Source organism: Microbacterium sp. S1037 (assembly GCF_048381605.1).
Taxonomy (GTDB): Bacteria; Actinomycetota; Actinomycetes; order Actinomycetales; family Microbacteriaceae; genus Microbacterium; species Microbacterium testaceum_B.
On sequence record NZ_JBLWIG010000001.1, the window covers coordinates 1,791,292 to 1,848,962 of the forward strand.

Annotated in this window: 45 protein-coding genes (2 of these 45 only partly in view); 21 read left to right on the forward strand and 24 right to left on the reverse strand. The window is 71.2% G+C overall.

All coding sequences use genetic code 11. The features are described from left to right. A protein-coding gene (gene rfbB / locus ACMW4R_RS08045) for a dTDP-glucose 4,6-dehydratase (RefSeq protein ID WP_058595487.1) crosses the window boundary here: on the reverse strand, positions 1 to 768 show its 5' portion. 231 nt of this gene lie to the left of the window's left edge; 768 of the gene's 999 nt are visible here — the first part of the coding sequence; its start codon is at positions 766 to 768; the stop codon falls past the left edge of the window. Between the two features lie 81 nt (positions 769 to 849). Between rfbB and rfbA the strand changes: the two genes are divergently transcribed. Genes rfbA through ACMW4R_RS08070 form a run of 5 tightly spaced genes read left to right on the forward strand, consistent with a single transcriptional unit; the run spans position 850 to position 7,769 of the window. After that, positions 850 to 1,725 (forward strand): glucose-1-phosphate thymidylyltransferase RfbA, encoded by an 876-nt coding sequence (gene rfbA / locus ACMW4R_RS08050; RefSeq protein WP_058595486.1) that lies wholly within the window; start codon positions 850 to 852, stop codon positions 1,723 to 1,725. After that, positions 1,709 to 3,661 carry a rhamnan synthesis F family protein gene (locus tag ACMW4R_RS08055; protein WP_418299618.1) on the forward strand — a complete coding sequence of 651 codons (1,953 nt, stop codon included), beginning with the start codon at positions 1,709 to 1,711 and terminating at the stop codon, positions 3,659 to 3,661. The genes rfbA and ACMW4R_RS08055 overlap by 17 nt, the downstream gene beginning before the upstream one ends. After that, complete coding sequence (locus ACMW4R_RS08060; RefSeq protein WP_058595484.1) at positions 3,658 to 5,592, forward strand: rhamnan synthesis F family protein; 1,935 nt, start codon at positions 3,658 to 3,660, stop codon at positions 5,590 to 5,592. The genes ACMW4R_RS08055 and ACMW4R_RS08060 overlap by 4 nt, the downstream gene beginning before the upstream one ends. Before the next feature lie 42 nt (positions 5,593 to 5,634). Then, positions 5,635 to 6,555 carry an ABC transporter permease gene (locus tag ACMW4R_RS08065; RefSeq protein ID WP_058595483.1) on the forward strand — a complete coding sequence of 307 codons (921 nt, stop codon included), beginning with the start codon at positions 5,635 to 5,637 and terminating at the stop codon, positions 6,553 to 6,555. Positions 6,556 to 6,560: 5 nt separating this feature from the next. Further along, positions 6,561 to 7,769, forward strand: coding sequence for an ABC transporter ATP-binding protein (locus ACMW4R_RS08070; protein ID WP_058613026.1), 1,209 nt, complete (start codon positions 6,561 to 6,563; stop codon positions 7,767 to 7,769). 79 nt (positions 7,770 to 7,848) lie between these two features. Here ACMW4R_RS08070 and ACMW4R_RS08075 read toward each other — a convergent pair whose 3' ends face one another. The 9 genes from ACMW4R_RS08075 to ACMW4R_RS08115 are packed head-to-tail and all read right to left on the reverse strand — an operon-like array spanning position 7,849 to position 19,560. Beyond that, on the reverse strand, positions 7,849 to 10,083 hold the full coding sequence (locus ACMW4R_RS08075) for a glycosyltransferase family protein (protein WP_418299619.1): 2,235 nt from the start codon (positions 10,081 to 10,083) through the stop codon (positions 7,849 to 7,851). After that, positions 10,083 to 11,024, reverse strand: a complete 942-nt coding sequence (locus ACMW4R_RS08080; protein WP_058595481.1) for a UDP-glucuronic acid decarboxylase family protein — start codon at positions 11,022 to 11,024, stop codon at positions 10,083 to 10,085. The genes ACMW4R_RS08075 and ACMW4R_RS08080 overlap by 1 nt, the downstream gene beginning before the upstream one ends. A 31-nt stretch (positions 11,025 to 11,055) precedes the next feature. Further along, positions 11,056 to 11,937, reverse strand: coding sequence for a glycosyltransferase family 2 protein (locus ACMW4R_RS08085; RefSeq protein WP_418299620.1), 882 nt, complete (start codon positions 11,935 to 11,937; stop codon positions 11,056 to 11,058). Positions 11,938 to 11,948: 11 nt separating this feature from the next. Continuing rightward, complete coding sequence (locus ACMW4R_RS08090; RefSeq protein ID WP_418299621.1) at positions 11,949 to 12,830, reverse strand: glycosyltransferase; 882 nt, start codon at positions 12,828 to 12,830, stop codon at positions 11,949 to 11,951. Continuing rightward, on the reverse strand, positions 12,827 to 14,095 hold the full coding sequence (locus ACMW4R_RS08095) for a lipopolysaccharide biosynthesis protein (protein ID WP_418299622.1): 1,269 nt from the start codon (positions 14,093 to 14,095) through the stop codon (positions 12,827 to 12,829). The genes ACMW4R_RS08090 and ACMW4R_RS08095 overlap by 4 nt, the downstream gene beginning before the upstream one ends. Continuing rightward, the gene (locus tag ACMW4R_RS08100; RefSeq protein WP_418299623.1) at positions 14,092 to 15,216 is read right to left on the reverse strand and encodes a glycosyltransferase family 4 protein; all 1,125 of its coding nucleotides are present in this window, start codon (positions 15,214 to 15,216) and stop codon (positions 14,092 to 14,094) included. Before ACMW4R_RS08100 ends, ACMW4R_RS08095 begins: the two co-directional genes overlap by 4 nt. After that, positions 15,216 to 16,445, reverse strand: a complete 1,230-nt coding sequence (locus ACMW4R_RS08105; protein ID WP_241493650.1) for a glycosyltransferase family 2 protein — start codon at positions 16,443 to 16,445, stop codon at positions 15,216 to 15,218. The genes ACMW4R_RS08100 and ACMW4R_RS08105 overlap by 1 nt, the downstream gene beginning before the upstream one ends. Beyond that, positions 16,442 to 17,638 carry a glycosyltransferase family 4 protein gene (locus tag ACMW4R_RS08110; protein ID WP_153003268.1) on the reverse strand — a complete coding sequence of 399 codons (1,197 nt, stop codon included), beginning with the start codon at positions 17,636 to 17,638 and terminating at the stop codon, positions 16,442 to 16,444. The genes ACMW4R_RS08105 and ACMW4R_RS08110 overlap by 4 nt, the downstream gene beginning before the upstream one ends. A gap of 2 nt (positions 17,639 to 17,640) precedes the next feature. Then, positions 17,641 to 19,560 carry a DUF6541 family protein gene (locus ACMW4R_RS08115; protein ID WP_418299624.1) on the reverse strand — a complete coding sequence of 640 codons (1,920 nt, stop codon included), beginning with the start codon at positions 19,558 to 19,560 and terminating at the stop codon, positions 17,641 to 17,643. Between the two features lie 146 nt (positions 19,561 to 19,706). Between ACMW4R_RS08115 and glf the strand changes: the two genes are divergently transcribed. From glf to ACMW4R_RS08135, 4 genes are read left to right on the forward strand one after another with little or no spacing between them, the layout of a single operon-like run. After that, a complete protein-coding gene (glf, locus tag ACMW4R_RS08120) occupies positions 19,707 to 20,843 on the forward strand; it encodes a UDP-galactopyranose mutase (protein ID WP_058595474.1) in 1,137 nt (378 codons plus the stop codon). A 13-nt stretch (positions 20,844 to 20,856) separates the two neighbouring features. Beyond that, positions 20,857 to 22,890 (forward strand): acyltransferase family protein, encoded by a 2,034-nt coding sequence (locus ACMW4R_RS08125; RefSeq protein ID WP_418299625.1) that lies wholly within the window; start codon positions 20,857 to 20,859, stop codon positions 22,888 to 22,890. Between the two features lie 22 nt (positions 22,891 to 22,912). Then, positions 22,913 to 23,704, forward strand: coding sequence for an ABC transporter permease (locus ACMW4R_RS08130; RefSeq protein WP_058627425.1), 792 nt, complete (start codon positions 22,913 to 22,915; stop codon positions 23,702 to 23,704). Beyond that, positions 23,704 to 24,444, forward strand: a complete 741-nt coding sequence (locus ACMW4R_RS08135; protein WP_193752623.1) for an ABC transporter ATP-binding protein — start codon at positions 23,704 to 23,706, stop codon at positions 24,442 to 24,444. Before ACMW4R_RS08130 ends, ACMW4R_RS08135 begins: the two co-directional genes overlap by 1 nt. A 34-nt stretch (positions 24,445 to 24,478) precedes the next feature. Here ACMW4R_RS08135 and ACMW4R_RS08140 read toward each other — a convergent pair whose 3' ends face one another. The 4 genes from ACMW4R_RS08140 to ACMW4R_RS08155 are packed head-to-tail and all read right to left on the reverse strand — an operon-like array spanning position 24,479 to position 30,123. After that, on the reverse strand, positions 24,479 to 25,444 hold the full coding sequence (locus ACMW4R_RS08140; protein WP_058629027.1) for a glycosyltransferase family 2 protein: 966 nt from the start codon (positions 25,442 to 25,444) through the stop codon (positions 24,479 to 24,481). Between the two features lie 2 nt (positions 25,445 to 25,446). After that, complete coding sequence (locus ACMW4R_RS08145) at positions 25,447 to 27,360, reverse strand: glycosyltransferase (protein ID WP_418299626.1); 1,914 nt, start codon at positions 27,358 to 27,360, stop codon at positions 25,447 to 25,449. 49 nt (positions 27,361 to 27,409) lie between these two features. Next, positions 27,410 to 28,726, reverse strand: a complete 1,317-nt coding sequence (locus ACMW4R_RS08150) for an O-antigen ligase family protein (protein ID WP_418299627.1) — start codon at positions 28,724 to 28,726, stop codon at positions 27,410 to 27,412. After that, the gene (locus ACMW4R_RS08155) at positions 28,723 to 30,123 is read right to left on the reverse strand and encodes an O-antigen ligase family protein (protein WP_418299628.1); all 1,401 of its coding nucleotides are present in this window, start codon (positions 30,121 to 30,123) and stop codon (positions 28,723 to 28,725) included. The genes ACMW4R_RS08150 and ACMW4R_RS08155 overlap by 4 nt, the downstream gene beginning before the upstream one ends. Positions 30,124 to 30,185: 62 nt before the next feature. On the opposite strand from ACMW4R_RS08155, the gene manA reads away from it, so the two are divergent. The 4 genes from manA (at position 30,186) to ACMW4R_RS08175 (ending at position 36,138) form a co-directional block, all read left to right on the forward strand. Next, positions 30,186 to 31,340, forward strand: coding sequence for a mannose-6-phosphate isomerase, class I (gene manA, locus ACMW4R_RS08160; RefSeq protein ID WP_418299629.1), 1,155 nt, complete (start codon positions 30,186 to 30,188; stop codon positions 31,338 to 31,340). 144 nt (positions 31,341 to 31,484) lie between these two features. Next, the gene (locus ACMW4R_RS08165; protein ID WP_013583637.1) at positions 31,485 to 31,805 is read left to right on the forward strand and encodes a WhiB family transcriptional regulator; all 321 of its coding nucleotides are present in this window, start codon (positions 31,485 to 31,487) and stop codon (positions 31,803 to 31,805) included. 95 nt (positions 31,806 to 31,900) lie between these two features. Further along, positions 31,901 to 34,744, forward strand: coding sequence for a glycosyltransferase (locus ACMW4R_RS08170; protein ID WP_058595469.1), 2,844 nt, complete (start codon positions 31,901 to 31,903; stop codon positions 34,742 to 34,744). Further along, a complete protein-coding gene (locus ACMW4R_RS08175) occupies positions 34,741 to 36,138 on the forward strand; it encodes a DUF5719 family protein (protein ID WP_418299630.1) in 1,398 nt (465 codons plus the stop codon). Before ACMW4R_RS08170 ends, ACMW4R_RS08175 begins: the two co-directional genes overlap by 4 nt. A gap of 734 nt (positions 36,139 to 36,872) precedes the next feature. On the opposite strand, the gene ACMW4R_RS08180 is transcribed toward ACMW4R_RS08175, so the two are convergent. Further along, positions 36,873 to 37,307 carry a hypothetical protein gene (locus ACMW4R_RS08180; RefSeq protein ID WP_193751336.1) on the reverse strand — a complete coding sequence of 145 codons (435 nt, stop codon included), beginning with the start codon at positions 37,305 to 37,307 and terminating at the stop codon, positions 36,873 to 36,875. A 106-nt stretch (positions 37,308 to 37,413) separates the two neighbouring features. On the opposite strand from ACMW4R_RS08180, the gene ACMW4R_RS08185 reads away from it, so the two are divergent. Then, the gene (locus ACMW4R_RS08185; protein WP_013583633.1) at positions 37,414 to 37,620 is read left to right on the forward strand and encodes a DUF3499 family protein; all 207 of its coding nucleotides are present in this window, start codon (positions 37,414 to 37,416) and stop codon (positions 37,618 to 37,620) included. 6 nt (positions 37,621 to 37,626) lie between these two features. Here the strand turns inward: ACMW4R_RS08185 and ACMW4R_RS08190 are convergent, their stop codons facing one another. After that, positions 37,627 to 38,481 (reverse strand): RDD family protein, encoded by an 855-nt coding sequence (locus ACMW4R_RS08190; RefSeq protein ID WP_418299631.1) that lies wholly within the window; start codon positions 38,479 to 38,481, stop codon positions 37,627 to 37,629. Positions 38,482 to 38,497: 16 nt separating this feature from the next. Between ACMW4R_RS08190 and ACMW4R_RS08195 the strand changes: the two genes are divergently transcribed. From ACMW4R_RS08195 to katG, 3 genes are all read left to right on the forward strand, one after another. Beyond that, positions 38,498 to 39,493, forward strand: a complete 996-nt coding sequence (locus tag ACMW4R_RS08195; protein WP_418299632.1) for a stage II sporulation protein M — start codon at positions 38,498 to 38,500, stop codon at positions 39,491 to 39,493. 63 nt (positions 39,494 to 39,556) lie between these two features. Further along, positions 39,557 to 40,018 (forward strand): Fur family transcriptional regulator, encoded by a 462-nt coding sequence (locus ACMW4R_RS08200; protein ID WP_058626234.1) that lies wholly within the window; start codon positions 39,557 to 39,559, stop codon positions 40,016 to 40,018. Further along, entirely contained in the window at positions 40,015 to 42,267 is a 2,253-nt protein-coding gene (gene katG / locus ACMW4R_RS08205) for a catalase/peroxidase HPI (protein WP_418299633.1), read from the forward strand. Before ACMW4R_RS08200 ends, katG begins: the two co-directional genes overlap by 4 nt. Positions 42,268 to 42,661: 394 nt before the next feature. On the opposite strand, the gene ACMW4R_RS08210 is transcribed toward katG, so the two are convergent. The 8 genes from ACMW4R_RS08210 to ACMW4R_RS08245 form a co-directional block, all read right to left on the reverse strand. Further along, a complete protein-coding gene (locus ACMW4R_RS08210; RefSeq protein ID WP_418299634.1) occupies positions 42,662 to 43,621 on the reverse strand; it encodes an NAD-dependent epimerase/dehydratase family protein in 960 nt (319 codons plus the stop codon). Then, positions 43,618 to 46,251: an alpha/beta fold hydrolase gene (locus ACMW4R_RS08215; protein WP_418299635.1), complete on the reverse strand. Its 2,634-nt coding sequence runs from the start codon at positions 46,249 to 46,251 to the stop codon at positions 43,618 to 43,620. The genes ACMW4R_RS08210 and ACMW4R_RS08215 overlap by 4 nt, the downstream gene beginning before the upstream one ends. Continuing rightward, positions 46,248 to 47,270 (reverse strand): 3-oxoacyl-ACP synthase III, encoded by a 1,023-nt coding sequence (locus ACMW4R_RS08220; protein ID WP_058597673.1) that lies wholly within the window; start codon positions 47,268 to 47,270, stop codon positions 46,248 to 46,250. Before ACMW4R_RS08220 ends, ACMW4R_RS08215 begins: the two co-directional genes overlap by 4 nt. 148 nt (positions 47,271 to 47,418) lie before the next feature. Continuing rightward, positions 47,419 to 48,720 carry a DUF58 domain-containing protein gene (locus ACMW4R_RS08225; RefSeq protein ID WP_418299636.1) on the reverse strand — a complete coding sequence of 434 codons (1,302 nt, stop codon included), beginning with the start codon at positions 48,718 to 48,720 and terminating at the stop codon, positions 47,419 to 47,421. Continuing rightward, on the reverse strand, positions 48,720 to 49,649 hold the full coding sequence (locus tag ACMW4R_RS08230; RefSeq protein ID WP_418299895.1) for an AAA family ATPase: 930 nt from the start codon (positions 49,647 to 49,649) through the stop codon (positions 48,720 to 48,722). The genes ACMW4R_RS08225 and ACMW4R_RS08230 overlap by 1 nt, the downstream gene beginning before the upstream one ends. A gap of 110 nt (positions 49,650 to 49,759) precedes the next feature. Further along, complete coding sequence (locus ACMW4R_RS08235; protein WP_058597671.1) at positions 49,760 to 50,938, reverse strand: DUF4350 domain-containing protein; 1,179 nt, start codon at positions 50,936 to 50,938, stop codon at positions 49,760 to 49,762. After that, positions 50,935 to 51,606 (reverse strand): DUF4129 domain-containing protein, encoded by a 672-nt coding sequence (locus tag ACMW4R_RS08240; protein WP_418299637.1) that lies wholly within the window; start codon positions 51,604 to 51,606, stop codon positions 50,935 to 50,937. Before ACMW4R_RS08240 ends, ACMW4R_RS08235 begins: the two co-directional genes overlap by 4 nt. Further along, positions 51,603 to 53,084 carry a glycerophosphoryl diester phosphodiesterase membrane domain-containing protein gene (locus ACMW4R_RS08245; RefSeq protein WP_418299638.1) on the reverse strand — a complete coding sequence of 494 codons (1,482 nt, stop codon included), beginning with the start codon at positions 53,082 to 53,084 and terminating at the stop codon, positions 51,603 to 51,605. Before ACMW4R_RS08245 ends, ACMW4R_RS08240 begins: the two co-directional genes overlap by 4 nt. 201 nt (positions 53,085 to 53,285) lie before the next feature. Between ACMW4R_RS08245 and mtrA the strand changes: the two genes are divergently transcribed. From mtrA to ACMW4R_RS08265, 4 genes are all read left to right on the forward strand, one after another. Then, the gene (gene mtrA, locus ACMW4R_RS08250) at positions 53,286 to 53,966 is read left to right on the forward strand and encodes an MtrAB system response regulator MtrA (RefSeq protein WP_058598168.1); all 681 of its coding nucleotides are present in this window, start codon (positions 53,286 to 53,288) and stop codon (positions 53,964 to 53,966) included. Positions 53,967 to 53,973: 7 nt separating this feature from the next. After that, a complete protein-coding gene (mtrB, locus tag ACMW4R_RS08255; RefSeq protein WP_058598169.1) occupies positions 53,974 to 55,659 on the forward strand; it encodes an MtrAB system histidine kinase MtrB in 1,686 nt (561 codons plus the stop codon). Next, entirely contained in the window at positions 55,656 to 57,314 is a 1,659-nt protein-coding gene (locus ACMW4R_RS08260; RefSeq protein ID WP_058598170.1) for an LpqB family beta-propeller domain-containing protein, read from the forward strand. The genes mtrB and ACMW4R_RS08260 overlap by 4 nt, the downstream gene beginning before the upstream one ends. A gap of 97 nt (positions 57,315 to 57,411) precedes the next feature. Then, positions 57,412 to 57,671: the 5' portion of a ComF family protein gene (locus ACMW4R_RS08265; protein WP_418299639.1), read on the forward strand. 424 nt of this gene lie beyond the right edge of the window; only the first 260 of its 684 coding nucleotides appear in the window; it begins with the start codon at positions 57,412 to 57,414; the stop codon falls past the right edge of the window.

A 57,671-nucleotide genomic window follows, 5' to 3' on the forward strand; every position in this document is an offset into this window, starting at 1 on the left:
CTGCAGAATCAGTTCGACGACGCTCTTGTTGTCTTTCTCGCCGTCCGCGCCGATGAGGTAGGTCTCGCCGATCTCGCCCTTGTCGAGGATCGTGAGCACGGCCGAGGAGTGGTCGTCGGCGTGGATCCAGTCACGCACGTTCTCCCCGGTGCCGTACAGCTTCGGGCGAATTCCGCGGATGACGTTGGTGATCTGACGGGGGATGAACTTCTCGACGTGCTGGTAGGGGCCGTAGTTGTTCGAGCAGTTGCTGATCGTGGCGCGAACGCCGAAGGAGCGCACCCATGCGCGCACGAGAAGATCGGAACCGGCTTTCGTCGACGAGTACGGGGATGACGGGTTGTAGGGCGTCGACTCGGTGAAGCGCGCCGGGTCGTCGAGCTCGAGATCGCCGTACACCTCGTCGGTCGAGATGTGGTGGAAGCGCACGTCGTGACGGCGCGCGGCTTCGAGCAGCGTGTACGTGCCGATGATGTTGGTGTCGAGGAAGGGGCGCGGGTCGTGCAGCGAGTTGTCGTTGTGCGACTCCGCGGCGTAGTGCACCACGGCGTCGGCCTCAGCCACCAGCGGGTCGACGACGGCCGCGTCCGCGATGTCGCCGACGACGAGACGCACGCGGTCCTCGGGGAGGCCCTCGAGCGACGCGCGGTTGCCGGCGTAGGTGAGCTTGTCGAGCACCGTCACCGTGTGGTCGGTGTGCGCGATGACGTGGTGCACGAAGTTGGAACCGATGAAACCGGCGCCACCGGTCACGAGAAGACGACTCATGGCCTCAAGATTACCGGTGCACCCGTCGCGCCGTCGGGCGCTGGATTGGCACCCGCTTGCGGATGAGGGAAACTGGTCTTCATGCGCGGAATCATTTTGGCGGGCGGCACGGGCTCCCGACTGCACCCCATCACTCAGGGAATCTCGAAGCAACTCGTGCCCGTCTACGACAAGCCGATGATCTACTACCCGCTGTCGACGCTGATCCTCGCCGGCATCCGCGACATCCTCATCATCACGACACCACAGGATTCGGAGCAGTTCCAGCGTCTCCTCGGCGACGGGTCGCGCTTCGGGATCTCGCTGACGTACAAGGTGCAGCCGTCTCCCGACGGTCTCGCGCAGGCCTTCCTCCTCGGTGAGGAGCACATCGGCTCCGACTCCGTCGCGCTCGTCCTGGGCGACAACATCTTCTACGGGCAGGGCATGGGCACGCGCCTGCGCCAATACACCGAGCTGGACGGCGGTGTCGTCTTCGGGTACCGGGTCGCGGACCCGACGGCATACGGTGTCGTCGAGTTCGACGCGGACGGTCGAGTGGTCTCTCTCGAAGAGAAGCCCGAGCACCCGAAGAGCAGCTACGCCGTTCCCGGACTGTACTTCTACGACAACGACGTGATCGAGATCGCGCGCGCCCTCAAGCCGTCCCCCCGCGGCGAACTCGAGATCACCGACGTCAACTCCACCTACCTCGAGCAGGGACGCCTGCGCGTCGAGCTGCTCCCGCGCGGCACCGCCTGGCTCGACACCGGGACGTTCGACTCGCTGAGCGAGGCGACCGAGTTCATCCGCACGGTCGAGAAGCGTCAGGGGCTCTCGATCGGCTGCCCCGAGGAAGTGGCGTGGCGTATGGGCTTCCTGTCCGACGACGAACTGCGAGAGCGCGCTGAACCGTTGGTCAAGAGCGGCTACGGCCGCTACCTGCTGACCGCACTCGACAATGCCGCGGACCGCTGACGCCGTGGCGCCGGTCGCCGCCGCCGCGGGCGTGAGCCCGGAGGCGACCGACCGTGCCGTGGTCTACGCCGTTCGCGCGAAGGGTCGCATCGAAGAGACCACCGTCCTGGCCCTGCGATCGCTCCGTGCTCTCGCCGCGACGATCGTCCTGACGCACCCTGGAACCCTGTCTCCCGAGCATCGGACACTCCTGGCGGGACTCGTCGACGATGTCCTCGAGACAGAGGCCGAACAGTTCAGCTCGACGTCCTACGCCGCAGCTGTCGAGCGCGTTCGTCGTCGCCGCGCCCAGACGACCGAGGTCGTGCTGACCGGCGACTCGTGGTTCGGCCCGGTTGCCGACCTGGACCCGCTTTTCCAGCGCATGGCGGACACCGGAGCCGACGTCTGGGACGTCGTTCCCCCGGCACCCCCTCGGGAGTCCTTCCCCGAGGAGGGATTCCCCGGCGTGGCGGACCGGCCCTGGTTCTTCACGGTCGTGCGACGCGAGTTCTTCACCGGGAGCGCCTGGACCCGCTGGTGGGCCGAACAGAGCCAGCCGGGTGAGAGGGAACGGTCCTTCGCGAGCTACGTCGCCGCCGCGGGGGCTCGTCATGAGCGGGCCTTCGACACCGAACGGCTACACGCGAACGACCCCGCGCTGTTCGTCCCCGAAGACCTCCTCGACATCGGAGTTCCGTTCGTCGATCGCGCGGTGTTCACCAGTTACCCGCCCTTCCTGGATCGCTTCGCCATCCTCGCGAGCGAGATCGCCGACATGATGGGCGAGCGCGGGTACCCCCTCGGGGTCCTGCGGTCGAGTCTCGCCTCCTGCATGCCGCCCAAGGCGCTGAACACCAACCTCGGCCTGCTCTCCGTCCTCTCGGATCACGCGGTCGATGCCGAGAGCGGATCGTCACTGTCGATCGCGGCCGTGGTGCACGTCAGCGACATCGACGAGGTCGACGAGGTCCTGCGTCGCCTGCAGTTCCTTCCCCCCGGCGCGTCCGTGTTCGTCACGACGACCGAGGGCGTCACAGCGGCGCGCCTGGAGCGCCTCCTCGAGGCGTGGGCGACGACGAACGCGCACACCTACGAGCTGCGCGTGACACCGCAGAGCCCGGGGCGCGACATGGCCGACTTCTTCGTCGGCTGTCGCGACATCCTCCAGTCCGACGAGTACGACCTCGTCGTCAAATTGCACATGCGCCGCGCGCCGTGGAAGACGATGAACCGTCTGCGCTACTTCCGCCGCTACCAGTTCGACAATCTCCTCAGCAGCCCCGGGTACGTCCGCAACCTCCTCGCTCTCTTCGAGAAAGAGGAGAAGCTGGGGGTCGTGTTCCCGCCGATGATCCACATCGGCTACGCGACCATGGGGCGAGGGTGGGCAATGCTGCAGCCGCACGCGAAGCGCCTCGCGAAACGGCTCGGCATCCGCGTTCCCCTCGACGTCATCTCGCCGCTCGCGCCCTACGGGGGGATGTGGGTGGGCCGGCCGGCCGCGTTCCGCGCCATGATGACGCGACGGTGGACCTTCGCCGACTACGACTGGCGGTTCCAGCGTCGGTTCGGTCATCTCGCGCACCTCCAAGAGCGTCTCGTGAGCGCCGCGGCAGGGCAGGCGGGCTTCTACTGCCGGACGGTCTTGAACCACGCACACGCCGAGATCAGCTACACCGCCCTCGAGTACAAGGTCGACCAGCTCTTCTCCACGACGCGCGGGTGGCCGGTCGAGCAGATCCGGTTCCTCCACCGCGCCGGTTACACCGGCTACGGCGGGACGGTCGCCCTGGCGCGCATGTTCCTCCGCGTGAACCATCCCGGTGTCGTCGACACCTTCCGCCCGTTCTACCGGCTCGCGTGGCGAGGGTTCCGGGTGGTGTCGGCGGTGCGCCGGTTCACCTCGCGGCTGCGCACGGAACGGGGAGAGAAAGACCAGGAGGCGTCGTCGTGAAGACCGCAGAGCTCATCGGCGACTGGACGCGCCCCGCCGACACGTTCCCGGAGGACGGCAAACGTCTGCTCATCTACGTGGTGTTCGACCGTCGGGGCGAGGTGGGCGACTTCGTCCTCTACGCACTCGAGCACCTGCGCGCCTTCTGCGACGAGATCGTCGTGGTCTCGAACGGTCCGCTCACCGCCAAGGGACGAGAGCGTCTCGAGACGGTCGGCGACCTGGTGCTGGAGCGTCCCAACGAGGGCTACGACATCTGGGGCTACAAGCACGGGCTGGATGCCGTGGGGGAGCGGGTCGCGTCGTTCGACGAGCTTCTGCTCGTGAACGACACCTGGTTCGGGCCGATCCGCCCGTTCGGACCGATCTTCGATCGGATGAACGCCCACCCGCTGCACTTCTGGGGCATGACGGACCACCTGCGCGTGGAACCGCACCCGTTCACCCCGGAGGACCAGGACTACCTGCCCTATCACCTCCAGTCGTACTGGGTTGCCGTCCGTCGGCGCATGTTCACCTCACCCGAGTGGCAGGCGTACTGGCGAGATCTGCCCGCGATGAAGACCTACTCGGACGCGGTCACCAAGCACGAGGGCATCTTCACGCAGCACTTCACTCAGCAGGGGTTCTCGGGCGAGGTGGCGTTTCCGACGCTCACCGACAAGATCGAGAACCACGCGGTCCTCTACGCCGAGCAGCTCATCGATGCGGGGTGTCCGACGCTCAAGCGGCGGCCGTTCTTCCAGTGGCCGGTGTTCCTCGATCGTGTCGCCGTCATCGGCAAGTGGACCCTCGAGGCGGCCGAGCGCAACGGGTACCCGGTCGAGCTGATCTTCGACGATCTCGCCCGAAACGTCGAGCCGCGCGTCCTGAACGCCGACGCGGCGCTGTTGCGCGTCCTGTCGCCGACGGATGATGCGTATGATCCCGCCAAACCGCTGCGCACGGCCGTGATCGCGCACATCTTCTACGTCGAGATGACCGACGAGATTCTCGATCGCGCCGGGTACCTGCCGGGAGACGTCGATCTCATCGTCACGACGCCCGAGCGAGAACGAGCCGACGAGATCGAGCGCATCGTCGCCGCCCGGAAGTTCCCGGGACGAGTGGACGTCCGTGTCGTCGCCTCGAACAACGGGCGTGACCAGGCGGCGTTCCTCATCGGATGCCGCGACGTGCTGCTCTCCGACGACTACGACCTCGTGGTCAAGATCCACTCCAAGAAGACGCCGCAGGACGGCGCCAACGTGGGACGGCACTTCCGTCGTCATCAGTTCGAGAACCTCCTCGCCGGGCCGCACGAAGCCGCCAACGTCGTCGCCCTCTTCCAGCAGCAGCCGGGACTCGGGCTCGCGTTCCCTCCCACGGTTCATCTCGGTCACCCCACGATGGGGCACAGCTGGTGGGCGAACCGACCCGGGGTCGCAGAACTGTGCGCCGAGCTCGGCATCCGCGTCCCCTTGGACGAGGTCTCGCCGCTCGCACCGTTCGGATCGATGTTCTTCGCCCGTCCGCAAGCGCTCCGGCTCCTCGTCGAGCGGGAGTGGACCTACGACGAGTTCGGCGGAGCCGAGGCCTACGTCGACGGGGGACTCGCCCACATCCTCGAGCGGATGCCCGTCTACGCGGCGGGCGAGCTGGGGTTCCACTCGATGACGATCGCCACGCCCGCGTACCTCGCCAAGAGCCACACGGCCTTCGATTACAACCTCGATCAGATGTCGGCGACGATGCCCGAAGACACCCAGCACCAGGTGCAGTTCCTTCGACGCGCCGGCTACATCGGGTGGGGACGGTTCCGCGACTTCGTCGACATGTGGGTGCGGCTCCACCGTCCGGACGCGGCGGATCGCGTCGACAGTCTGTTCGCGCGGACCGAAGGAGTGCGCGGCGGGTTGTGGCGCGCGCGGCAGCGTCTGCGACGTCGCTGAGTTCAGACGTCGTGCAGAATCTCACCACTAGAATCGGTCCCCATGCCCAGTTCTTCACCCGCCGCGGCTAACGCGCGCTTCGCACGCCTCGCGGAGATGCCGATGCGCTCCGTCGGCGTCACCCCCGGCCTGGGGTTCGCGTCGCTGTGGACCACGCTGCGCGACATCTTCGCGCGGCGCGAGATGCTGGATCTTCTCGTCAAGCGCGACGTCAAGGCGCGCTACAAGGACTCGGCACTCGGATTCGTCTGGGCGCTCATCCGCCCCCTCATCCTGCTGGGCATCTACTTCGTCGTGCTCGGACAGTTCCTCGGTGCGGCGCGCGGCATCCCCGACTTCGCCATCTTCATCTTCACCGGTCTGACCGCGATGAGCCTGTTCCAGGAGATCGCGGTGGGTGGCACCGGGTCCATCATCGCCAACGGCGGCGTGGTGAAGAAGGTCTACATGCCGCGGGAGATCTTCCCCCTGGCGGCCACGGGGTCGGCCCTGTTCAACTTCCTCATCCAGCTCGGCGTGCTGCTGGTCGCGACCGTGATCGCGGGCAAGCCTCCACTGCACTGGGAGATCGTGTACGTCGTGCCGTCGCTGATGCTGATCCTCGTCTACGGTGTGGCGTTCGCCCTGTTCTTCTCGGCGGTCAACGTCTACCTGCGTGACGTGCAGTATCTCGTCGAGGTCGTGACGATGCTGCTGATGTGGCTCTCGCCCGTGCTGTACGCCTGGCATCTGGCGAGCCAGATCATCACCAGCCCCACGCTGCTCGAGATCTACACCAATAACCCCCTGACCCTCGCCGTCCTCGGGTTCCAGCGTGCCTTCTGGCTGGGCGGCGACGGCCTGGAGCAGCCGGCGCACCTCGTGCTGCGCATGGCGATCGCCCTGGCGGTAGGACTCGTGCTGCTCGTGCTCAGTCACCGCGTCTTCGTGCGCCTGCAGGGCAACTTCGCCCAGGAACTGTGATCGATATGTCGTTTGACGTGGCCCCCGCACCGGCGCGCCCCGAGGTCGTCGTCCTCAACGACGTGTCCAAGCGCTTCGTGGTGCGCAAGGACACCTCCATCAAGGAGCGGATCGTCACGCTCGGCCGCGCGGGGCGTCGACACCGGCAGAACTTCTGGGCATTGAGCGACGTGAGCCTCGACATCCGGGCCGGGAACACGATCGGCCTGATCGGTCACAACGGTTCCGGCAAGAGCACGCTGCTCAAGGTCATCGGCGGGATCATCCAGCCCACGTCGGGTGACGTCAAGCAACGGGGACGCGTCGCCGCGCTCATCGAGCTCGGCGCCGGCTTCCATCCCGACCTGACCGGGCGCGAGAACGTGTACCTGAACGCCTCGGTCCTCGGCCTCAGCCGCGAGGAGACGAAGTCGAGCTTCGACGACATCCTCGACTTCTCGGGCGTCGGCGACTTCATCGACACGCAGGTGAAGTTCTACTCGTCCGGGATGTTCGTGCGCCTCGCCTTCGCGATCGCGGTGCACACGGATCCCGACATCCTGCTGGTCGACGAGGTCCTCGCCGTCGGCGACGAGCAGTTCCAGCGGAAGTGCCTCGACAAGATCAAGGAGTTCCAGCGCGAGGGGCGCACGATCATCATCGTCTCGCACGCCCTCGATCAGATCGAGGAGCTGTGCGACCGGGTGATCCTCATGGACAAGGGACGCGTGGCATTCGACGGCCTCGCCGAGGCGGCGGTCGAGCGCTTCCGTGAACTCCTCGAAGAGGGCTCCGGTAAGGTCGCGGACCGGCCGGAACAGGTCACGCGAGCCGCCGAGATCGTCTCGGTCGACGTCCGGTCGGCCGATGGACGCAAGACGAACGACTTCGAGTCCGGAGAGTCCTTCCGCGTCGGGGTCACGGTCACCGGTCTGCGCGCGCTCGACGAGTGGGCCCTCGGCTTCAGCATCGACACGGCCTCCGGGCTCCTCGCTCTCGCGTCGAACACGAGCATGCTGGGCGCATCGCTCCCGCCGCTCCGTGCGGGGGAGACGGTGACCGTCGAGGTCGACGTCGACGGCGCCCGTTTCAACCCGGGGAGCTACTGGATCAACGCGAACCTGCACGGCATCAGCGAGTCGACGTCCCACTCCCTCATGCAGGGCGCGGAGTTCACTGTCCACGGTCAGTCGGACTCGCTCGGCTCGGTCCCCGCCGAGGTGCGTTTCCGCTGACGCGTTCTCACGCGATTGCGCGTTCGGCGCCGCTCGAACCGCGCGGCCGCGTCGGGTGGAAGCCGCCTGGTCGGGCGGATCAGGCGGTGGACTCGAGCCCGCGGGCCCGCAGCGCGGCATCCAGGAGAGTACGGGCGCGCGCATCGAAGGAGTGCTCGGCGCGGATCCGCTCCGATGCCGCGGTCAGGGCCGCCGCGTCGGGGAACACGGCGTCCTGGTCTGACAGCATCTCGATGAGCTCCGGGACCGTGTCGTAGGTCGCCACCGCCCCGCCGAAGAGGGGGTCGATCCCCTCGACCCGGTCGCTGATGGCACGCCCGCCCGCGGCGACGACGTCGAAGAGGCGGTTGCCGATGAATCCGCGGCGCTGCATGGCGGGCCAGTGGTCGTTGAGCACGACGCCGGCGCTCTCGTAGAGCGCGGGGAGCTCGTCGTTCGCGACGCCGGTTGCGCGGATGTGAGAGGCTGGGATCCATCCGCGCCAGTCCGGTCCGATGACCGTGACGGGGATGCCGGCGCGGATCGGTTCGACCACGGACGGGCGCAGGATGCCGCGAGCCGTGCCGACGAAGAGGATGTCGTCGCCGCGCGGCCGACCGGTCGGATGGAAACGGGTGGCGTCGGTGCACTGCAGGAGCGGGGCGATGTCGACCCCGAGCTCGGCTCCGGCTTCGCGGGCCCACGGGGCTGAGGCGGCGAACACGCGGTCGAAACCCCTCACGTCGGCGCGGGTGATCTCGTCGGGGTGGCTGATCACCCACAGGAGCGAGACGCCGTAGGGGGAGGCCTCGAGGGGTTCCGGGCCGCGCAGGGCGACGGTGACGTCGTCGAGGTGACGGGTGGGGCGCTCGCGCGCGGCGTAGGAGTCGATGACGACCTCCTGCCCGAGACGGCGCAGGGCCCCCGCGAGGGCGCGTGCGAAGTGGGTGTCTCCCCATCCCTCGGCGCGGGGTCCGACCGGGATGGCGGTGCGCAGCGCCCAGCGCAGGACAGGCACCTCCGTTCCGTCGGCGAGCGTCGTGCGGCGGGGCGGGCGTCGCACGCGCGGCGACGGCCCCTCGGGCACACGCTCCCAGCCCGCGCGAAGGAGGAGGTCGTCGGTCTCGATGAGCCTCACCGCGGAACGGATGCCGTCGAGGTCGGCGCGTGGGGCGGTCGAGCGCGTACGCGTCTCGAGGTCGAGCGCGACGATCGCACGCTCTCCGACGAGGCTCGCCCCATCCGATCCACGCAGGTCGGACCGGACGTCGTCGCGTCGCGCGGCGAACGTGAGACCGGCGAGAGCGGGCACTTCGAGGTTCGTGTCGGTGCCGAGCGCGGAGATGTCTTCGATGGGGTGCCCCGCGAGGAAACGTCCCTCGGCGTCGGCGCCGACGGCCGCGATGGTCCCGTCACCGTCGCGCCAGACCGGGGCCACGGCCGTGCCGACCGGTTCGGTCTCGACGCGTTCGGCGAGACGGACCGCGTCCGCGGCGGTGAGCGTCTCATTGGGCCCGCGAACCACGACGACCTCGGCCGTCGAGCTTCGCAGGAGTTCGTCGAGAGCCCGGGCGGGATCGTCGTGGCGACGACGGCTCACGCGGACGCGCGGGTGCGAGGCCGCCATCATCGACGCGAGCGTCCAGTCCTCGGCACGGCCGTCCATCACCGCGATCGCGACGCCCTGGCCGTCGCGATCGGCGAAGAGCACCGCCTCGGCGAGGGATTCGTCGAAGTCCCATTCGTCGGGTCCGAGCGCGAGAATGAGCTCGCGTTCGAGCGGGCGCTCCCCGGGGGTGGCCGGCACTTCGCCGCCGACGCGCGCCCGATGCGCGGCCCGTGTGATGACGGTCGAGAGTTCGGCCCACGACGCCGCGGCGGGTTCGGCTTCGGGACCGTACGGGAGCGAATGCGTTTCGCGGCGTCGCCACGCGTGCCCCACGGGGCCGCCCGGGGCGTCCCACGCGTCGGGGTGTCGGGCGCCGTAGGCTTGCGCGTCCCACAGCGGGCTCGCCTGCAGACCCCGAGGGTCGGCGACGAGGTAGGCGTAGAGGGCCGGGACGCGCCACGCCTCGGGGAGGTGGTCGCCCACGGCGGTGTCGACGAACAGGGGCGACAGGCGCAGGCCGGTGCGGAATCCGCCGTTCACGTATCGACGCACGGCCGCGGCCTCGGAGAGCGTCTTCCCGGTCTGCGCGCGGACGTAGGCGAGGTCGACGATGCCCGCGCGCCGAATGACCCGTGCCCACCAGATGCGATCGGCCCGCGCGACGACGGGGCGCAGGAGGGCGGAGTCCCGCGCGGCGCGCACGCGCGAGCGGAGAGCGGACAGCATCAGTCCGTCAGGACGGAGCGGAAGTACGCGATGGTCCGTTCGAGCCCCGGCTGCAGCGCGACCGTCGGCTCCCACCCGAGCTCCCGGCGTGCGAGGTCGATGTTGGGCTGCCGCTGCTTGGGGTCGTCCTGCGGAAGGGGGCGGTGCTCGATCGTGGACGAGCTCCCAGTGATCTCGAGCACGGCGTTCGCGAGCTCGAGCATGGTGAACTCGCCGGGGTTGCCGACGTTGATGGGGCCGGTCACGTCGTGGCCGGTGTCCATGAGGCGGACCATGCCGTCGACGAGGTCGTCGACGAAGCAGAACGAGCGGGTCTGCGAGCCGTCTCCGTAGATCGTGATCGGCTCGCCGCGGAGGGCCTGCACGATGAAGTTCGAGACCACGCGCCCGTCGTTCGGGTGCATGCGCGGGCCGTACGTGTTGAAGATGCGGATGACCTTGATCGACAGGTCGTGCTGGCGGCGGTAGTCGAAGAACAGCGTCTCGGCGGCGCGCTTGCCCTCGTCGTAGCAGGAGCGCGTGCCGATGGGGTTCACGTTGCCCCAGTAGTCCTCGGTCTGGGGGTGGACCGCCGGGTCGCCGTAGACCTCGGAGGTCGATGCCTGGAGGATCGGCACGCGCAGGCGCTTGGCGAGGCCCAGCATGTTGATCGCGCCCATGACGCTGGTCTTGGTGGTCTGCACCGGGTCGTGCTGGTAGTGCACAGGCGACGCGGGGCAGGCCAGGTTGTAGATCTGGTCGACCTCGACGTACAGCGGGAAGGTCACATCGTGCCGGAGGAGCTCGAATCGCGGGTTGTCGAAGAGGTGCTCGACGTTGCGACGGGACCCCGTGAAGAAGTTGTCGACGCAGATGACCTCGTTGCCCTCGGCCAGGAGGCGCTCGGAGAGATGGGACCCGATGAAGCCGGCGCCGCCGGTGATGAGAACTCTGGATGACACGTTCTCAGCGTAACAGCGGGGTCTCGGGCGCTCAGCGGGTCGCGGAGACCATGCGAGCCTGGCCGAAGGTGCGCCCGAGGGTGCCCTCGAGGCGACCGAGGAACATCGGCCACCCGTCGCCGAGCGTGATCGGTCGCGGGTTGCGGACGCCGTAGAGCAGGCCCGCGGCCGTGAAGGCGAGCCGCCACCAGAGGGGGTATCCGTGGACGGCGAACGCGCGCCCCGTGCCGCGGCCGTAGGCGCGCAGCTTGCGCCTGCGGTCCGCCGTGCTCAGCCCGAAGCCGGTCGAGATCCCGTCGACGTGGACGTCGGCGGGGATCCACCGGAACTCGTGGACCAGGCGCGGCTCGTGCGCCATCGCGCGCAGCAGCAGATCGGTGCCCTCGGCCACCTGCCAGGGCGACGCCGACCCGGGACCGATGTTCTCGTCGAACCCGCCGACGGCGTCGAAGAGAGAGCGGCGGATGAGGATGCCCATCTCGATCACGGACCACACGTTGTACTTGTCGAGCGGCGTCCCCGCGGACGGCAGCGTCGTCTTGGGACCGCGCTCATCCCAGGAGGTGAACCCACCCGCGAGGAAGTCGGCCCCGTCGACGGCGGCGTGCAGGGCGGCGACGGTGCCCGCCGGGTAGGTCGTGTTGTCGTTGGGGAAGGTGACGACGGCGTCGCCGGCGGGGAGGGCGGCGACGCCGGTGTTCCGTCCCAGTGAGGCGCCCCGGGCCGAGGTCGTCGCGGTCACCGGGACACCGCGGGCGGAGAACTCGGCGGCGAGGGCCGCCACGTCGTCCTGGGCGCCCTGCGCGACGAGGACGACGTGATCGCCCTCCCGCAGTTGATCTTCGAGGGAGGCGAGAAGCGCGCGGAGCGGCTCGAGCCGCCCCAGGGTCGTCACGACGAAGCCGATGGTCATGGGGCGTCCTCTCAGGGCAGGGCGTTGATGGCCGGGTAGGCCGGATCGGGAGCGGGGGAGCCGAGACGCCAGCCCGCTCGAACGTAGGCGGCACCGCGCCGATCTCCCTGGGCAAGGGTGAGCAGGACCTTCGCGCTGAGGCGGGCGAGGCCCGTGACGGTCGTGGCACCGCCGTGCAGGGTCAGGAAGTGGCGGAACGCCTGGCTCGAGTACGCGAGGATGCGCGAGCCCGCGCGGGAGTGCGACGACGAGACCGCGTGGGTGAGCACGGCGTCGGCGACCTCGGCGAACCCGATGCCCCGCTCACGCAGGCGGAAGCCGTACTCGACGTCCTCCCAGTACATGAAGAAGCGCTCGTCGAGGAGGCCCGCCGTCTCGAGCGTCGAGCGTCGCAGGAGGACACACGCCCAGGTGAGGAAGTCCGGCTGCTCCCCGGGGCGCGGCTGCCTGATTCCCCAGGTCAGGCGGTTCACGATCCCGCCGGCGGAGAAGCGCTGGCCGTCGGGGGTGACGATGCGCGGTCCGACGACCCCGAGGGACGCATCCGCCGCCAGCGTCTCACGCAGCCGGTCGATGTCGCCGACGGGAAGGGTCGCGTCGTTGTTCATCACGAGCAGGAGATCGATCTCGTCGTCGGCGAGGAGGACCTTCATCCCCGCGTTCACCCCGACCGCGAATCCGGTGTTGGCGCTCAGCTCGACGAACTCGACGCGGTCGTCGGGCGCGAAGGCATCCTGGATCGTCCCATCGGCCTCGTTGTCGACGACGACGACGCGGGTGACGGCCGGTGAGGCGAGGAGCCCGGTCACGCACTCCACGGTCTGGACGCGGTCGCGCCAGGTCAGGACGACGGCGCCGATGCGCGCGGTCGCGTCTCGGGGGGAGGGGGTCATGCGGTGCGGTCCTGTTCTCGTCGGGCCGGAGGGGACGCGATGTCGCGCATCGCGAGGGCACACGGTCGCCACAGCAGGAGGGTGGCCAGGCCCTCGGTGAGGGCGTAGCCGAGGGCTGCGCCGAGGGGGCCGATCACGATGGCCATCGCGACCATGGCGGGGACGCCGACCGCCGTCGCAACGAGCGTAACGGTCATCACCAGGCGGGCCTTACCCGCGGGGAAGAGCACGTGACGTGTCATGGAGGTGCGGACGGAGAGGAAAAGGAAGACGAGGCCCATCGCCGCGACGAGATCGAGCCCGGCCGCGGCCGACTCCCCGAACATCACGAGGCTGACCCACGGTCCGAGGACGGTCAGGACGACGGCGCCCAGGAGGCCGAAGGCGACATGCGTGCCGAGGGCGACGCGTAGGCGGCGTCGGCGGTCGAGGGGATCGCCCTCGCTCACCCAGCTCTGGAACGCGCTCGCCAGGGTGAACGGGAGCACGCTGCCGAGCTTGAACATCTTGTCGGCCGAGGCGTATCCTGCCGCGGCCGAGGGCAGCGCCGTGACGTTCACGAGCGGCGCGGGGACGCTCGAGTACGCGCTCAGAGCGGCATCGTTGACCGCGACCGGCAGACCCGCGCGCAGGAGCCCGGGGATCTCGCGCGCGGGCGGCCAGGGACCCGGATGCCGACGCAGCAGGCGCGCGCTGAACAGCGTCGTGCCGCCCAGCGTGACGAGGATGCCCGCGATCGGGTAGAGCTCGACGATCCCGGTCAAAAGGATCGCTCCGGCGGCGAGGGCGGTGGCGACCACGCGCGGGACCGCATCGAAGAAGATGATCGTGCGCGGATCGCCCACCCCGGCGCAGTACCACGTGAACGACAGCGCGATCAGGGCGCCCTGGACGCCCATCAGCACCGTCAGCAGCTCGGATCCGGGCGACGCCACGAACCAGCACACCACCGCGAGGATGGGCAGCACGATCGCGGCGAGCAGGAGTCGCACGACGATCGAGTCACGGTACAGCCGCGCGCGCCGGTCGTCGTCGGGGGCGATCGAGATGAGGGCCGGGCCGACGGCCGTCCATCCGTAGCCGATCGCGATCGCGGCGAACGTACCGATGGCTTCGCCCGCGACCGCGCTCGCCCACCCGCCGTCGCCCGCGAGGCGTGAGATCAGCGGGAGGACGAGGAGTGGGGAGATCGCCGCGATCGCGGGGACCACCATGAACCCCACCAGGCGTCCGCGCAGCGGCGCCGACCCCGCGGTGTCGGTCATCGCGGCTCCCCGAGAGCGCGATCGAGAACGGTCGCGACGCCGTCGGCCGTGTCGTCCCAGGTGAATCGCGAGGCCCACTCTCGCGCGTCCTCGCGCGTCGCGGCATCCGGTGGATCCGCGAGGACCGCGCGGATCGCCGCGCCGAAGGCCGTGGCATCCGTCGCATCGGCGTACCGGGCGGCCGTGCCCCCCACCTCGCGGAGCACGGGGACGTCGTTCGCGAGGACGGGAACGGCTCGCCGCAGGGCGTCGACGACGGGGAGACCGAAGCCCTCGACCAGCGAGGGACAGGCGTAGAGGTCGGCGACCTGGAACAGCGCTTCGAGCTGAGCGTCGCTCACCCAACCGGGAAGGACCACGTCGCGGGCGAGGCCCAGGCGATCGACGTCGGCGGCGAGAGGATCGGGCAGACGGCTGCCCGCGATGACCGTGACGGGCCGCTCGGCGGAGGGAAGGGATGCCACGGCCTCGAGCAGTCCGCGGAAGTTCTTGTGCGGCATCCGGTTGCCGACGCTGAGGACGATCGGTCGGCCGGAGGGGAGGCCCAGGGAGGACAGCACGCCGGAGGGGTCGTCCTGCGGGCGCGGGGCGGTGCTGCCGTTGTGGACGACCGCGATGCGCTCCGCGGGAACGCCGAGGTGGGCGCCGATGCTCGCGGCGGCCGCGTGCGAGACCGTGAGGACGTGGTCGGCGGTGCGGGCCGAGCGGCGCATGAGAAACGACGTGATGGCGCGCTGAGCGCGATCGGCGATGCCGCCGGGCACCTCGTCGTAGATCGCGTCGTGGACGGTGACCACCCGCCGGACGCCCCGGAACACGGGGCCGAAGTTCGCCGGAGCCCAGACGAGGTCGGCCCCGTAGCGACGAGCGAGCAGATCGGTCGACGTGACCGCGCCGAGCGCCCACGTCGCCGGGTCGGCCCCCACCCAGGGCACGATCTGTACGGCGCCCGGGAAGAAGGTGGCGACGCGCCCGCTCCCCGCGCGCCCCGTGAGGGCGGCGAAGCGGGCGTGCGGCATCCGTTCGGCGAGGCGCGGGAGGAGCTCCCGCACGTAGGTCTCGGTCCCGCCGCGTGAGCCGGTGAACCCGAGCAGGTCGACGAGGATGCGGCGCGCGGCCATCAGCTCTCGATGACGGCTTCGGGCCGCTGCTCGCGTCGCGGCGTGGTGAGGACGCCCGAGAAGAAGCTCATCATCACGGTCTGGAAGCCGAGGATGATCGTGAGCGCGCTCGGCACGGCGATACGCACCGCCTGGGCCGCGTTCTGCTGCCCGAAGTCGAGGCTTCCCCACAGCGTCACCTGCACGATGCCGATGACGATGCCCAGGAGGAAGAGCCCGAGCCCGATGAGCAGACCGCGCTCGGCGGACCACTTCGCGACGATGCGTCGATATCTCTCGCTCGTGGGGAGGAACCCCTCCTGCGTCGCGTACAGCTTGGTCAGCCAGAAGAACAGCAGGGATTGGAAGCCGATGACGCACAGCGCGCTGGCGTAGACCATGGTCGTGACGTCGAACCCCACCCCGGCGATCTCGACACCGCCGAACGAGAGCACGGCGACGGCGATCGCGCCGAGGAAGAACGCGACCAGCCCGGGGTAGACGAACAGCCACCGCGGGGCGAACAGCAGCAGGAACCGGAGGTGGCGCCAGCCGTCGTGCCAGCTGCGCAGGTGCGGCGGGCGCGAGCGTCCGTCCTTCTTCAGCGTCGTCGGGACTTCTTCGATGCGGTATCGCGCGAGCGAGGCGCGCACGACCATCTCGGAGGCGAACTCCATGCCGGTCGTCTGCAGGTCGAGGTCGCGGATGCGCGCACGGTTGAAACCGCGCAGACCGCAGTGGAAGTCGCGGATGCCGGGACGGAAGAACAGCTCCCCGATGAAGGACAGCACCGGGTTTCCGAGGTACTTGTGCAGCGGCGGCATGGCGCCGGGGGCGATGCCCCCGCGGAAGCGGTTGCCCATGACCAGATCGGCGCCGGCGCGGAGGCGCTCGACGAAGGGCTCGAGGTTCTCGAAGTCGTAGCTGTCGTCGGCGTCGGCCATGATCACGAACCGGCCGCGGGCCGTCTCGATGCCGTTGATGAGCGCGGCTCCGTATCCGCGCCGCGGGGCGTGCGAGACGCGGGCGCCGAGCCGCTCGGCGATGGCCTGCGATCCGTCGGTGCTGCCGTTGTCCGAGATGAGGACCTCACCGCGGATGCCGGTGCGCGCGAGGAAGCCCTGCGCCTTGCGGATGCACACCTCGAGGGTCTCCGCCTCGTTGAGGCAGGGCATGAGGATCGTCAGCTCGACGCCGTCGCTCGAGGCGGGATCGCTCGAGGCGGGATCGGTTGGTACGGGACTGGTCAAGGCGTGTCTTCTTTCGTCTTCACCGTGGAGCGGTTCGGCAACGCGAGTGCCGATGCGATGCCCTCCACGGTGCGGCGGATGGTGCGGGTGCGGACGGCGGTGTCGTACCAGGCGCGCGCGGTGCGGCGGAGGTCGTCACCTCCGTCGGCGACGGCCCGGATGGCCCGGGCGAGATCGTCGGGGCGGGTGGTCGGGGCGACGACGCCGTTGACGCCCTCGTCGATGAGCTCGGTGGCGGCGTTGCCCTCGTGCGCGACGAGGACCACCGGGGTGCCGTGGGCGTTGGCCTCGACGACGACGAGACCGAAGCCCTCGCGGCGCGACGGGTGCACGAGCGCGAGTGCTCCGTGCAGGAGCGTGTCGAGCTCGGCATCCGAGACGAATCCGGGGAACTCGGTCCACTCCTCTCCGCCGACCCGGCGCACCTCGGCGCGCACGGCGTCGGAGCTCGGGCCGGTGCCGAGGATCACCAGGCGGAGGTCGGGGAGGCTCTCGCGCGCGGCGGCGACCGCGGCGGGGATGACCTCGACCTGCTTGTCGGGGATGTGGCGGCCGACGTAGAGGACGTAGGGAGGGTGCGCCGCGGGGCCGGGGGTCTCGACCTCGACGGCGTCGTCGATCAGCCCCGGGCTGACGAGAGGCGGACGGCGCAGCCCCTCGGCGCGCAGGCGCGTCGCCGTGAGCTGGGAGTGGCAGGTGGCGAGGGGGGTGATCGCGATCGCCGCGCGCTGCAGCAGCCACGCGATCGTCCCCGTGACCAGGCCCGAGTACTCGACCCACTGGCGTCGGTGCCAGACCTCGAGGTAGTCCACGACGACCCGGGTTCCCGAGCCGAGAAGGGCCAGACGGGCCGCGAAGACGTTGAAGATCGGCAGGCCGCTCACGATCAGCGCGGTGTAGCGACGGCGGCGGCGAACGAGCGCACGGAAGAGCGCGGCCGCGTAGCGCAGGGCCGCCGGGATACGCCGGACCCCGCCGGGGGAGTACAGGTTCAGACGGCCCGTGAGAGGCCGGATGCGGAAGTGCTCCTCGGTCGGCGTCGGACCGTCCCACTGCACGGCCGTGAGGTAGTCGACCTCGAGTCCGCGACGGCCGAGCTCGTCGGCCTGCGCGCGATACTGTCGCTCGCCGCCGCCGGTGGAGTAGGGGAAAAGGCAGTCGTAGGCGACCGCGACCGTCGTCTCGCGCGCCATGATCAGCACCCCTCGATCCGGAACAGGCGGGCCTCCGGGCCCTGGGAGTCGATGAGGACGAGGTGCGACGAGGGTGTCAGGTCTTGGATGCCGTCGTACGGCACGGCTCCGTTGGGGTCGTCGATGACGTCTCGCCGGCCGAAGTCGAGCACGTAGTCGATGCCGAGCTCGTCGACCGTGGAACACACGGCCGGATCCGTCTCGATGTCGCGAAGGTGCGTGTTGAGGAAGAGGAGCTCGGGGGACGGGGAGCCGAAGACGTGCCGCTGGGTGACCTCGCGGTCGGCGAGGGCGAGGGCGAGCGACGTCCCCGTGCGCGGGCTGCCGATGATGAGCGCGTCGGCGGGGGTCTCGTCGTCGAGGCGCTCGAGCAGGGCGTGCTCGTCGTCGGACAGGATGAGCGCGTCGTCGGTGTAGGCGTAGGCCTCGTGCACCTGGGCGAGCGCGATGCGGACGTTGGGGCCGACCACGACCGAGAAGACGGCGACGACCGCCACCACCGCGGCCGTCACGCGCGTCCATCGCGGCAGTGACCGGCGCGTCGCCCACCGTCGAGCCGTATCGACGATCGCGAGTGCGCCGAGGGTCGCGACGGGGATCGCGGCGAGGGGGAGGAGCGCGGCCAGACGATTCGAGTCGTTGTACCAGGGGTTCGTCAGCAGCTGGCGCACGGGAGAGTCGATGCGCAGGCCCGACACCACCATGAACAGCGCCACCGCGACGGCGAACACCGCGAGGACGGGGAGGCCGCGCGGACGACGGGCGACGGCGATGAATCCGGCCACGAGGAGCGCGACGACGACGATGGTCGGGCTGAAACCGCGGGGAGAGGCGAAGAGTCCCTCGCCCGCGGCCTGGGCGAGGTTCTGCCACGGCTCCCAGCGGGAGTGCTCGGCGCCCGTGCGGAACACGGCCCACACGACGGCCATGACGGCGCCGAACCCGACGACCGCCACCGCGACGCCGATCACCGATGAACGGGTGCGGGCATCGAAGGCGCGAATGGCCAGGATGCCGATGACGAGGGCGGCCGAGAAGGCGAGGAGCGAGAGGAACGCGTTCGGATGGCCGAGGAACACGCCCCCCGCGAGCAGCGCGACGAGCAGGAGGGCACGCGTGAGCGCTCGCGGACCGCGGTCGTCCAGCGCCGTGACCACCGTGGACAGCGCGGCCGGCACCATCGCGTAACCGATGAGGTTGGGGTAGAGCACCCCCCAGTTGAAGAAGAGAGCGGGGAAGGCCCCGAATCCGGCGGACAGTGCGGCGGCGGTGACGTAGGCGGTCCGCCGCTGCGCGAACAGGGCGCCGACGAGGGCCATGATCGACGCCGGCCACAGCACCGACACGAAGGCGAGATTCGCACCGTTGACGGCGACCGGCACGGAGGCGCCGGTGAGCTCGACCGCCAGCGTGGTCAGGGCGTGCCACCCGTTGGGATAGAACCCGATGTCGCTCGTCGCGCCGATCTGGAACCCGGAGGCGTCGCCGTCCTGGACGGCCAGGGCGATCGCGTTGAGGTGGACGATGTTGTCGAAGCGCTGCGCGATGTTGTCGGGGGAGCCGAACGCGCGAGCGAACATCACGGTCGTGACCGCGGCGGTCGCCGCGAGTGAGAGAACCACCGTCACAAGGGTGCGGCGCCCGGCCGGTGCCGGGTCGGCTCCGTTTCCGCGGCGCAGCAGCAGCGCGATGCCGACCACCACGAGGGTGAACAGCGCGAGGGGCAGGAGGCCCCACCGCAGCCCGACGAAGTGCGCGATCGTCGCGGCCGCTGCGGCGAGGGTCGCCGAGATCGCGGGAGCGAGCAGCAGGCGCTGCGGGTTGCGCACGCCCCATCCGGCCGCGACCACGGCGGCGCCGGGGAGGATCAGGACCAGGACGACGACGAGGTACGACGGAACGGCGCTGATCCAGTCACCCATACGATCCGTCTCCGTCAGTTCCGTTTTCGACACGTCATCGTATCCGACGGTCTCTGCGCGCCCGCTGAGCCGCCCCGTGCAACCGCGGAGGGGCCCGCGGGTAGGATGGTCGGCGTTCTTCCCCGAAACGAGAGTTGTTCGCGTACATGGATCTTCTGGTAGTCGGTTCGGGCTTTTTCGGTCTCACGATCGCGGAGCGGGCGGCTGCCGCCGGCCGCCGCGTCACGGTGATCGACCGTCGTGCCCACATCGGTGGCAACGCCTACTCCGAGGACGAGCCCGAGACGGGGATCGAGGTCCACCGGTACGGGGCGCACCTGTTCCACACGTCCAACCCGACGGTGTGGGAGTACGTCAACCGCTTCACCGATTTCACCTCCTACGTCCACCGCGTCTACACGACGCACAAGGGTGTCGTGTTCCCGCTGCCGATCAACCTCGGCACGATCAACCAGTTCTTCCAGGCCGCGTACACCCCCGATCAGGCGAAGGCGCTCGTTCAGGAGCTGGCGGGCGAGTTCGATGCGAAGGATGCCGCGAACCTCGAGGAGAAGGGGATCGCGCTCATCGGTCGCCCGCTGTACGAGGCGTTCATCCGCGATTACACGGCGAAGCAGTGGCAGACCGATCCGAAGGATCTGCCGGCCGAGGTGATCTCGCGCCTGCCCGTGCGGTACACGTACGACAACCGGTACTTCAACGACACGTGGGAGGGTCTCCCGGTCGACGGGTACACCGCGTGGCTGGAGCGGATGGCCGACCACCCGAACATCGAGGTGAAGCTGTCGACGGACTACTTCGACGAGTCGCAGCCGTTGAACAAGAAGGCCACCGTCGGTCAGGTTCCCGTCGTGTACACCGGTCCGGTCGACCGGTACTTCGACTACGCCGAGGGCGAGCTGTCGTGGCGCACGCTCGACTTCGAGCAGGAGGTCCTGCCGATCGGCGATTTCCAGGGCACGAGCGTGATGAACTACGCCGACGCCGACGTGCCGTACACGCGCATCCACGAGTTCAAGCACTTCCACCCCGAGCGCGCCGACCGTTACCCGACCGACAAGACGGTCGTGGTGCGCGAGTACTCCCGCTTCGCGACCCGCGCGGACGAGCCGTACTACCCCGTGAACACCGCGGACGACCGTGCGGGTCTGCTGGCCTACCGGGACCTGGCCAAGGGCGAGCGCGACGTGCACTTCGGTGGTCGCCTCGGCACGTACCAGTACCTCGACATGCACATGGCCATCGGTTCCGCCCTGTCGATGTGGAACAACCAGCTCGCGTGACGCATCCGTGCGTGTGACCCCGGGGTCCGAGGTCCGGTCGGCGAGCGCTGACCGGGCGGACGAGGGGCGCTGGGCGTATCGCCCCGACATCGACGGCCTGCGCGCCGTCGCGATCCTGCTCGTCGTGACCTACCACGTGTGGATCGGCCGGGTCTCGGGCGGCGTCGACGTCTTCCTCATGCTGTCGGCGTTCTTTCTCACCCGCGGCTTCGTCCGTCGGATGGACGGACCGACACCCGTTCGTCCGGTCGCGCACCTCATCGGCATCTTCCGCCGGTTGCTGCCCGCGGCCGCGGTGACGCTGGTGGGCGTTCTCGCCCTCGCCTGGACGTTCTTCCCGCCGGTCACGTGGCGCGCGATCTGGGAGCAGACCTGGGCGTCGCTCCTCTACGTGCAGAACGCCCTGTTGGCTGCGGATGCCGTCGACTACTACGCGCGGACGGAGGTGGCGAGTCCGCTGCAGCACTTCTGGTCGATGTCGGTGCAGGGCCAGGCCTTCGTGCTCTGGGTCGTCATCCTGGCCGGGTGCCAGGTCGTCGTCCGCCGCTTCGGCGTGTCACCGGATCGCGTCGTCGGGCTCGTCTTCGGCGCGGTGTTCGCGCTCTCGCTGGCGTACTCGATCGTCCGGACCGCGGCGGAGCAGCAGAGTGCCTACTTCGACACGGGCGCGCGCCTGTGGGAATTCGCCGCGGGCTCGCTCCTCGTCGTCGTGCTGCCGCACGTGCGCCCGGGGCCGGTGGTCCGCGCGTTGCTCGGGTGGGCGGGGCTGTTCGGACTCCTGGTCCTCGGCCTCGTCGTCGACGTGCAGGGCGGGTTCCCCGGCTTCCTCGCACTCTGGCCCGTGCTGTGCGCGGCCGCGATCGTCGTCTCGGGAAGCGGCGTGGCCTCCGGGGGACCGGCGCGGTTGCTGGCATCCCGTCCCCTGCGGTTCCTCGGTCGCGACGCCTACGCCCTCTACCTGGTGCACTGGCCGATCCTCGTCACCTTCCTCGTCGTGACGGGCAGGGAAGGCGCCGGGATCGTCGGGGGAACGCTCGTCATCGTGCTCTCGCTCGCCCTCGCCCGGGCGTTGACCGCGGCGGTCGACACCCCCGTCCGCGAGTGGCGGAGAAGCGACCCCTCCCGGCTCGTCCCCATCGCGGTCGTGGTCGTCGCGACGGCGGTGGTCGTGCTGCCGGTGACCGCGTGGCAGGTCTCGAGCGAGCTCGAGGCGCGCGCTGTCGCGGCGCGCGCGGCGCTCGCCAACCCCGGTGCGGCCGTGCTGCACGATCCCACCCTGCCCGAGCCGCCCGCCGACGCGGTCCTGCTCCCGATGCCCGCCGCTCTCGAGGAGGAGTGGATGCAGCTCGACCGCCCCTGCACCGGCGATCGCGCGCCGACGGCGGAGATCCTGATCGGCACGTGCAACGAGACCACGCACACGGCCCGTGCCGGACGCACGATCGTCGTGGTCGGCGATTCCCACTCGCAGCAGATCACCGCGGCTCTCGTGCCCCTCGCGGAGCAGAACGGGTGGGGAGTGGTCATGCTCGTCAAGGGCGGCTGCTCGATGGGCCTCGACGAACCGGGGATGGACCCGACCTGCGACGCGTGGCGAGAGGCCGCGGTCGACCACGTCGAACGGATGCGACCGGATGCCGTCGTGACCGTCGTGACGCGGTCGGACCACGGCGAGTCCGATGAGGCCCTGCGGCCCGGCATCGACCGTTTCCTCGATCGCATGGGTGACGCCGGCATCGAGGTCCTCGGCATCCGGGACAACCCGCGGTTCGGTTTCGACATGTACAGCTGCGTCGCCGAGGCGAGCGACCCCCTGGAGTGCGCCGTGCCGCGCGCGGGCTCGCTCGCCGACGACAATCCCGCGGTCGTCCTCGACCGGGCGGGGGTGCAGCTGGTCGACCTCACCCCGTGGATCTGTCCCGACGACGTGTGCGTCGGCGTGGTGGGCAACGTCGTGCTCTACCGCGACGACAATCACCTGTCGCGCACCTATGCGGCGACGCTCGCGCCCCTGCTGGCCGAGCAGCTTCCCCCCAGCCTCGGATGACGCTCGCACGTAGGATTCTCGGGTGACCCCCGCCACCGTCGGCGCCCCCGGTTCGGTGCGGCGCTCCCTCCACTCGCTGTGGCTGCTGTCGTCGCGCGACCTGCGCGTGCGCTACTCCACCAGCGCTCTGGGGTACCTGTGGTCGGTGCTCGATCCGCTCGTCATGAGCGGCATCTACTGGTTCGTGTTCACCCAGGTGTTCCACCGCTCGGTGGGGGAGGACCCGTACATCGTCTTCCTCATCACGGCGCTGCTGCCCTGGGTGTGGTTCAACTCCGCGGTCACCGATTTCACGAAAGCCTTCAAGAAGGACGCCCGTCTCGTGCGCTCGACCTCGATCCCGCGCTGGATCTGGGTCAACCGGATCGTGGTCAGCAAGGGCATCGAGTTCCTCTTCTCCCTCCCCGTGCTCGTGCTCTTCGCGGTCTTCGGCGGGGCCCAGGTGTCGTGGGCGCTCCTCGCCTTCCCCCTCGCGGTGGTCCTGCAGACGGTCCTCCTCGTCGGGCTCGGCCTGATCGTCGCCCCGCTGTGCGTCATGTTCGGCGACCTCGAGCGGACCACGCGGCTCGTGCTGCGCGCCCTGTTCTACGCCTCGCCGATCATCTACGGCGTGGGCAACCTCCCGGGTGTCTTCGCCGACATCGCGGCGTTCAACCCGCTCGCGGGCATCTTCACCCTCTACCGCGTCGGTTTCTTCCCCGATCAGTGGGACACGATGACGGTGCTCGTGGGGGCGGCGGTGAGCCTCGGCATCCTGGGACTGGGGCTGCTGGTGTTCCCGCGGCTGGAGCGTCCCGTGCTGAAGGAGCTGTGATGGTGGCCCCCGCTATCGATGTGCACGGGCTCGGCGTGCGGTTCCGGCGCAACCGGCGCGGCACGCGCAGCCTCAAAGACCTGTTCGGCGGCGCGGAGCGGCGCTCGCGGCCCGACGAGTTCTGGGCGTTGCGCGACGTGTCGTTCCGCGTGGAGCCCGGGGAGTCCATCGGCGTGGTCGGCCGCAACGGCCAGGGGAAGTCGACGCTGCTCAAGCTCGTCGCCGGCGTCCTCCTCCCCGACGAGGGCGGCGTCGAGGTCGACGGCGGAGTGGCGCCGCTCATCGAGATCACCGGCGGGTTCGTCGGCGACCTCACGGTCCGTGAGAACGTCCGCCTGACCGCCGGACTGCACGGGATGCCACGCGCCGAGGTCGCGCGCCGCTTCGACGACATGATCGCCTTCGCCGAGATCGGCGACTTCGTCGACACCCCGTACAAGCACCTGTCCAACGGCATGAAGGTGCGGCTGGCGTTCTCGGTCGTGTCGCAGCTGGACGAGCCGATCCTCCTGGTCGACGAAGTACTCGCCGTGGGCGACCGCGCGTTCCGCGAGAAGTGCTACCGCCGCATCGACGAGCTGCTCGCCGAGGGGCGCACGCTCTTCTTCGTCAGCCACAACGAGAAAGACCTGCGGCGCTTCTGCCGTCGCGGCCTGTATCTCGACGGCGGGCGGCTGCAGCTCGACGCGCCGATCGCCGACGTGCTCGACCGCTACAACGAGGACTACGCCACGCGCTGAGCCGCCCGGGCGGGCGGCCGTCGCGCGTGCGGCGTCAGCCGACGGGCTGTGCGCGCTCCAGCGGCGGCATCGGCGTCCACGACGCGTCCCGCAGGATCCGGCGGCCGTCGCGCAGCCCGCGGAACAGGTGGCTCGTTCCGCGCACCTTGCGCTCCACGACGACGAGGCGGATCAGCTCCTTGACGAACGTCAGCGCCGTGCCGGCGGAGAACGGGAGGGGCTGGTAGACGCCGAGCTCGCGGTAGTACTTCTGCAGGTACGCGCGGTTGCGCATGATGTAGTACCGGTACGCGTCGCTCGAGGCGTTCATGTGCCGGATGCCCATGTCCCACTGCTTGATCTCGCGCGTGCGGCGCAGCACGAACTCGTTCACGATGACCGACGGCGTCTGACGTGAGGCGAGCCAGCCGTAGAGCTGGTCGTCCCAGTAGATGAAGAAGCGGGGGTCGGGCAGACCGATCTTCGCGACGATGTCGCGGTGGATGAACATGCCCTCGAAGCATCCGGAGTTCATCGGCTTGAAGCCGGAGTCGTCGAATCCGGCGGGGGCGAAGGGGATCGGGATCGCCATCGACTCGGCCACGCGGTACTGCCAGTAGAACTCACTGCCGTCGTAGTCGTAGCGCCGACCCTGGATGCTGCGGAATCGCGGCGTCCAGTGGCCCATGCGGGCGAGGCCGTCCGAGACCACCTCGACGTCGTCGTCCATGAGCCAGATCCACTCGGACCCGAGCTCGTACGCGACGCGCATGCCCTCGCTGAATCCGCCGGAGCCGCCCGTGTTCGTCTCGAGACGGCGGTAGACCAGCTCGGTGGGCAGGCGATCGCGGAACGACTCGACGACCTCGGTCGTGTCGTCGGTCGAGGCGTTGTCGATCACGACGAGGTGTCCCGGGGCGGGGTCCATGCGTTCGATGCTCTCGAGCAGACGCGTCAACAGGTGCGTGCGGTTGTAGGTGACGACGACGATGGTCGCGGTCTTCGGATCGAAGGATGCCATGCTCACGAACGCTCCTCGAAGGTCGCGCGCCACTGCGCCTCGGACACCAGGTCGGGCAGCGCCCGACGGTACTGCTCGGACAGGCGCGGCCACTCGCGCTGCAGGCGCCGGTGCAGCAGCAGGCTCTCGCGCAGCATCCGCCGGTACTGCGCCCGGTCGCGCGTGTAGATGTTCTGTCCCGACCCGTCGGCGGCGCTGACGAGGGCGCTGTCGTAGTGCGGCACCCGCCACCAGTGGGCGTCGCCCTTGCCGAACTCGACCTCGGGCTGCGCGACGTTCTCGGGCCGCGGGGTGTGGAACCAGTGCGAGAGCAGCGTGCGCAGTGTGAAGACGCGCAGACGCAGGCCCGTGGGGCTGTCGAACTCGTGCCGCTTGAGGCGACGGAACACCTGGCGTCCCCGGCGCGAGCGCAGCGGCACTCCGGAGTCCTTGTGGATGATCGTCTCGGGGTGCTTCTTGGCGATGGCGCGCGCCTCGGGCATCGCGGTCGCGAGACCGCGGCGCATGTGCGCGGGGCCGGACAGCACGTCGCGGAGCGCGCGGTGACGGAGCTCGACCGGGTAGTACTGCATCATCATGAGGTGCTTGAGGTCGAGACGCCGACTGTGCCGGATGAGGGTGCCGCCCTGCGGTGAGCGCGAGTGTAGGAGAGCAGAGACGATGCGATTGCGGGCGTGGAAGTACGCCTGCCAGTCGATCGAGTCGTCCTTGCCGACCCACGAGACGTGCCACAGCGCGACACCGGGCATCGACACCGTCGGGTAGCCGGCATCCCGAGCCCGCAGGCAGAACTCGGCGTCGTCCCACTTGATGAACGCCGGGAGCGACAGGCCGATCTCGCGCAGGATGCTGGTGGGGATGAGGCACATCCACCAGCCGTTGTAATCGGCGTCGAGGCGCATGTGCAGGATCGGGCTCTGGCGGAGGTTCGCGACGCTGAAGTCGTGGGGGAGGCGCTCCTGGTACAGCGCCCGCCACATGAAGGGGGCGTCGTCGACGACCTCGGCCCAGGCGTGGAGCTTGGGGCGGTCGAGCAGGTCGAACATGTGCGCGCCGACGATCGTGGGGACCGAGGCGTAGCGGCCGAAGACGACCGACCGGCGGATCGACTCGGGCTCGATGCGGACGTCGTCGTCGAGCAGCTGGACGAAGTCGCTCTCGGGGCGCTGCAGGGTCTCGGTCATGGCGCGGGCGAATCCGCCCGAACCGCCGAGGTTCGGCTGGCGGATCACCTGGAGGGTCTCGCCCAGACGCGACGCGACCTCGGGGTACGCGGCCTGGTCGGCGACGAGATCGGTGCCCTGATCGATGAGGAACACGCGGTCCACGACGTCGAGCACGTCGGGGGCGTCGGCGAGCGCCTGCAGCGTGTTCACGCAGTAGTCGGGCTTGTTGTACGTCGTGATGCCGATGCTCGCCTTGCCCGCGCGCACCGGCTCCTCGTCGGTCGTCCACGTCGCGCCCTCGAACATCGCGTCCGAGCGGTCGGCGGCGACGTCGAACCAGATCCAGCCCCCGTCGCTGTACTGGTCGAGGGCGAGGTCGAACGCGGTCTCGGCGGAATCACCGCGGACCTCGCGGGTCTCGATGCGCTGCTTCGTCCCGGCCCCGTTCGAGCGGTAGACGAGGATCGTCGCGTCACCCGAGGTGTGCACGGTCAGGCGCACCCGACGGACGGCTGTCCAGTGCTGCCAGTACGACGCGGGGAAAGCGTTGAAGTACGTGCCGAACGAGACGCGGCGCCCCGCCACGATGCGGGCGCGGTGGCGGTCGAGCACGTTGCTCAGCTGCGCGACGTTGGTCACGCGCACCGGCTCTTCATCGATCGTCGACCACGTCTCGGGGTCGACGTAGAGGGGGAGAAGGTCGGGGTCGCGGTCGAGCGGGAGCACGGCGTTCTGCAGGGTGTACGTCACGAAGGGTCTTTCGTCGAAGGCGCAGGCCGTCGGGCGGCCGACCCGGAGTCTACCCGGCAGCGGTGGGCGGGCCCTGAACGCCCGGCCCCTCGTGCGGTGCCGGGGCCGGCGTCATCCGGAGTCCGAGGCTCTCTCGCCAGGAGCGGGACTGCCCGGCCCGTACCGCGCAGACGACCAGGAGGAGCAGACCGGCGCCGGAGAGCGTGAAGCTCTCGAACAACGAGAAGGTCAGCAGCGCGACGAGGGTCAGCGGGCCCCACGCGTGCACGGTCGAACGTCTCTCGGTCGCGACCAGCCAGCCCCGGGCGAGGGCGAGGGCGCCGAGGGTGAGGAACAGCAGGAGTCCCACCCAGCCCAGCTGCAGGAGCACGTCGAGGTAGGCGTCCAGCGCCGAGGTGTGCTGCTCGCCGAGGGCGAAGTTGAGCGACGCGAACGGGAAGGAATCGGACGACCACGTCCCGAACCAGCCGAAGCCCTCGACCGGCCGGTAGGCCACGTAGGTCAGCAGGCGAGACCACAGGTCGGTGCGCAGCGAGAAATCGGCGCGCGCGTCGACCAGCGCCACGATCGCGTCGCGCATGCCGTAGCCGGCCGCGACGGCCGCGATCACGCCGATGCCGAGGATGAGCTGTGCGAGAGGGCGGCGCGGCGCTGAGAGGCGACGCACGAGCGCGAGCGCGAGGGTCGCGGCGCCCGTGGTCACGGCCACCGCGACCACGGTGGGCGAGCCGCTCAGCACGGCGAGGGATCCGGCCAGGACGACCGAGGCGATCGCCGTGCCCGCGCGCACCGACTGCGTGCGGTACTCGACGAGGAAGGTGATGAGAGCGATGACGGTGACGAAGCCGAGCACGTTGCGCGTGCCGAACAGCCCCTGCACGGGGCCGAGCGAGGCGATGTCGCCCTGGATCCCCAGGAACGGGATCGGAAGATCGAGCAGGATGCCGCTGAGGATCTCGAGCGCGAGCGAGGCGCCGAGCAGCCATCGGAGCACGTCTCCCAGAGCGCGCACCGTCTGCAGCGCGTCGCGCACGTGCCCGATCACCACGGCGAGGAACGACACCGCCACGAGCTCGGCCCACCCGCCGAGACTCGAGAGGGGATCCGCGCTCCAGAGGACGCTCGCGCCGGCCCACGCGAGAAGAAGCACGAGGGTCGTGGGAGCGAGGCGGACGAGTTCGATCTCGCGCCGCCGGACGATGAGCACTCCCACGCCGAGGATGCACAATCCGAACACGATCGTCGCGAGGGTGACGTCGCCCGACACCCCGCGGATGGCGGTCGAGCCGAAGACGGCCGCGAAGACCGTGAGGGTGAAGGCTCGCGCGAAGCCCGCCGAGGCGAGCAGGGCGGGCGCCGCCCTCACGATCCGGGGCTCTGGGGCTCGCCGCGCTCGATCGCGATGCTCTGCTCGGCGGGGCCGACGCCGACGAGGGGCGCTTGCTTGATCTTCGCCCCGAAGAGCACCACGAACATCCAGCCCCACAGGAGCAGCGGCCCCGACTCGGTCAGCCCCTGCACCACGAGAAGCGCCCCGATGAGGGTCGGCAGGAGGGTGAGGGGGGAGTACGGGCGATCGGCGCGCAGATCCCACCGCGGGCGATCGATCGCGAAGAACCACGAGCGCCACAGGTAGGCGAGGTAGACGAGCGCGAGTAGGACGACCCCCACCCCGCCGAGTTGGAAGAACACGTCGATCCACACGCTGTGCGCCTGGACGACCGTCTGGCCGTGGTCGACGATCCAGCCGTCGATGAGCGGCTCCGAGGCGATCCAGGGCGTCGAGAAGCCCCAGCCGGTGAACGGACGCTCCGCCGCGCGGGCGAGGACGTCGGCCCAGATGCCCTCGCGGCCGGTCAGGTCGGCTCCGCGCCCCAGCAGTCCGAACACCGTGTCGCGGCCGAACCACAGGGCCGCGCCGCCGCCGAGTCCCACGAGGGCGTAGAGGACGTACCACCGGGTCCGCTCGCCGGGACGCCGCGCGGTGCGCATCACCAGGACGGTCGCCAGCACCAGCGCCACGAAGGCCGCCGAGACGAGGGCGGTCGCCGACCCCGCGCGGACGAAGAGGAACGCGGCGACCACGATCCAGCCGAGCAGCCACAGGCGACGGGGAGCGCCGGCGGCGAAGCGGATCGCGAACACGATGATCGCCACGAGCATCACGGATGCCAGCAGGTTCGCGTTGCCGAAGATGCCCTGGATGCGCCCGCCGTCGAAGAGGTTGTCGCGGGACCAGTACACGATCGGGTCCATGCGCGAGGCCGGCAGCGCGAAGCCCGGCAGGATCGGTCCGCGCACGAACACGGACACCGCGAGCTCGAACAGCAGCGACAGGCCGACGATCCACTTCGCCGCCGACGCCACCGCGCGCACGACGTCGCGCCACGTGAGGACCGCACCGACGAACAGCCCCTGGAAGGTCGTGATCCCGAGCAGCAGGAGAGTGAGGACGGATGCCGCGGGCCAAGCGCTCCAGAGGACGGAGAGGAAGGCCCACGCGACATACCCGAACGCGAGCCAGGGGAGGCGGCGCCAGGCCACGGGCGGGCGGACGACGATCCACACGACGGCCGAGACCACCGCCGTCGCGACGACGATCACGGTGCTGGCGACCGGGCCCACGGCGTTGACGAGACCGACGCCGCCGAGCGCGAGGACGATGACGAACACGCACCACGCCCGCAGCAGCAGGTGCCCGGTGGTCTCGCGGACGGGAGCCGAGGGCGGCGCCGAGACCGGGTGGTTCGTGTACATGACCATGGTGGATTCAGGCTACCGTCCGGGTCCGGTCGGCGACGGGCCGGAACGCTAGGCTTTCGCCCGTGCTGGTTGCCCTCTCGAACACGCCCCGTGACTACGCCTGGGGAAGCCCTACCCTCCTCGCCGAGCTCGAGGGGCGTGTCCCCACGGGCGCCCCCGAAGCGGAGGTGTGGTTCGGCGATCACCCCGGCTCGCCCGCTCAGGTGCTCGACGGCTCGGGGCGCACTCTCGACGAGTGGCTTCCCACGACGCCCGGCGCCCCCGACCGCCTGCCGTACCTCCTGAAGCTGCTTGCGGCCGGCTCCCCGCTCTCGATTCAGGTCCACCCCTCGAAGGACCAGGCGGTCGAGGGCTTCGCCCGCGAGGAGGCCGCGGGTGTCGCGCGCGACGCCGGCTCGCGCAACTACAAGGACGACAACCACAAGCCCGAGGTCATCGTCGCCCTCAGCGACACCTTCACCGCGCTCGCCGGCTTGCGCGACCTCGATCAGACGCGGCGCCTCGTCGACGCGCTCGGCGACGACGAGGGCGTCCGGGAGCTCCGGCAGCGCCTCGCGGACGTCGACCCGGCCTCGGCCCTGCGCGCGGCGATCGGCTGGGCGCTCGGCGAGGCGAGCACGCCGCAGATCGAGCAGATCGTGGAGGCCGCGGCATCCGTGACCTCCCCGGAGTTCGCCGCCGAGGCGGCCCTCGTCCGCCACCTCCGCGCCGAGTACCCGGGCGACCCCGGCATCGTCGTGGCTCTGCTCATGAACCTCGTCGAGCTGCGCCGCGGCGAGGCGATCTTCGTTCCGGCCGGCGTGCTCCACGCGTACGTCGCGGGCCTGGGGGTGGAGATCATGGCGGCGAGCGACAACGTCCTTCGCGGAGGCCTGACGCCCAAGCACATCGACGTCGCCGAGCTGCTCGGCCTCGTCGACTTCCACCCGGCGGCGCCGCCGCGCCTGGAGCCGCGAGCGGACGACTCCGGTGTGGAGCTCTTCGCCCCGGGCATCGCCGACTTCGCCCTCGCGCACGTCGCACCGTCGGCGGCACCGGCGCGGGTCGCCCTGCGCGGTGTCTCGATCGCGGTGGGTGTGTCGGGGGAGGCGACCGTCACCGGTGCGTCCGGGACGAGTGTCGCGTTCGCGCCCGGCCAGGCGGCGCTCGCCACGGCGGACGAGGGCCCCCTCGTCGTCAGCGGCGGTGAGGTGTTCGTCGCGATGCCGGGGGAGTGAGCCGCGACACGCCGATGGCCCGCGTGAAGGTTCAGGTCTGCCTTGAGGGTTTACGATCCGCGACTTGACCAATCCGAATGACACAGGTGTAATTACTCGTACGCGAATCCGCGTCACGAGGGCTCGACTGTGGGGGAGGACGACATGACGTCGCAGTACCGGTCCGGTGTTCCGGACAACTGGTTCGTCGATCCGGTCGACCTCGGTGTCCCCGGCGTCCGTCGCGACATCGACGCCGTCGAAGAGAACACGCTCGCGTGGCAGACCGATGCGCTCTGCGCGCAGACCGACCCCGAGGCCTTCTTCCCCGAGAAGGGCGGCTCCACGCGCGACGCGAAGCGCATCTGCACCTCGTGCGACGTCAAGTCCGAGTGCCTCGAGTACGCCCTCCAGAACGACGAGCGTTTCGGGATCTGGGGCGGTCTCAGCGAGCGCGAGCGTCGCAAGCTGAAGCGCCGCGCCTGATTCGTCGTCCGACGGTACGGTCCTTCCCGGGCGATCGCCCTCACCCCGGCGCGGCGTCGGCGAACGTGCGGGAGCGCGCTTAGGCTGACTGCGCCATGCCCGCCCGTGTTCACGCCATTCTCGTCGTCCGCCCCGAGGGCCGGACTCCCGCCGCGCACCATCTGAAGCGCACGCTCGCGGCGATCTCCGCGCAGAGCCGACCCGTCGATGCGCTCACCATCGTCCTGTGCGGGGCCGATCCCGAGCTGACGCAACTGGCCGCGTCATCCGGTGCCGAAGGCGTCATCACCGCCTCGGCCGGAACTCCGTTCGCCGTCGCCACCGCCCTGGCCACCCCGCGGCTCACGGGCGATGCGGTCTGGCTCCTCGCCCAGGACACGGCCCCCGAACCCGACGCCCTCGTCCGGCTCGCGGGGGCGCTCGAGCTCTCGCCGTCGCTCGCGGTCGCGGCTCCCAAGCTCGTCCGCTGGGACGAGCCGGAGGAGATCGTCTCCCTCGGTATCAGCCTCACGCGCCACGGGCGCACGGTCGAGCTGGCGGCGGGCGAGTTCGACCAGGGCCAGCACGACGGCGACGCCGACGTCCTCGGCGCGGACGTCCGCGGACTGCTGATCCGCCGCGAGTCCTGGACGGCGCTGGGCGGTCTCGACCCCGCCCTCGGCGGTGCCGACGAAGGCGTCGATCTGGGCGTCCGCGCCCGCCTGGCCGGCGACCGTGTCTCCCTCGTACCCGCGGCGCGCGTCGCGGTCGCCGGGGACGGCGTCGCGGCGATGGCTCGCGGACGCCGCCGCGCGCGCCGGCGTGCATTCGCCGAGCGGACCGCGCAGCTGCACCGCCGTCTCGTCTACGCACCGGCGGCGGCCGTCCCGTTGCACTGGCTGTCCTTCCTCCCGCTGGCGCTGTGGCGCACGATCCTCCACCTCATCGGGAAGGTGCCCTACCGCGTGCTCCCCGAGTGGGGTGCGACGATCCTCGTCATGGCCCGCGTCGCAGCCGTGGCGCGCGCGCGGCGCCGGATCCGCGCCGTCCGCTCGGTCGGCTGGTCCCGTATCGCCCCCCTGCGCGTCTCGCGCTCCGAGATGCGGCTGCGGTGGGAGGCCGCGGACGCCGGTGTCACCGATGCCCCGGTCCGCTCCGAACTGCGCTTCTTCGTCGGCGGAGGCGCGTGGGCCGTGCTCGGCGCGCTCGCGGTCTCGGCCGCGCTCTTCTTCCCGCTGCTGGCCTGGCCCGTGCTGGGAGGCGGCGCTCTCGCGCCCCTGCGCGCCACGGTGACGCAGCTGTGGCAGGACGCCGCGTGGGGCGAGCGCCCCCTGGGCCTGGATGCCATCGGCCCGGCCGATCCGTTCTCCGCGATCATCGCGGTCATCGGCACGCTGTCGCCCGGCGACCCCTCGCGCGCTCTCGTCGTGCTGTGGGTCCTCGCGCTCCCGCTCGCCGTCCTCGGCGGGTGGTTCGCCGCGACGCGCGTCACCGAGTCGTCGCTGCTGCGCATCACCGCCGCGGTCGCGTGGGCGCTCGCCCCGACGTTCCTCGCCGCGATCGTCGAGGGCCGCCCCGCCGCCCTGATCGCCCACCTGCTCCTGCCCTGGCTGTTCTACGCCGCGAGCGTCGCCCATCGGGCCTGGGCACCGGCGGGAGCGGCATCCGTTCTGCTCGTTCTGGTGCTCGCGTGCGCGCCGTCACTCGCCCCCGCCGTCGTCGTGCTCTGGTCCGCGGCTCTCGTGGTCGTGGCTCTCGTCGCCGGCCGCGGGGTGGCACGCGTCGTCTGGCTCGTGGTGCCCTCGATCGTGGTGTTCGCGCCCCTCGTGTGGACGCAGGTGCGCACCGGGAACCCCTGGGGGCTGCTCGCCGACCCCGGCATCCCCTACGCGGGCAACGAGGTCTCGGCCGACCCGCTGGGGCGCGCGCTCCTCGCCGCGGGCTTCCCGAGCTCGGATCCCGGCGGATGGGCGAGCGTCATCGACGGCCCCGTCTGGTGGGTCGGCCTTCTGATCGCGCCGCTCGCCGTCCTCGCCCTGCTGGCCGTCCTCACCCCGCGCTGGGTGACCGCGTCGGCCCTGCTCATCATCGCGGCCGTGGGCCTCGCGACGGCCTTCGCGGCGGTCGGGGTCGCCGTGTCGTTCGACCACGGCACGGCGGTGCCGCTCTGGCCCGGCGCGGGCCTCAGCCTCGCGTGGCTCGGCGTGGTCGGCAGCGCGATGGTCGCTCTGGATGCCGGGATCGTCGATCGCGTGCGCGTGCTCCGGCCGATCGGCGCTCTCGTGACCCTCGCGGCGCTGCTCGTCGCCGTGAGCCCCGCGCTCACGGCATCCCTGGATCAATCGAACCCGCGCTCGGTGCTCACCAACGGTCCGACCTCGACGCTTCCGGCCTTCGTCGCCGCGGAAGGGAGAGGCTCGACCGCGATCGGCACGATCGTGCTCGACCCGCGCGCCGACGGTCTGCGCGTGGACGTCGTGTGGGGCGGGAGCGCCACCGTGGGCGGGCAGAGTACGGTCCAGGCGACGCGCATCGAGGCGCAGCCCGCCGACCGCGAGCTCGCCGCGTTGGCCGCCGACCTCACCACCCCCTCGTCGGACGATGCCATCGAGCGCCTGGGGGAGCGGGGCATCGGATTCGTCCTGCTCCAGTCCGCCTCGGCCGGCGAGAACGACGTCATCCGCGGCGCGCGCCTCGCGGCCGCGACGTCGCTCGACCAGCGCGACGCGCTCGACGGCGTCGGCACCACCTCGCGCGGCGACCTGTGGCGGGTGACCGCGCCCGTGCAGCCGCGGGCACCGCTCGACGACCACCAGGCGCGTCTGCAGAGCCTCGTGACCTTCGGGTCGCTGGGCGTCCTCCTGGTCGCCCTGCTGCTGGCCGTGCCCACCGGTGCCTCCCGCCGGGTCGCGCGCCGCACGCCCCGCATCGTGGGCCCGAACCCGGGAGGAAGCCGATGACCAACGACCGCCGACTCGTCCGCTGGGCGACGACCAGCGCCCGCGTGGTTGCCGGCTCCGTCGTGGCCGGAGCCGTCGTCGTAGGAACGGTGGCCGGCATCGCGGCGCCGTGGCCTACGCTCACCGCGAGCCCTGTTCGCATCGAGGCCACGCCCGCCGCGTCCGACACCGTGCTCGCGTGCGACGGTCCGCTGCTGGCGCTCGGGCGCAGCGCCGAACAGGCGGGCGCGCTCAGTGCGGCCGCACCCCAGCAGGTCGTGAGCGGACCGGCCGACAGCGGCGCGGTCGACAGCGCGCTGACCGGATCCACCGGCGACGGCTCGGGTGATGCGACGGCGCTTCGCGCCCAACCTCTCGGCGGGGCGCCCGCGCCGCTCGCCGCCGCGGGCTCTGCGACGGCGACCTCGGAAGACCTCATCGGGTTCGCGGCATCCGCGTGCCGTCCTCCGCTGGCCGAGTCCTGGCTGGTCGCCGGCGCGACGACGACCGGGGCGAACGATCTCGTCGTCCTGGGCAACCCCGGCGATGTGCCCGCGACCGTGCAACTGTCCGTCTACGGAGCCCAGGGTGTCTCGACGCCCCCGGGCGGCAGCAACCTCGTCGTGGCGCCGGGGACGCAGCGCGTGGTGCCGTTGGCCGGCCTTCTGCTCGGCGAGGAGAGCCCGGTCGTGCGTGTCACGGCGTCGGGTGCCCCCGTGCGCGCCTCGCTGCAGGCGAGCCTCACGCGTCTGCTCCTTCCGGGCGGCGTCGACCAGGCCGCCCCCTCCGCCCAGGCGGACACGCACCTGGTCATCCCCGGCGTGCAGATCCTGACGGCGGGCGGCGGCGACGCGGGGACCGTCCTGCGGCTCCTCGCCCCCGGTGCCGCAGCCACCGCGACCGTGACGCTCGTCCCGGTGGGCACGGCGACCCCGGGCACGCCGCGCACCGTTCCGCTCGAGGCCGGCAAGCCGACCTCGCTCGACCTGTCGGGGGTGGACCTCGGGGCGTACACGGTCGACATCACCGCCGACCAGCCCGTGGTCGCCGGCGCATGGTCGACGACGGGGTTCGGGCAGGGCGCCGACTTCGCGTGGTACAGCCCCGCCCCCCGGATCTCGGTGCCCAGTGCGGTGGCGGTGGCGGCGGGCGCCGGTGCCGCACTCGTGCTCACGGCGGACGCCGGCAGCGGCGACGCCACGGTCACGCTCACCCCGGCCGACGGCAGCGCACCGCTGACCCTCGCCGTGCCCGACGGGGGCACCGTCTCGACAGCCGTCGCGGCGGGCGTCTACACGCTCGAGGCGAGCACTCCCGTGCGGGGCGCGGTGACGTACTCGTCGACCGGTGCCCTCGCGGGGTACCCGCTGTGGCCGGCGAACACCGCCGAGTCGGCGGTGACCGTCCTGCCGTAGGCCTGGCGTTCCGCGGTTGCGCGCGGCGTGGCTACGCGCGCTTGGTTACGCGCGGCGTGGCTACGCGCGCGTGGTTGCGCGCGGCGTGGGCGGCGGTGCGCGCGGCGGGGCGGCGGTGCGCGCTGGTTGCGTCGCGGCCCGCGCGCATAAACGCGATCCACTCGCATAAACGCGAGGAGCACGTGTTTCTGTGCGCGAATCGCGTTTATGCGTGAGGGCGGGGGCCCGGCGGGGGCATGGCTCGGGTCGCGCGACGCGAAGGGTGCCTGGGGCGGGTCGGCGTCGTGGCGGGCGACCATAAACGCGATCCACTCGCATAAACGCGAGGAGCACGTGTTTCTGTGCGCCAATCGTGTTTATGCGTGCGGGGTGCCGCGGTCGGGGGCGCATCGGCCTCGGGAGTGGGGGGCGACGGATGCCACAGACGTTGCGGCTGCGTCAGCGTGCGTTCCCGGCTTCCCGGCGCGGAGCGCTTCCCTGCGCCGGGCGGTTCTCCCGCGTTCGAGCGCGTTGGCGTCGCGGCAGGCGCCCCGTAAACGCGATCCACTCGCATAAACGCGAGGAGCACGTGTTTCTGTGCGCGAATCGCGTTTATGCGTGAGGGTGGGCCGGTCAGCGCCGAGCACGCGTGGGGCATGGGCCAGTCCGGCGCGGGTTCCTGGGGCAGCGCGGGGACGCGTGGTCCGGCGCGCGCGGGGCCCGCGGCGGCACCCGGAGCGCGCGGCCACGCCGGGTCAGAAGTAGCGGAAGCGCTCGGGGCCGAGGTCCCACGGGTCGCGGTCGAGGTACTCGGCGGCGGCGCGGAAGACAGCACCCTCGATCATCATGCGGCGGTGCAGGTCGTCGTCGTGATGGGGGTGGCCGAGCCGCTCGATCGGGACGCGGTAGAGGATGATGCGCTTCTCGTCGCGCAGAACCGTCCATCGAGGGATGCCATCGGTGGCGGCCGGGGGCATGATGCCGATCTCGAACGAGACCTCCCGCAGCTCGCTCCAGGCCGAGCGGAGGAACTCCGCCGCGGCGCCGACGGCGACGTCGAATCGTTCGACCCGGGTGTCGATCGGGGGGAGCGGCGGACGAACGACCGGGCTGCGGTTCTCGCGGCCGTGTCGGCCATGGCGGGAGGGGCGGGCGACCGGCCGGGCTTCGCGGGTTCGTCGACGCACCATGCGCCCATCCTACGGTCGTCCGGGACGGCGTGAACCGCGGTCAGGGTGAGCGCACGACGGCGCGGCGCAGGAGCGACGGGGTGACGGCGGGCTAGTGTTGCCCCCGATGCGCGACAGACTCTGCTCGAAGGTGGGATGCGCCCGCGAGGCGATGAGCACGCTCACCTACGACTACGGCGACCAGATGGCCGCCCTGGGCCCGCTGGGGCGTGTCGACGACCCGCACGCCCACGACCTCTGCGCGATCCACGCCGACCGGCTCTCGGTGCCGCGCGGCTGGGTCGTCGTGCGCCACGAGACGCTGCGGGCCTGACGCCCCTCAGCGGTCGGTGAGCGCGGCCGCCCGCTCGCGCTCGATCACGAGCGCCCGGTACTCGCGATCGCGCCGCACGGCGGCGACCGCGCGGACGAACGCCTCGGGGTCGGCCTGCGGCCGCGGCGAGACGAACGGGGCGACCGCATCGGCCAGCGAGGCCGCGAGACGGACCCGCGCGGCGGGGTCGAGCACGTCGGCGCCCCGGACGAACTGCGACACCCGGGCGGCGAGGCGATCGGGCAGGCGCGAGACGTCGGCCACCTGCGCCCACGACTCCCACCCTGCCGGAATCCCCGGGGCGGGAGGGGGGAGGGGGCGCGTGCGGGTCCGCTCGCTCGCCGTGCCCGCGACGAGGTCGCCGAGGCGCTGCGCGCGCGGGGTGAACATCCCGACGACCGCGGCGATCCCGCCGAGGGTCAGCCACAGCTCGAGGACGCCGATCAGCGCGCGGATGAAGGCCGCACGGAAACCCGCGGCGCCGCCGTCCACGCGCACGATCCGTCCGCCCACGACGAGGCGGCCGAGGCTGCGTCCGCGCGACAGGGTCTCGACGGCGGTGGGGAGGACGACGAGGACGAGCACGATGAGCGTGATCACGGCGATCCGCAGGGCGCTCTCCGGGAGGGATCCGGATGCCGCCATGGTCACGAGCAGCAGACCTCCGCCGATCAGCAGCACGACGCCGACGATCATGTCGATCAGGCAGCCGAGGGCACGCAGGAAGAATCCGAGCGGTTGGACGTCGAGGGCGACGGCCTCTCCGGTCAGGATCTCTTCGGAGGCCGTGTCGACGAGCGTGACGCCGCGCGCCGCGGGCGTTCGAACCTCGGTCCGTGAGGATGCCGTCGACGAAGCCATGCGTACAGTTGACCACATGGACCTCGACGCCCTCACGGCCGCTCGCCGCGAAGAGTGGGCGCGTCTGGACGAACTGGGGCGAGCGCGACGCCTGAGCGGTCGCGAGGTCGACGAACTCGTCACGCGGTACCGCGCGGCCTCCGCCGATCTCGCCGACATCAAGACCTCCGCCGGCCGCACACCCCAGGGCGACTACGTCTCGATCCTGCTGGCGCGCACGCGCCTGCGGCTGACCGGCGTGCGCGAGAACGTGCTGAAGCAGATGCCGCGCTTCTTCCTCCTGCAGTTGCCGGCCGCGCTGTACCGCGTGCGGTGGACGACCTTGGCGGTCGCCGTCGGCTTCGTCGTCGTCGCGACGATGGTGGCCCTGTGGATCTCGGGCGACCCCGCGACGGTCGCCGCCCTCGGGAGCCGCAGCGAGCTGCAGAACTACGCCGACGAGCAGTTCGTGAACTACTACCGCGAGAATCCCAACGCGATCTTCGCGGGGTCGGTGTGGACGAACAACGCCTGGATCGCGGCGCAGTGCGTGCTGTTCGGTGTGACGGGTATCTGGCCGCTGATGGCGATGATGCAGAACGCGATCGGGGTGGGGCAATCGGCCGCGGTCATGATCGCCTTCGACCGCGCCGACGTGTTCTTCCAGTTCATCCTTCCGCACGGCCTCCTCGAGCTCACGGCGATCTTCGTCGCGGGGGCCGCGGGCCTGCAGATCTTCTGGGCGTGGGTCGCTCCGGGCCGACGCACGCGCGGCGCCGCGCTGGCGGTCGAGGGTCGGTCCCTGGCCACGGTCGCGGTCGGCCTGATCTTCGCCCTCGCCCTCTCGGGGGTCGTCGAGGGGTTCGTCACGCCGCGCGAATGGCCGTGGCAGGTCAAGATCGCGATCGGGGCGGCCGCGCTCGGGGTGTTCCTCTTCTACATGCTGTGGGTCGGCAAGCGGGCCGCGCGGGCGGGCGAGACGGGTGACCTGACCGAGTACGAGGCGGGGACTCCGACGCTCACGTCGGGCTGACGGCATCCGTTCGTTTCCCCGCGTGTCATTTTTGATTCACTCAAAACAAGATACAGTGGTCGCATGCTCGACGACCGGACGGACGCCACCGCGGATGACCTCATCCGCGGTGCCGGGTTGCGGGTGACGGCGACGCGGGTCGCCGTGCTCGAAGCCCTCCGCGCCCGGCCGCACGCCACCGCGGACGCCGTGTACGACGGCATCCGCGGCTCTCTTCCGGGCACGAGCAAGCAATCGGTGTACAACGCGCTCGGCGACTTCGCCGACGCGGGACTCGCTCGTCGCATCGAACCCGCCGGTCACGCCGGCACGTTCGAACTGCGCGTGGGAGATAACCACCACCACGTGGTGTGCACCGGGTGTGGACGCATCGACGACGTGGACTGCGTCGTCGGGGAAGCGCCGTGCCTGCATGTGCCGGAGGGGAGCGGGTTCACCATCCAGACCGCCGAAGTGACGTTCTGGGGGGTCTGCCCCGACTGTCGAGCGACGACCGAAGCCGAAAAACCGAGAGGATCCCGATGAGCGACGCTCTGAACGGGTGCCCCGTCTTCCACGATGGAGCCGCCCCCGACGACAACCGACTGCCGGTGGGCGAAGCCCCCGCCGACAGCGAGCCCGCCGGCGCCCTGCCCCACCCCACCCAGGGATCCGCCAACCGCGTGTGGTGGCCCGAGTCCCTCAACGTGAAGATCCTCGCGAAGAACAACGCGCTGCGCGATCCGCTCGACGACGGGTTCGACTACAAGGCGGCGTTCGAGGCGCTCGACCTCGCGGCCGTCAAGCAGGACCTCAAGGAGGTCATGACGACCTCGCAGGACTGGTGGCCCGCGGACTTCGGTCACTACGGCCCGCTCATGATCCGCATGGCGTGGCACAGCGCCGGCACCTACCGCGTGACCGACGGTCGCGGCGGCTCGGGCGCCGGCATGCAGCGCTTCGCCCCGCTGAACAGCTGGCCCGACAACGTCAACCTCGACAAGGCGCGCCGACTGCTGTGGCCCGTCAAGAAGAAGTACGGCCAGGCGATCTCGTGGGCCGACCTCATGATCCTCGCCGGCAACGTCGCACTGGAAGACATGGGCTTCCCCACCTTCGGCTTCGCCGGCGGTCGCCAGGACGTGTGGGAGCCCGACGACGACGTGTACTGGGGCCCCGAGACCACCTGGCTCGGTGACGAGCGCTACACGGGCAACCGTGAGCTCGAGCGCCCGCTCGCGGCGGTCCAGATGGGTCTCATCTACGTCAACCCCGAGGGCCCCAACGGCAACCCCGACCCCCAGCTGTCGGCGAACGACATCCGCGAGACGTTCGGCCGCATGGCCATGAACGACGAGGAGACCGTCGCGCTCATCGCCGGTGGCCACACGTTCGGCAAGACGCACGGCGCGGCGAGCGACTCGCACGTCGGTCCCAACCCCGAAGCCGCCGACATCAACGACCAGGGCCTCGGCTGGAAGAACGACCACGGCACCGGCAAGGGCGACGACACGATCACGAGTGGCCTCGAGGTCACCTGGACCTACCACCCCACGCGCTGGGACAACGAGTTCTTCCACATCCTGTTCGCGTACGAGTGGGAGCTGTTCCAGAGCCCCGCGGGCGCTCACCAGTGGCGCCCGAAGAACGGTGGGGGAGCCGACATGGTGCCCCTCGCGCACTCCGAGGGCCGCCGCGAGCCGCGCATGCTCACGAGCGACCTCGCCCTGCGGGTCGACCCGGCGTACGAGAAGATCTCGCGCCGCTTCGCTGAGGACCCCGCCGCGTTCCAGGATGCCTTCGCCCGCGCATGGTTCAAGCTGACCCACCGCGACATGGGTCCGCGTGAGCGCTACCTCGGCCCCGAGGTTCCGGACGAGGTTCTCGTGTGGCAGGACCCGGTCCCCGCCGTCGACCACCCGCTGATCGACGCGGCCGACGCCGCGGCGCTGAAGCAGCAGATCCTCGACAGTGGTCTGAGCGTGCAGCAGCTCGTCACGACGACCTGGGCCGCGGCATCCACGTTCCGCGGTTCCGACAAGCGCGGCGGTGTCAACGGCGCGCGCATCCGCCTCGAGCCGCAGAAGAGCTGGACGGTCAACAACCCCGAGCAGCTGGCATCCGTTCTCGAGACCCTCGAGAAGATCAAGGCCGAGTTCGACGCGCAGGGTGAGAAGAAGGTGTCGATCGCGGATCTGCTCGTTCTCGCCGGCAACGCCGGTGTCGAGCAGGCGGCGCGCGCCGGCGGCCTCGAGGTCGAGGTGCCGTTCACTCCGGGCCGTACCGACGCGTCGCAGGAGCAGACCGAGATCGAGTCGTTCCGCTGGCTCGAGCCGGTCGCCGACGGCTTCCGCAACTACGCCTCGCGCGAGGCGCGGCTGCCCGCGGAGTTCCTGCTGCTCGACAAGGCCAACCTGCTCACGCTCACCGCCCCCGAGATGACCGTGTTGGTCGGCGGTCTCCGCGCGATCGGCGCCAACTGGGACGGCAGCGACTGGGGCGTGTTCACCGACACCCCCGGCGCGCTGACGAACGACGTGTTCGTGAACCTCCTCGACCTCGGCACGACGTGGAAGCCGCTCGACAGCGGCAAGCACGCCTTCGAGGGCACGAAGGACGGCTCGGGCGAGAAGGTCGGGATCGGCACCCGCGTCGACCTGGTGTTCTCGTCGAACTCCGAGCTGCGCGCGCTCGCCGAGGTCTACGCCTCGGACGACGCGAAGGAGAAGTTCGTCCGTGACTTCGTCGCCGCCTGGCGCAAGGTCACCGAGCTCGACCGGTTCGACCTGGTCTGAGCGCCCGACCCGTCGCGTTTCGGCGCGACGCGCTGCGGCTCGGTAACCCGCGGCATCCGGAAGGCCCGTCCCCTCGCGGGGCGGGCCTTCCGCTCATGCTGGGTCGGGAGTGTGTCCCACTTATGGTCGGTGGAGGCTGCCGCAGGCGACCATAAGTGGGACATGCACCGCCAGAAGTGGGACGAGGTTGCTCAGGGCGGGGCAGGAACCAACCGCGTTGCACTGAAGGCCGGTGGAGGGGGACCTCGTCCCACTTATGGTCGGTCCGCACTGCCTCAGGTGGCCAAATGTGGGACACGGACCGTCAGAAGTGGGACATGTGCCGTCGGGGAGTAGGCGGCGCGTAGCGCGAGAACGCGGGCCGCAGCAATGCCGGGGAGCGCAGCGGCCCGGCTCAGGCTCGCGCGAGGCGACGCAGGCCCTCGTCCAGCGACACCGCCGGGGCCCAGCGCAGATCGCGGCGGATCTCGGTCTGGTCGAACCAGTGCGCCGTCGACAGCTGCTCGGCGAGGAAGCGGGTCATCGGCGGTTCGTCCTCGCCCGGGCGCACGGCCCAGACGCGCTCTACCAGGGCCCCGGCTGCCTTGGCGAGACCCGCGGGAACGCTGAGGCGTGGCGGCTCGACCCCCGAGGCGCGGCAGATCCCGGCGAGCAGATCGCCGACCGGGCGCGGCTCGCCGTTCGTCAGGACGTACGCGCGTCCGCTGACCTCATCGACGCGGTCGAGGGCGGCGACGATTCCGGATGCCGCGTTGTCGACGTACGTGGAGTCGATGAGCGCCGTGCCGCCGTTCAGCAGCGGCAGCCGGCCCCGGCGGGCGCGGTCGACCACGCGCGCGATGAGCTGCGTGTCGCCCGGGCCCCATACGAGGTGCGGACGGATCGCTACCAGCGAGAGACCGTCACCGGCACGCGAGAGAGCGAGCACCTCGGCCGCGGCCTTCGTGCGGGCGTACTCGCCGCGCGCGGCGCGGGGATCGGCGGGCTCCGCGCCCACTCCCGCGAGGGCGTGCCCCGCGTGCGCGACCGACGGCGACGACACGTGCACGACCCGCGAGACCCCCGCCGCGGCGGCGACGTCCAGCAGAGTTCGCGTGCCCCCGACGTTGACGGCGTGGAACTGAGCGGGGTCTCCCGCCAGTGACACCTTGGCCGCGAGGTGCACCACGCCGTCGATCCCATCGAGGGCGGATGCCACGGCATCCGGATCCGTCACGGAACCGAGCCGGTCGTCGGCGCCGGCGACACCGGACGGGCGGCGCTGGAGCGTGCGCACCTCGTGTCCCGCGTCGTGGAGGGCGCGGACGACGGCCCGGCCGAGGAACCCGGACGCGCCGGTGGCGAGGACCCTCACGGTGCCGTCGGCTTCTCGCCCGCGAGCAGGCGTTCGGCCCACGCCGCGAGGCGGGACCGGTCGATCTTCGAGTTGTGCCGGATGTCGGTCGGCAGCGTCGGCGCGACCAAAACGGCAGCGAGGGGCTGCGACGTCGCAGCGCGGACGGCATCCGTCAGCTCGGGGGAGGCGAGGCCGGGACGCCGGGCACCCGCCTCGACGACCGCGACGACGACCTGTCGACCGACCGGTCCGACCCCGACCGCAGCGGCACGGGTGACGGCCTCGACGGTCTCGGCATCCTGTTCGATGCCGACCGGGGTCACCGGGCCCTCGGCGGTGGTGATGACGTGGGGGAGGCGCCCCTCGACCCAGAGCCTCCCGTCGGCGTCGAGGTGGCCGACGTCACCGGTGCGGTGCCAACGGTCGGTCAGGCCGCGACGCGCCTCGCGGTCGGTGAGGTACAGGCGGAAGTATCCGCGCTTGAGGTGGGGCGCCGAGATGACGATCTCGCCCGTGATCCCGGCATCCGTCGTCGGTTCACCCGTCGCGCGTCCCTCGGCGTCGATCGCCGAGATGCGCACCTGGCCCGTACCCAGTGGCCGGCCGACGCAGACGCCGCGGTCGCCCGCAGCGCTCTCGATCTCGGGCAGGGTGACGTCGGCGACGAGGAGGCATTCGGTCATGCCGTACGGGGTGTGCGCGACGGCGTTCGGCATGAGCTCCTGCGCGCGGCGCAGCAGCTCGATGCCCACGGGTGCTCCCGTCGAGAGGAACGTCTCGACGCGCGCGAGGGCCGCGCGATCGTCGGCGTCGAGGGCGCTCGCGGTGGCGACGACGTTCGCGACGGCGGCGGGGGACAGGAACACGATCCGCGCATCGGAGGCACGCACGGCCGCCGCGACCGCCGCCGCGGTGAGCGTCCGGGGGGCCGAGACGTCCATGTCGGGCGTCGCCGAGCGCGTGCCGAGCGCGGGTCCGAGCAGCGCGAAGGGAGCGAAGCCGGTCACCAGACCCGTCTCGGCGGCGACGCCGAAGTGCGCGGCGAGGGTGTCGCGCAGGGCCGTCAGCTGCGCGTGCGTGTACACGACACCCTTCGCGGGTCCCGTCGAGCCCGAGGTGAACAGCACCGCGGCGTCGGCGTCGGGTGCGGGCGGCTCCGGGAGCGTCCGGCCGCGACCGGCGCGGGCGAGGTCCGACAGGCTCGCCTCGACACCGAGCGCGCGCGACGTCGCGGCGGGGAGGGCCGCGGCCGAGATCCGGCGGCCCGGCCAGCCGAGGGCGCGCGCGGCGGCGAGGCCGGCGACCTCCCCGATGACCACATCGGGAACGGCACCTCTGACGGCGCGCGACAGACCCCGGATGCCGAGACCCCGGTCGGCCACGACGACGACCGCGCCGATGCGCAGACAGGCATACAGAGCGGCGGTCAGCGTGGGGCCGGGCTGAACGAGCAGCGAGACCCGGTCTCCCGGCCGGACGCCGAAAGCGTCGAGGCCCGCCGCGATCTCGTCGACGCGCGCGGACAGCTGCCGCCAGCTCACGCGCAGCGGCTCGCCGTCGCGGGCGGTGGTCATGTCGATCACGGCGGTGTCGTCGTCGTCGCGGCGCGCGTCGAGGGCATCCCAGAGGTGACCGGCGGCGGCCGGTGGCGCGGTGGCGGCTGTGGAGCCCGGGGCCGCGGCATCCGTCGCCACGCCCTTCTCGTCGAGCCAGTCGAGCACGACGTCGGCGTACGGCCGCTCCTCGGCGATGAGGTGGCCCGCTCCCTCGAAGCGGTGCACGTCGGCGTGCGGAAGCCGCTCGGTGAGGTCGTCGAGGTGGCCCTCGCCGAAGACGGGGTCCTTCGGTCCGCGCAGGAACAGCGCGGGCACGTCGAGCTCGCGGAGCCCCGCCGACATGCGGCGGAGCGCGGGAGTGCTCTCGTCAGCCGCGGTCGCGGGGATGTCGGCGACGAAGCCGCCGATCCCGCGGCGTCGTGCGACGGTCGCGTACGGCGCGCGGAAAGCGGCGCGAACAGCGGGGTCGAGATCGGCCAGAGCGAGCGTGGTGTCGAGGAAGGCCGTGGTGCCGGTGGTGCCTGCCGCGAGCATGCCGCGGGCGGTGGCCACGCGCAGCGCGAAGGGCAGCGGCGCACCGTCGGGGTGGTGCACCGCGGTGTTGAGCGCGATGACCGCGGCGAGACGCTCGCGGTTCTCGACGGCCCAGCCGAGCGAGACCGGACCGCCCCAGTCGTGCCCGATGGTCACGATCGGACCCCGGATGCCGAGCTCGCCGACGAGCGCGTCGAGGTCGGCGATGCGCTGCGCCAGGGTGCGTCGGCGGTCCGAGCGTTCCGAGAAGCCCATCTCGAGCTGGTCGACGGCCACGACCCGCCACGCCGTCGCACCGGCCTCGGCGCGTCGGAGCGAGGCGTTCACGAGCGCACGCCAGAGGTACGACCACGTCGGGTTGCCGTGCACGGCGATGATCGTGCCGACGGGGTCGAGGCCGCGCTCGGTGAGGGCGTCGCCGGTGTCGAGCACATGCCACGTGCGCGTCGTGCCCGCATCGGCGGCGACGCCGGGCACGTCGACCAGACGCGAGAGCGCCGGGTCGAGACCGGGCAGCCCCGCGGGGGGAAGCGTGGCTTCCGGGGCGGTGACCCTCACCAGGCCAGCTCCAGCATGCCGGTGTTCAGCCCGGAGCCCACTCCCATCAGCAGGACGCGATCACCCCGACGCAGCGTCTTCTGCTCGTCGGCGAGGGTGATCGGGATGGATGCCGGGCCCACATTGCCCAGGTGCGGATAGGTCACGGGCACCCGGTCACGGTCGAGCTTGGCCGCGCGGACGATCGCCGAGGTGTGCACCGATGAGACCTGGTGGGTGATGTAGCGGTCCATGCCCGTCCACGAGAACTCGCCCTTGGCCTCTTTCCACGCCGACACGACGAGGTCGAGACCGCCCTTGAGGAGAGCCTTGGCATCCGTGAACATGCCGTCGACGCTGCCGACGCAGAGGTCGTAGAACTGGGTCGCCGCGCGCGTCACGCCGCCGACGATCCGGTGTCCCTCGGGATGGTCGCTCGCGCGTCCGAGCACCGCGGCAGCCGCGCCGGAGCCCAGCGTCAGCGACGCGAACTCCTGCATGAAGGCGTCGCGGTCGAGGTCCTCGCGCACGAGCCGGTTGATCGTGTTGACCTGGATCTCATCGGCATCCTCGCCGTTGACGATCAGGGCGTACTTGACCTGTCCGGACTGGATCATGCCGGCGGCCAGGCTCATGCCGTTGATGAAGCCGAGGCAGGCGTTGGCGACGTCGAAGTTGATCGCCGAGCTCGGGAGGCCGAGGCCGTGGTGCAGGCGCACCGCCACCGAGGGCTCGAGGTGCTTGCGGGTCACGGAGGTGTTGATGATGAGCCCGATCTCGCTCGGGTCGACGCCCGCCTCGGCCAGCGCCTGCTTGCCCGCGGCGATCGTCGCCTCGTCGCTCGACTCGCCGTCGGCCCAGTTGCGCCGCTCGTTGACGCCGGCGACCCGACGGAGGAGGCCGGGCTTGAGCTTCAGACGATGAAGAGCGGGAGCGAGGCGGTCCTCGATATCGTCCGACGTGGTCACACGGCTGGGCAGGACGCTCGCCACCGATACAAGAGCCACATCGTCGAACCGGGTCGTGGCGTTTCCTGGCAAGAGTTCTCCCGCATCCTGTGCGTAGACGGCGCAACCGAGCGCGGAGGGGACGCGCTGTCGGCTCGAAGGGTACCCCCCAGGATAAGCCGCGATGTATGTCCCGGGCTGCATGGGGCCTGGGTGTGCTAGACCCGGCCGGGTACGCGCGTCAGAGCCGCCCGGCAGCCTTGAGCGCGAGGTAGCGGTCGGCCACCAGCGGGGGCAGGTCCTCCGCGGAGGCGGAGACGGCGTCGCCACCGGCGCGCACCACCGCGGCCCGCACACGGTCCGCGTCGTGGCGCGCGCGCTCGATCGCGGCCGCCGCGTAGACCGAGGCGGCATCCGTCCGCTCGGGCTCGTCGCCCGGTCCGTCCGTCGCCGTCGCGACGAGCAGTCGCGAGCGAGCCGCCACCGCCGGCAGCGCCGCGAGGAAACCGCGGGCGGCCTCGGGATCGTCGTGCGCCGTGAGCAGCACGACGAGGGCCGGACGGACCGCGAGCTGGCGGACCTGCGCGAAAGCGGCATCCCAGTCGGTGTCGATGAGCTGCGGCTCGACGGGGGCCATCGCGTCGACGAGCGCGGGCAGGAGCTGCGAACCGTCGACCTTCGTGACACGCGCCCGCGGGACGCGGTCGAACATCACCAGGTGCACGTGGTCGCCCGCCCTGGTCGCCAGCGCCGACAGCAGCAGGGTGGCCTCCATCGCTGCGTCCAGGCGTGCGCCGTCGCCGACGCGCGCCGCGGCCGTGCGGCCCGTATCGATGACGATGACGACGTGGCGGTCGCGTTCCGGACGCCACGTGCGCAGCATGGTCGTGCCCGCGCGCGCCGTCGCCCGCCAGTCGATCGAGCGCACGTCGTCGCCGCGGACGTACTCGCGCAGGCTGTCGAACTCGGTGCCCTGACCGCGCACCTGAAGACTCGTGTTGCCGTCGAGCTCGCGCAGGCGCGCCAGCCGGGACGGGAGGTGCCGACGCGAGGTGAAGGGCGGGAGGACGCGGATCCGGCCGGGAGCGTCGACGACCGCCTGCCGGCCCGCCAGACCCAGGGGGCCCGCCGAGCGCACCACGACGAAATCGGTGCGGATCTCGCCGCGGCGACGGGGGAGCAGAGGAAGGGGTGCGCTCCGGCGCTCGCCCGGCGGCACGACGAATCGCGCCCGTTCCTCGGGCGCACCGGCCGTGGGCTGCCACGCGTCGCGCACGTGGGCGCGGAGCGCGCGGGTCCCGAGGTTGCGCACGTGCAGTTCACCGGCCACCGGTTCATCGAGCAGCGTGCGGTCCGGGAGGCGTCGTGTGATCTCGACGGCGCGCGGGTCGGCCGCGACGGCGACATCGACAAGGGCTCCGACCGCACAGAGCACGACCCACCCGCCCACGGCGAGCCACGCCGGGACGCCCGCCGTGCTCAGGAGCACGAGGGGGACGACGCCCAGGGCGACGAGGAGCGCGAGACGGCCGGTGACGAACATCAGATGGGGACGCGGGTCTGCTGCAGCACCGAGGTCAGGATCGCGTCGACCGAGACACCCTCGATCTCGGCCTCGGGGCGCAGCCGGATGCGGTGACGCCAGACCGGCACGAGCATCGTCTGCACGTGATCGGGGGTGATGGCCGGGTAATCGCCGAGCCACGCCCAGGCCTTCGCCGCGGCGAGGAGGGCCGTCGTCGCGCGGGGGCTGACACCCAGGAGTACCGAGGGACTCTGCCGCGTCGCCCGCGCGAGGTCGACGATGTAGCCGAGCAGGTCGTCGTCGACGGCGACGGTCCCCGCGGCGCGTTGGGCCGCGAGGATCTCGTCGGCGGTCACGACGGGATCGAGACCCGCCGCGTCGAGGCGGCGCGGGTCGAAGCCGCCGGCATGGCGCCGGAGCACACCGACTTCGGCCTCGCGGCCCGGGAGATCGACGACGAGCTTCATCAGGAAGCGGTCCAGCTGGGCTTCGGGCAGCGTGTAGGTGCCCTCGTGCTCGATGGGGTTCTGGGTCGCGGCGACGAGGAAGGGGTCGGGGAGAGCGCGGCTCACCCCGTCCGACGAGACCTGTCGTTCTTCCATCGCCTCGAGCAGGGCGGCCTGGGTCTTCGGCGGCGTGCGGTTGATCTCGTCGGCGAGGAGCACGTGGGTGAACACCGGTCCCGCGCGGAACTCGAACTCGCCGGCGCGGGCGTCGTAGACGAGGGAGCCCGTGACGTCGCCGGGCATGAGGTCGGGCGTGAACTGCACGCGCCGCGTGTCGAGGCCGAGCGCGCGACTGAACGAGCGCACGAGAAGGGTCTTGGCGACGCCCGGGACGCCCTCGAGCAGGACGTGTCCGCGCGAGAGGAGCGCGATGAGCAGTCCCGTGATCGTGCCGTCCTGACCGATCACCGCCTTTTCGACCTCGACCCGCACCCGGTTCATCGCCTCGCGCAGGGCCGCGTCGTCGGACCCCGGGGTCGCCGGGGCGGGCTCCTGGCGTCCCGCTGCGTTCTCGGCGGCGGGCGGCAGGGGAGCGTCGAGAGGACTGTCGGTCATCGGGTGGTCCTTTCGGTGGCGAACGCGGCATGCACGCTCGTCTCGAGGTCGCGGAGGCGGTCGCTCGCGGCGACCAGATCGCGGTCGGTCGTGGGGGAGTCGGTGAGGAGGATGCCGCGGATCGCCCCTCGATCCGCGCCGAGGCGGTCGGCGACGGCATCGGCGACCTGCTCGGCCGGGGTGTGGGCCGCGAGGCCGAGCCGACGGACCAGACGGGTGCGCGTCGCTCGACGCAGCTCGTCGAGGGCGTGCGCCGCGTCGCCGGAGGCGGCGTACAGGCGGGCGCGACCCTCGGTCGTCTCGTTCGCGCGCACCATCACCGGAAGGCGCTCGGTCACGAGCGGGCCGAACCGTCGCCCGCGCCAGATCGCGGCGACGACCGCGGAGAGCAGCAGCAGGACGATGCCGGGGGTGACCCAGGGCGGTGTGAGGTCGCCGATCGTCCGTGGCGTCGACCCGGCGTCGGAGTCGGTGAGGGAGGGGACGTACCAGACGACCGCGTCGGTCCGAGCCAGCACGCCGATCGCGAGCGCCGCGTTGCCGTCGAGGGGGAGGGTCGTGTTCGTCATCGTCGCCGACCCGTCGAGGGCGGTGACGGTGCGGCCGTCGCTCGTCTCGGTGGAGAGCAGCCCGTACTCGCCGTCCACGGGGTAGCAGCCGGTGACGCCCGCGCCGGGGATCATCAGCTCACCCGTCCGCGCGGTTCCGGCCGTGCGCGGGGCGGGCAGCTCGCACCCGGGGGCGGCGGCACGGTCGTTCGCGAAGCCCCCGAGGGAGGAGCCCTTCAGCAACACGTCGAGGGTGCGCGAGCGCGGCTCGATGAGCACGACGTCGCGTGCGCGGTCGGCGAGCGCGGTCAGGGTGGCGTCCGACAGCATCGGGGCGTCGCGCAGGACGAGCGTGGCGTCGCGGTCGGTCAGAGCACGCTCCGCCGCCGCGCGGTCGCGTGCGACGGTCACGGTCACGCCCTGCTGCTGGAGGATGCGGACGAGCGCGCGGGTGCCGTCGGGTGCGGGGGATTCGGGGTCGAGCGCGTCCTTCTGCGTCCAGCCGCCGTACACCAGGGTCGTTCCCACCAGTCCGACCAGGAGCAGGGCGAGGGCGAGGCCGATCCACCCGAGCGCGGCCCGACGGCGGGGGCGCACCGTGAGCGGCGCGGCGGAGACGGCGGTCACGATGTCGCCGCCGCGGTGACGGGCGCGGGGCGCGTACGGACGGCTTCGGCGTCGAGGTCTGCCACCACGCCGTAGCGCTGCTCGGTGCCCGGGCGGCGGAGGTAGCGGACGTCGTCGAAGATGGCGGCCGCCTCATCGAGCCCGGGGGCGAGGCCGGGGAGAGCCGCCGAAGCGGCTCGCGCGAACGCCCGCACGGTGGCGCCGGGCGGTGGGTCGACGAGACCTCTCTCGGTCAGGCCGCGGGCGAAAGCGCGGAACCGCAGGACGATCGCCGCATCCCAGTCTCCCCGAGCCGCCGCAGCGGCCGCATCGCCGCGGAGTTCGTCGGCCGAGCGGCCATCATCGCCGTCGAAGAGCGCGCGTGCCGGAGGCTGCGCACGGGCGATCGCTCTCGGTCGCCCCCAGATCAGGATGCCGATGACGATCCCGACCACGATGATGATCGCCAGCACGATCAGCGCCGGAGGTCCCCAGTCGCCGTTCGCGGAGTTGCGCAGCAGCCTGCCGAAGAAGTCGACGACGGCTCGCGCGAGGCGGTCGAGCGGCGTCGGCTCGGCGGCCCGGTAGGCGGGGTCGGCGAGCTCGTTCTCCGCCCACTCCCGCGCTTCGTCCGGGTCGGGGAGGAGCGCGGTCACCACCGCGACCGCCGCTGCGAGCGAGGGACTCATGCGTCGTCGGGCCGGCTTCCGGGCGCGGCCCAGGTCGTCGTCGACGGCGTGGACGTGCTCGAGGTGCCCGTGGCATCCGTCGACGTGGTCTCGCGACCCGTCGTATCGGCTGCACCGTCCGTCGGCGGGGTGGGCGGAGGGGGCGGCACGGCGCCGGAGGGGGCTGCGGGCGGCGGCGCTCCGTACGGCGGCGCGGTCGGCGCAGCGTTCTGAGCCGGCGCGGGAGGGGCGGGCGGAGCCGCGGGCGCTGACGCATACGGCTGCGCCGTCGGCGGAACGCCGTAAGGCGGCGTGGCGGGCGCGACAGCGTACGGCGGTGCAGCCGGTGCCGCGCCGTAGGGGACGCCCGCGGGAGCGCCGTACGGAGCCGCCGCGGGCGGACCCCACGCTGCCGGCGCCCCACCCGGCGGGGGAGCGCCCCACGGCTGAAGGGGCGCGATGCTTCGTCCGACGCCTACACGGTACGGATCCGGAAGGTCGTTCGCCCCGGCATCGCGCGCCTCGACGTAGGCGGCGAGATCCTGGTCGAGTCCCTCGGTGCGCATGCGGGCGTCGACGTAGACGAGCACTGCCGAGGTCGACTGCACGACGAGGGCGATGCACTGCACGAGAAGGATGCCGGCCTGCCCGAGCAACTGCACGACGATGAAGCCCGCGATGGCGCCCGGCTCCGGGGCGCCCGTGGGTGCGAGCAGCGTGGAGAGGAAGCTGGCGCCGAAGCTGAGCGGGAACGAGATGATCTGCGCGACCACGCTGAACGCCACGGAGATGATGACCAGGACACCGAGCGTCGACCAGAATCGCCCGCGGGTGAGTCGCCACGACCGGGCGATCCCGGCCCGGATCCCCGTGCCCTCGAGGATGATCACCGAGGGGACGAGGAAGAGCTTGGTAGCGAGCCACAGGTAGAGGGGCACGCACCCGAGGGCGAGTAGAAGACCGAGGAGGATGCCGACCGGCAGCAGCGCGAACGAGACCGCGACGACGATTCCGGCCAGGACGGCCAGGACGAGGATCACCGCGGTGAACGTCAGGGCGGCGTACCCGATCAGGCGCCAGACGACCGGGCGAACCCGCCGCCAGACCACTTTCAACGTCGGCTTCTCGGCGACCACGCCGTGCGCCACCTCTGCCACGACGACGCCCTGCACCAGCACGCTCAGGCCGCTCGCCGCCACCCCGAGCACGAGAGCGACGATCGCCGTGAGAGCGATCGACCCTGCCATCACCGCGTTGAAGTCGTCGCTGCCCTCGACGAGGGTATCCAGCCGCGAGAAGCTCGCGATGGCCGCACCCGCGATGGCCGCGCTCAGCACGATGTAGGCGACGGTCTGCACCCCGAGCGCGAAACCGAGCAGCACGCGGGGGTTGTGGCGCAGAGCCGTGAACGACCGGCCGAGGATCATGCCGAACCCGAAGGGATGCAGCGGGACGATCCCCGGACGCGACGCGGGGGTCCAGGCGGGGTACGCGGTCACGATGACGCCTCCTCGGTGGTCGGCCGTGTCTTCATCGTGTCATAGACCTCCGACACCCCGTCATGGTCACAGTCATGGGGACACCCCCAGCGCGCTCGGCCCCTTCCCGGGCATGTCGACTACGCTCTTAGGGATCGCTCCCTCACCCGGGGGGCCATGGCCCGTTCCCGAGCGGGTTTCGAGACGGAAGACGTACACCCGATGACTTCACGGATCCTGGTTGTCGATGACGACACCGCGCTGGCCGAGATGATCGGCATCGTGCTGCGCACCGAGGGATTCGACACGGTCTTCTGCGCCGATGGCGCGCAGGCGGTCGAGGCCTGGCGCTCCGAGCGGCCGGACCTCATCCTGCTCGATCTCATGCTGCCGGGCGTCGACGGCATCGAGATCTGCACCCGCGTGCGCGCCGAATCCGGCGTCCCGATCATCATGCTGACGGCCCGCACCGACACCGCCGACGTGGTGAAGGGCTTGGAGTCGGGTGCCGACGACTACATCATGAAGCCCTTCAATCCGAAGGAGCTCGTCGCGCGGATCCGCACGCGCCTGCGCCCCGTGCAGGCGCCGGTCGACGAGACACTGCGCATCGGCGACCTCGTCGTCGACGTGGCCGCGCACGAGGTGCGTCGCGGGGACACCCCGATCGCCCTCACGCCGCTCGAGTTCGAGCTCCTCGTCGCGCTCGCCGAGAAGCCGCAGCAGGTGTTCTCGCGCGAGATGCTGCTCGAACAGGTCTGGGGCTACCACTACAAGGCCGACACGCGCCTCGTGAACGTGCACGTCCAACGACTCCGGGCCAAGATCGAGGCCGACCCCGACAACCCTCGCATCGTGACCACGGTTCGCGGTGTGGGCTATCGCGCCGGCGCGGTGGCTTGAGGTCGTCATGACCGGCGCGGTGCGCACCCTGGCGACGCCGCGGGGGTGGCGCACGCGCGACTGGCGCGCGAACCGGGACCGGCTCATCACCCTGTGGCGTCGCTCGCTGCGCTTCCGCACCATCGTCATCACCGTCGCGCTCACCGCGACGACCATCCTCGTGACCTGTCTCGCGATGGCCCTGGTCATCCAGAACGAGCTCTTCACCGCCCGCAAAGACCAGGTGCTCCTCGAGGCGCAGCGCGCGACCGCCTCCGCGCAGGCCACCCTCGACGCGGCCGTCGACTCCACCGACCCGGCCGCCGCCCAGACCCTGATGAACGGCATCGCGACACGCCTGTCGCAGCAGTCGTCGAGTGATCTCATCGCGCTGTACCGCATCGGACCTCCCTCGCCCCTCGCGCCGCAGCCCTTCATCTCCCCGACCTTCGAGTCCGACCTCGTCACGCCCGAGCTGCGCACGCAGGTCCAGTCGAGCCCCGATCTGCAGTGGTGGCAGTCGGTGGCGCTGCCGACGGAGAACGATCGCGAGGTTCCCGGCATCCTGGTCGGTCATCAGTTGCGCTTCCCCGCGCAGGACGGGGTCGACTACTACGAGCTCTACATGGGGTACGACCTCGCGAGCGCCGCGCAGACCCTGTCGTTCGTCCAGGTGCTGCTGTGGGTGGTCGGCCTGATCCTCGTCGTGCTGATCGGGGCGATCGCCTGGGTCGTGCTGCGTTCGGTGACGACGCCGATCGCGGATGCCGCCGAGACCAGCGCGAAGCTCGCTGCGGGCGATCTCGGAGTGCGGCTCCCCGTGCGCGGCGAGGACGAGCTCGCCACGCTGAACCGCTCCTTCAACGCGATGGCCGACAGCATCGAGTCCCAGATCAAGGAGCTCGCCGACCTGTCGCTCGTGCAGCAGAGGTTCGTCTCGGACGTCTCGCACGAACTGCGCACGCCGCTGACCACGATCAAGCTCGCGGCCGACATGATCAACGACCAGCGCGACGAGTTCGACCCCGTCACGGGACGCGCCGCCGAACTCCTCCACGCGCAAGTGCAGCGTTTCGAGGTGCTGCTGACCGACCTTCTCGAGATCAGCCGCTACGACGCGGGATCCGTGCAGCTCGAACTCGAGCCCACGAGCCTCGCCTCACTCGCCGAAGACGTGATCGCGTCGATGGAGCAACTCGCCGAGAAGCACGGCACCGACGTGCGTCTGGTCGCCCCGGGCGGGTACACACCCGTCGACATGGACGCCCGCCGCATCCGGCGGATCGTGCGCAATCTCCTCGGCAACGCGATCGAGCACGGCGAGGGCAGGCCCATCGTGGTGTCCGTCGACAGCGGTCGGGATGCCGTGGCCCTCGGGGTGCGCGACTTCGGTCTGGGTATGCGCGCCGAAGACGTCGACCGCGTGTTCGACCGGTTCTGGCGAGCCGATCCGTCGCGTGTGCGCACGATCGGCGGTACCGGTCTCGGCCTCTCCATCGCCCTCGGGGACGCGCGCCTGCACGGCGGCACCCTCGCCGTGTGGTCGGAGCCGGGCCGTGGCTCCAACTTCGTCCTCACCCTGCCCCGCGACGGTCGCCCGCTGGGAAGCTCACCGCTGCCCCTCGTTCCCGAGGACGAGCAGGGCGGCACTCTCGGCGCGCTCGGCATCACCCAGCCGATCTCGCTCGGGCGCACGACCGGGAGGGCCACATGAAGCGCGCACTGTCGGTGGTGAGCCTGGCGCTGGTGCTGCTGCTCACCGCGTGCACGGGCCTCCCCACCTCGGGATACGTGAACCCCGGTCGGGGTCCGCAGAGCGACGACGCGCAGACGTTCGCCTTCGTCCCCGACGGTCCGCAGGACGACGCCTCGCCCGCCGAGATCGTCGAGGGCTTCCTGCGCGCGGGGTCCGGCCCCGCCGACGATTGGGCGACGGCGAAGCTGTTCCTCGCCCCGGGGACCCAGTGGGACCCCCGGGCGCGCGTCACGATCGACCGCCTGGCCGATCGCCGGGCCACCGCCTCGTCCGACGGGGCGACCGTGACCGTGTCGCTGTCGACGGTCGCGAGCGTCGACGGGAACGGCGCCTACTCGCCGAGCGTGGCGGGAACCACCGACTCGCTCGGCTACTCGCTGGTGCGTGTCGACGACCAGTGGCGTATCAGTGCCGCCCCGGACGGTGTGGTGCTGTACGAGGAGGTCTTCCCGACCGTCTACCAGTCGGCATCCATCGCGTACTTCGATCCGACCTGGACGTTCATCGTGCCGGACGTGCGCTGGTTCCCGCGCCCGCTCGTGGCGAGTCGTGTGGCGACCGCGCTCGTCGACGGGCAGCCGAGCGCGTGGCTCGAGGGGGCGGTGAAGAACGCGTTCCCCGAGGACCTCTCGCTCGTCGGGCGCTCGGTGACGCTCTCGTCGGGTGGTGTCGCCCAGGTGCAGCTTCCCCGGGCCGCGCTGAGCCTGGACACCACGACCCTGAACCGCATGCAGACGCAGCTGACCCGGAGCCTCTCGACGGCAGGCATCAGCGAGGTGCAGATGACGGTCGAGGGCACCCCGATCGCGGCCGAGGAGGTGCCGGTCCGCGTCACGCGCGTCGATCCGCCGCCCGCCGTCATGACCACGGACGGCACCTTCGGCATCCTCTCGGGCGATCAGGTGACGACGATCCCCGGACTCTCGGATGCCGTCGAGTCGCTGTCTCCTCAGTCGATCGAGCTCGAGGCCGATCGTTCCCTCGCCGCGGTCCGCACGACCCAGGGAACCGTGGCCAGCGCGCTCGCCGACGGGAGAACGTTCCTCCTCGACGACCGGCCCGGACTCGTCGCACCCTCGATCGATTCCTCCGGGCTCATCTGGAGCGTGCCGTCGTCGTCGCCCTCGCAGTTGCGCGCCTTCACGCCCGAGGGCGTGCCGTCCGAGATCGGGAACGCGTGGCCGGATGCCTCCGAGATCACCGCCTTCCAGATCTCTCGCGACGGCACGCGCGTCGCGGCGATCGTCACGGTGGCAGGCGTCCGCGAGGTCTGGCTCGCCGGCATCCAGCGCACGTCGAGCGAGATCAACCTCGGGCCGCCCCACGTGCTGTCGTTCACCGAGTCGGGAGCCTTCGACTTGGCGTGGTTGGACGACGCGACGCTCGGCATCCTCGCCCTCGACGACGGCGTGAGTCACCTGCGCGAACTCGGTGTCGGCGGCCGCGGCACCACGGGCGGCGCCCCCGACGGGGCGCGGAGCGTCGCGGGCGGCAGCACGAGCGTGCGCGTGCTCGATGACACCGGCCGGCTGTTCAGCCGCCGCGGCAGCTCGTGGACGCTCGTGGCCGACGACATCCGCGTCCTGGCGGCGCAGCAGGGCACGGCATCCTGACCGCACTCATCCTCCCCACGCGGGTGTTCGCGCGACACCTCCACGGATGGGCGGATGCCACGCCCGCCGCAGCGGGCCGGTCGACGAGCATGAGGGCATGGTCTCCCGCTCCGCCCTGTCGGCCGCCGTCGTCCCCGCCCTGCACGATGCGCTGACGTTCTGGTTGCCGATCGCGTGCGCGGGGTGCGGCGCGCTCGATCTCGGACTGTGCTCCGGATGCCGAGCGGCCCTGGCCGCGGCCCCGCACCGCCGCCGCACCGCGGACGGGCTGGTCGTGACCAGCGCGATGGAGTTCTCCGGCGTGCCCGCGCGCGTCCTCCGCGCCCTCAAGGAGGAGGGGCGGACGTCCCTGGCGTG

Bases quoted from the DNA above. Each gene is read 5' to 3' on its own strand.
- rfbA (WP_058595486.1), top strand. From the start codon at position 850: ATGCGCGGAATCATTTTGGCGGGCGGCACGGGCTCCCGACTGCACCCC.
- ACMW4R_RS08055 (WP_418299618.1), top strand. From the start codon at position 1,709: ATGCCGCGGACCGCTGACGCCGTGGCGCCGGTCGCCGCCGCCGCGGGC.
- ACMW4R_RS08065 (WP_058595483.1), top strand. From the start codon at position 5,635: ATGCCCAGTTCTTCACCCGCCGCGGCTAACGCGCGCTTCGCACGCCTC.
- ACMW4R_RS08070 (WP_058613026.1), top strand. From the start codon at position 6,561: ATGTCGTTTGACGTGGCCCCCGCACCGGCGCGCCCCGAGGTCGTCGTC.
- ACMW4R_RS08075 (WP_418299619.1), bottom strand. From the start codon at position 10,083: ATGCTGTCCGCTCTCCGCTCGCGCGTGCGCGCCGCGCGGGACTCCGCC.
- ACMW4R_RS08085 (WP_418299620.1), bottom strand. From the start codon at position 11,937: ATGACCATCGGCTTCGTCGTGACGACCCTGGGGCGGCTCGAGCCGCTC.
- ACMW4R_RS08090 (WP_418299621.1), bottom strand. From the start codon at position 12,830: ATGACCCCCTCCCCCCGAGACGCGACCGCGCGCATCGGCGCCGTCGTC.
- ACMW4R_RS08095 (WP_418299622.1), bottom strand. From the start codon at position 14,095: ATGACCGACACCGCGGGGTCGGCGCCGCTGCGCGGACGCCTGGTGGGG.
- ACMW4R_RS08100 (WP_418299623.1), bottom strand. From the start codon at position 15,216: ATGGCCGCGCGCCGCATCCTCGTCGACCTGCTCGGGTTCACCGGCTCA.
- ACMW4R_RS08110 (WP_153003268.1), bottom strand. From the start codon at position 17,638: ATGGCGCGCGAGACGACGGTCGCGGTCGCCTACGACTGCCTTTTCCCC.
- ACMW4R_RS08115 (WP_418299624.1), bottom strand. From the start codon at position 19,560: ATGGGTGACTGGATCAGCGCCGTTCCGTCGTACCTCGTCGTCGTCCTG.
- glf (WP_058595474.1), top strand. From the start codon at position 19,707: ATGGATCTTCTGGTAGTCGGTTCGGGCTTTTTCGGTCTCACGATCGCG.
- ACMW4R_RS08135 (WP_193752623.1), top strand. From the start codon at position 23,704: ATGGTGGCCCCCGCTATCGATGTGCACGGGCTCGGCGTGCGGTTCCGG.
- ACMW4R_RS08140 (WP_058629027.1), bottom strand. From the start codon at position 25,444: ATGGCATCCTTCGATCCGAAGACCGCGACCATCGTCGTCGTCACCTAC.
- ACMW4R_RS08155 (WP_418299628.1), bottom strand. From the start codon at position 30,123: ATGGTCATGTACACGAACCACCCGGTCTCGGCGCCGCCCTCGGCTCCC.
- ACMW4R_RS08165 (WP_013583637.1), top strand. From the start codon at position 31,485: ATGACGTCGCAGTACCGGTCCGGTGTTCCGGACAACTGGTTCGTCGAT.
- ACMW4R_RS08170 (WP_058595469.1), top strand. From the start codon at position 31,901: ATGCCCGCCCGTGTTCACGCCATTCTCGTCGTCCGCCCCGAGGGCCGG.
- ACMW4R_RS08175 (WP_418299630.1), top strand. From the start codon at position 34,741: ATGACCAACGACCGCCGACTCGTCCGCTGGGCGACGACCAGCGCCCGC.
- ACMW4R_RS08180 (WP_193751336.1), bottom strand. From the start codon at position 37,307: ATGGTGCGTCGACGAACCCGCGAAGCCCGGCCGGTCGCCCGCCCCTCC.
- ACMW4R_RS08185 (WP_013583633.1), top strand. From the start codon at position 37,414: ATGCGCGACAGACTCTGCTCGAAGGTGGGATGCGCCCGCGAGGCGATG.
- ACMW4R_RS08190 (WP_418299631.1), bottom strand. From the start codon at position 38,481: ATGGCTTCGTCGACGGCATCCTCACGGACCGAGGTTCGAACGCCCGCG.
- ACMW4R_RS08195 (WP_418299632.1), top strand. From the start codon at position 38,498: ATGGACCTCGACGCCCTCACGGCCGCTCGCCGCGAAGAGTGGGCGCGT.
- ACMW4R_RS08200 (WP_058626234.1), top strand. From the start codon at position 39,557: ATGCTCGACGACCGGACGGACGCCACCGCGGATGACCTCATCCGCGGT.
- katG (WP_418299633.1), top strand. From the start codon at position 40,015: ATGAGCGACGCTCTGAACGGGTGCCCCGTCTTCCACGATGGAGCCGCC.
- ACMW4R_RS08225 (WP_418299636.1), bottom strand. From the start codon at position 48,720: ATGTTCGTCACCGGCCGTCTCGCGCTCCTCGTCGCCCTGGGCGTCGTC.
- ACMW4R_RS08230 (WP_418299895.1), bottom strand. From the start codon at position 49,649: ATGAACCGGGTGCGGGTCGAGGTCGAAAAGGCGGTGATCGGTCAGGAC.
- ACMW4R_RS08240 (WP_418299637.1), bottom strand. From the start codon at position 51,606: ATGAGTCCCTCGCTCGCAGCGGCGGTCGCGGTGGTGACCGCGCTCCTC.
- mtrA (WP_058598168.1), top strand. From the start codon at position 53,286: ATGACTTCACGGATCCTGGTTGTCGATGACGACACCGCGCTGGCCGAG.
- mtrB (WP_058598169.1), top strand. From the start codon at position 53,974: ATGACCGGCGCGGTGCGCACCCTGGCGACGCCGCGGGGGTGGCGCACG.
- ACMW4R_RS08260 (WP_058598170.1), top strand. From the start codon at position 55,656: ATGAAGCGCGCACTGTCGGTGGTGAGCCTGGCGCTGGTGCTGCTGCTC.